The sequence below is a fragment of the Sphingomonas sp. 4RDLI-65 genome (assembly GCF_049472435.1).
Lineage (GTDB): Bacteria > Pseudomonadota > Alphaproteobacteria > Sphingomonadales > Sphingomonadaceae > Sphingomonas.
The window spans coordinates 461374-518119 of record NZ_JBCEBT010000001.1; the positions used below are offsets into that span (position 1 = coordinate 461374).

Below are 56746 nucleotides of genomic sequence, written 5' to 3' on the forward strand. Positions count from 1 at the left end.
TGCGGGCCCTGCTGGACCCTGCAACCTATGTTACCTAACTAAAGGCGGTCGTTACGGTTCCGTATCAGCGGCGGAAACAGCGACGAACCGGGCCATAATAGCCGCGCTCGATCCGGCACACGACGCGCGACCGGCCATAGCCGCGCGGGCCACGATAGCCGTAGCCGCCGCCGCGATAGCCACCGCGATACCCACGGTAACCGCGGTCTCCGCGATAGCCATGGCGCGGGCCGTTCCAGCCACGATTGCCGTGCCAGCCGCCATTGCCGCGATGGCCATCCCAACCATGGCGCTGGGCATCGGCCGGCACCGCGGCAAACAGCGTTCCCGCGGCCAGGGCACCAGCGGCGAACATTGCGACGATCTTCATGTTCGGTACTCCTCTCAAGACCCCGTACATTGGGGCGATGAGGGGATAATCCGCTTCGAGCGGTGGACGTTCCCTGAACCGGCCGTTGTCTTCCTGTAAGCTTTGCTGACGTTTAATTCGGGATGCGGACGGTCAGTCCGTCGAGAGCCTCGGTAAGGCGTATTTGACAGGCAAGACGACTGGTGCGCGTCGCATTGTGTGCAAGGTCGAGCATGTCCTCCTCGTCCTCGGCCGCCGGCAGCAGGCGGGCGAAGTCGGCGGGATCGACGATGACGTGGCAGGTCGCACAGGAGAGCTGGCCTTCGCAGGTGCCTTCGAGCGGTTGGTCATGCGCCTGCGCTGCGTCGAGCAGGCGGTCGCCGGGCGTCGCGGCGGCCAGCGTGGCGGTGCCGTCGCGGGCGATGAAGCGGACGATCATGGCCATTGTGCCTCGGCTGCGGCGACGATCGTATCGATGGCGTCGGCGAGTTCGGTTTCGGTGGTGTAGCGGCCGAAGCCGAGGCGGATGCTGGCGCGTGCCTGCGCTTCGGTGAAGCCGATCGAGCGGAGGACGTGACTGGAGCGACCGGAGCCGCTCGCGCAGGCCGAGCCGGCGGAGAACGCGATGTCGCGCAGGTCGGACAGCAGCCGGTTAACGTCGAGACCGTCGCGGCGGATGTTGAGGTTGCCGTGATAACGCTGTTCGGTCGAACCATTGATCGTCCAGCCGGGGCCGAGGCGATCGAGCGCCAGCGACCATAGGCGATCGATATGCGCGGCGTCCCGATCCTTGCGATCGGCCATGAGTTGCGCGGCGACGCCGAAGCCTGCGCAGAGGGCGGGCGATAGCGTGCCGGAGCGGCCGGGGGCTTCCTGGCCGCCGCCGTGCATCAGCGGCGCAAGGTCGACGCCGTCGCGGATCCAGAGTGCGCCAATGCCTTTGGGTCCGTGGATCTTGTGCGCGGAGATCGCGACGAGATCGACGGTGTCAGGGATTGGCACCCGGCCATAGCCTTGCACCATATCGCAGAGGATCAGCGCGCCGGCTTCGTGCGCGATCTCAGTAAGGGCGGCGATCGGCTGGATGACACCGATCTCGTTGTTCACGAGCATCGCCGCGACGAGCCCGGTGCCGGGGCGGATCGCAGCGCGGGCTGCGTCGAGGTCGACCAGACCGTCGGGGCCGACCGGGAGGATCGATACTTGGCGCCCCCCTGCCGCTTCTGCAGCTACCGTATCGAGGACGGCGGCGTGTTCGGTGGCGAGCGTGACGATCGGACCGCTCGTGCCCTTGATTGCCCAGTTGAGCGCCTCGGTCGCGCCGCTGGTGAAGGCGACCCGGCCGCCGGGGGGAAGCAAAGCGGCGACCTGGTCGCGCGCGACTTCGACGGCGGCCTTGGCACGGCGGCCTTCGCGGTGCGAGGAATGCGGATTGGCGTGCTGCGATTCGAGCCAGGGGAGCATCGCGGCGAGCGCTTCGGGCGCGAGCGGGGTGGTCGCCTGATAATCTAAGTACGTCATGCCGCTCGCCTTATGTCGGTGGCAATGCGCGTCCAGGCTTCCGCGAACTTCGCGACGTCTTCGGCCGTCGTGGTCCAGCCGAAGCTAACGCGGACGACTTCGGCAGCGACTTCGGGGGAAAAGCCCATTGCCGCAAGGACGTGGCTAGGCCGCATGCTGCCCGACGAACACGCGCTGCCCGCCGAGACTGCAAACCCGGCCATGTCGAGGCGGATCAACTGGGCCGCGGAACTGACGCCCGGCATGCGGTAGGAAGCGATCGTCGGGATGCGCGGAGAATGGTGCCCAACGATCTCGCCACCGGCCGCGAGTATTGCTTCGTCGAGTTTGGCACGATGATCGGCCATATCCGCGAACCAATCGTTGGGAGCCTCCAGCGCCGCGGCGAACCCGAGCGCGCCGGGGAGGTTCTCGGTACCGCCGCGATAGCCGCGCTCCTGCCCACCGGTCGGGTCGAGCAGGCCGAGATCGCGGACTAGGAGCGCGCCAATACCGGGAGGGCCGCCGAGCTTGTGCGCGGAAACGATGATCAGGTCCGCATCGGGGAGCGGAAGCTTGCCGGCGGTCTGCGAGCAGTCGGCGATCCAAAGACCGGTGGGGCGATCCTGGAGTACGCCGGTTTCGCTGTTCGCGGACTGCAGCGCGATCGTCTGAGAGCCCTCCCCGTTCGCTACGATACCCCGTCCGTCGACCTCCAGCATTACCGGCTGTTTCGCCGCTCTGAGAACCGCATCGTGTTCGATCGCTGCCACGCCGATACCTAGCCTACCGCGCAACGCCAGCGCTGCGGACTCGCTCGCGCCGCTCGTCAGGATTACGTGATGCGGCCAGTCCAGCGCCTTGGCGATCCGCTTCCGCGCATCCTCCAGCGCCGCCCGCGCCGCTCGTCCCTCAGCATGCGGCGAGGACGGGTTTGCCCAGCGCGCCATGCCCTCGATCACCGCCGCGGTTGCCTCGGGGCGCATCGGCGTGGTGGCGGCGTGATCGAGGTAGATGCGGGGTCCGTGAGCAGGCAGGGTCGGTTCCAATTGCGGAAAGGGGCGTTCAGCCTATATAATGCAGATCACCCCGCACTCCACCCGAGTGCGTATCCCAGCTCGCGAGTGCCTATGCCAGAAGTCATTTTCCCCGGTCCCGAAGGCCGTCTCGAAGGTCGTTTTGCGCCGGGCCCGCGTCCGCGCGCACCCGTCGCGATGATCCTGCACCCGCATCCGTCGGCCGGCGGCACGATGAACAATGCGATCGTGCAGCAGCTCTACAAGACCTTCCAGCGGCGTGGCTTTGCGACGTTGCGGTTCAACTTCCGCGGCGTCGGCAAGAGCCAGGGCGTGTTCGACAACGGCGTCGGCGAGCTGTCGGATGCGGCGAGCGCGCTCGACTGGGTGCAGAGCTTCCACCCCGAGGCGCAGACCACCTGGATCGCCGGCGTCAGCTTCGGCGCGTGGATCGGCATGCAGTTGCTGATGCGCCGGCCGGAGATCCGCGGGTTCATCTCGGTGGCGCCGCCGGCCAATCTGTACGACTTCACGTTCCTCGCGCCGTGCCCGTCGAGCGGGATCATCATCCAGGGCGAGGGCGACGAGGTCGCGACGCCGGGGGCGACGCAGAAGCTGGTGGATAAGCTGCGCACGCAGAAGCACATCACGATCCATCACGACACGATCCCGAAGGCGAACCACTTCTTCGAGCACGAGATGCCAGAGTTGATGGGGTCGGTGGACAAGTATCTCGACATGCGGTTGGACCCGAACTCGCCGATTAGGTGAGGAACCTCCCTTTTCCCCTCGGGGAGAAGGTGGCGCGCCAGCGTCGGATGAGGGGGAGTTGGGAGGGGCTAGCGCGCCCCAACGCCCCTCTCCCTTCCCACCGCAAGTGCGGCGGGCCCCTTCCCTCTCCCCGCAGGGGCGAGGGAGTTTACAGCGTCCAGATCGCTACGTTGGCCAACAGGACTGCGGCCATGACCAGCATCAGCACGCCCTTCTTCGTGTCGCGTTTCTTCGCGATCAGCACGACCCCACCGATCAGGCAGGCGAACATGCCGAGCATGGCGATGGCGGGGGCTGCGGCGGCGATGCTGGTGAGGGCGGCGTTCATGCTGCTCGATACGCCAGCACGGCCCCGGATTGAAGCGCGTTGACTTCGCGCCACTCGCGGCAATAGCTTACCCACCTCGATCGAATATTCGGAGGTTTGATGCTGGCCTTTCTCGCGCTGATCGCCGCGCAGTCACCTCCCCCATCCGATTGCCGATACGACAAGCCCGCGATGATGGCGCTCGACGAACGTGCGTTCGACCAGACCATGACGGGCGGTTGGCGCACGCTCGCCAATGCCGGCTGCGATGCGCAGGCCGCCGACCTGATCGCCGAATGGCGCGCGGGTCATCCCGCCAACCCACGCACCGCTGGGCTGTTGCAGTGGCACGAAGGCCAGTTGCGCGCGAACGCCGGCCAGACGGCACGCGCGGTCGCGCTGTTCGAGGCAGCCCGGAAGCCGGCCGAGGAGGATACCGGGTTCGGCTGGAATCTCTATGTCGACGGCAGCATCGCGTTTCTACGTCGCGATCTCGCCGGACTGGACACCGCCCGCGCCAAGCTCGCCGCGCTGCCCCGCCCGGCCGGCTATGCCCCGATCGGCGCCGACGGCAAGCCGCGCGCCTATGCCTGGCCGATGAACCTCAACATCCTCGACGGCTTCGTCGCCTGCTGGAACCAGAGCTACAAGCAGGCCTATGCCTGCGCGAAACCAGCAGTGAAGACCCTGCCGCCCGCCTAGTCAGCCGGCAATCGCCTTCGCATAAGCGGCCAGGTCGACATTGCCGCCGGACAGGATGACGAGCAGTCCGGATTCGAGCTTTACCTTGCCAGCCAGCACCGCCGCCAACCCGACCGCGCCGCCCGGCTCGATCACGAGCCGCAACTTCTCCGCTGCCCACCGCTGCGCCGCAGCGATCTGCGCTTCGCTAACCGCTACGCCCGTAGCGTCGCGGCGAGATAAAACATCGAAGGTCAGCGCCGACACGCGCAAGGTCTGGAGCGAGTCGCACGCGGTCTGTGGAGGGTTGGGGCCGACCGATTCAATCCACGACGCCTCCAGCGAGCGCCGCATATCGTCCCAGCCCTCGGGCTCGACGACGGTGATCGCGCTGTCCTTCAACGCCAGCGCGATGCCAGCAGACAATCCACCACCGCCGCACGGGATCACGACCCGACTCGGCACGCCCATGCCGAGCGCCGCCATCTGCGCCGCCGCCTCGATCCCCGCACTCCCCTGCCCCTCGATGATCCACGGATCGTCGAAGCTCGGCACCAGCGTCGCGCCCCGTGCCTCCGCCAGTTGCGCGGCGATCGCCTCGCGGCTTTCGGTCGCGCGGTCGTAGGTCACCACCTCCGCGCCCAACGCCAAGGTCGATTCGCGCTTCAGCCGCGGCGCGTCGGACGGCATCACGATCGTCGCCGCGATCCCGAGCCGCTTCGCCGCCCAGGCCACCCCCTGCGCGTGATTGCCCGACGAGAACGCGACGACGCCCTTTTTCCGCGCGGCTTCGTCCAATGCGGTGAGCCGATGCCACGCACCGCGAATCTTGAACGCGCCGATTGGCTGCAACGATTCGGCCTTGAACGCGACCGGTACACCCTTGATTTCACTGATAAACAGCGGCGTCGACGGCAAGATCCGCGCGATCTTTTCCGCGGCATCCCGCACCCCCGCCCGCGTCGGCTGTCGCAAAATCGTCACACACTGGCTCCTATGCGGCCAACCCTATTTACATGGGGGGCAAGCGACCGTAGATCGCCCTTCCGCTGCCCCATGGGACTTCCAACCGCAAGGCAGTGTTTTCGTAATTTGTCTCAGGACATTGGAGGTCCCTTGAATTGGTCAAGCATCATATCGCGCTGGGGTTAGCGAAAGCCCATTCGACCGCCGACACATCCCGCATCGGGAGCGGCATCGACATCGCTAAAGGGCGCCCGGTCAACCCGGTCACGCTCGTTCGTCCGCACGCTGCTGCGCGCGCCGCTCGGTTCTTCGTCGAGAAGTTTCCGGGCCGCTCGATGTATGCGGTGAAGGCGAACCCGTCTCCCGAACTCCTGCAGATCTTGTGGGACAATGGCATCACGCATTACGACGTGGCGTCGATCGCCGAAGTGCGCCTGGTCGCACGGACGCTCCCCGAGGCTACACTGTGCTTCATGCACCCGGTCAAGGCCGAGGAAGCGATCGCCGAGGCGTATTTCACGCACGGCGTCCGCACCTTCAGCCTCGATAGCCTCGAAGAGCTCGACAAGGTCGTCCGCGCCACCCGCGAAGCCACCGATCTAACGCTCTGCGTGCGCCTGCGCGTGTCGTCGGAGCATTCGAAGCTTAGCCTCGCGTCGAAGTTCGGTGCAGCGCCGCACGAAGCCAAGGAGCTGCTGTTCGCGGCCCGCCAGGCAGCGGACGCACTCGGCATCTGCTTCCATGTCGGCTCGCAGGCGATGACCCCGGAGGCCTATTCGAACGCGATGGAGCGCGTCCGTGCGGCGATCGTCGAGGCGGCGGTCACGGTCGACGTCATCGACGTCGGCGGCGGCTTCCCGTCGTCCTATCCCGGCATGGAGCCCCCGCCGCTCGAGCATTTCTTCGAGACGATCCACCGTGCGTTCGAATCGCTGCCCGTCAGCTATTCGTCCGAGCTGTGGTGCGAGCCTGGCCGGGCGCTGTGCGCGGAATATTCGTCGATCATCGTGCGCGTCGAAAAGCGTCGCGGGACCGAGCTGTATATCAACGACGGCGCGTATGGCGCGCTGTTCGATGCGGCGCATATCGGCTGGCGCTTTCCGACCGAACTGCTCCGCGAACCAGACAGCCGCGCGAAGGACATGGAGTTCAGCTTCTATGGTCCGACGTGCGACGACATGGACTATATGGTCGGTCCGTTCATGCTGCCCGCGGACACGCAGGCCGGCGATTATATCGAGATCGGCATGCTCGGCGCGTACGGCTCGGCGATGCGGACCGCGTTCAACGGGTTCGGATCGGACGAGACGGTGATCGTCACCGACGAGCCGATGGTCTCGCTGTACGACGAACGCTTCCAGGACCTCGCGTCGAACGTCGTCAAGCTGTAACCAACACTCAGTAATCGTTCGCTCTTCGTCTTCCCCTCCCGCTCGCGGGAGGGGACCGAGGGGTGGGCGCGCGTTTTCCACATCCGGAGCGTTCGCCGTGAGCGGGCGCCCACCCCCTAGCCCCCTCCCGCAGGCGGGAGGGGGGATCAGGAGAAATTAGACATGACCGAAGACACCCGCATCGACGCGCAGCGCAAGGCGGAACTCCTCTCGACCACCGTCGAGCACATAGACATCAAGAGCTTCGACGCGCGGCCGATCGTCGATGCGATGAAGAAGATGTCGTTCACCAGCCGCGATCTCGGCCGTGCGACCGACATCTACAACCAGATGCTGGCCGACAAGGACTGCACGATCTTCCTCGTGATCGCGGGCTCGACGAGCGCCGGCGGGTGCATGGACCTGTATGCCGAGCTGCTGCGCAACAACATGATCGACGGCATCGTCGCGACCGGCGCGACGATCGTCGACATGGATTTCTTCGAGGGCCTCGGCCACAAGCATTATCAGGCGCTCGAAGTGCCGCACGACGACGTGCTGCGCTCGCTGATGATCGACCGGATCTACGACACCTATATCGACGAGGAAGAGCTCCAGCACGTCGACCACACGATCTTCGAGATCGCCGAGACGCTCGAGCCGCGCGCCTATTCGAGCCGCGAATTCATCCGCGAGATGGGCAAGTATCTCGTCGAGCATGGCAAGAAGGAGAACAGCCTCGTCAAGCTCGCCTACGAGCATGACGTGCCGATCTTCTGCCCGGCGTTCGTCGATTCGTCGGCAGGCTTCGGTCTGGTCAAGCACCAGGTCGACGCGGTGAAGGCGGGCAAGCCGTACATGGTCCTCGACGCGATCGCCGACTTCCGCGAGCTCACCGAGATCAAGATCAAGGCGGGCACCACGGGGCTGCTGATGATCGGCGGCGGCGTGCCGAAGAACTTCATCCAGGATACCGTCGTTTGTGCCGAGATCCTCGGTCACGACGACGTCCAGGTCCACAAGTATGCGGTGCAGATCACGGTTGCGGACGTCCGCGACGGTGCGTGCTCATCGTCGACGCTGCAGGAAGCGGCATCGTGGGGCAAGGTGAACACCGGCATCGAGCAGATGGTGTTCGCCGAAGCCGGTTCGGTCATGCCGCTGCTGGCATCGGATGCGTATCATCGTGGCCTCTGGAAGGACCGCCCGGTCCGCAAATGGGGCGCCAGCTTCGACAAGGCCTGAACTCTGCGATCCTCCCCCGCAAGGGGGAGGTGGCAGGCGCTTGCCTGACGGAGGGGGAGGGCACGGAGCCGACGTTATCGCCGCCTCCCCCTCCGCCGCTTCGCGCCACCTCCCCCTGGCGGGGGAGGATCAGATACCGTTGCCCCTCCCGGGCAATTGATGCAGCCTCTCCCGGATAACCGGGGGAGGCTTTTTCATGCACAGCGACATCCTGCGACCGATGGTCGTCCTCATCGCGTGGACGCTGGTGATGCTGGCGTGGATGCTCGCCACCCGGCTGCCGGCGATGAAGGCGGCTGGCGTCGACATGGGCACGCTCGTCGGCACCAAGGCCTCCGACGCCGACCGATCGCTACCGCCACAGGCGCAGTGGAAGGCGCACAACTACAACCATCTGATGGAGCAGCCGACGCTGTTCTACGCGGTCTGCGTCGTGCTGGCGCTCAGCGGCACGGGCAACGGGGTGAACGCCTGGATCGCCTGGGCCTATGTCGCGCTCCGGATCGCGCACAGCCTCGTGCAGGCAACCAGCAACCGCGTCCGCGCGCGCTTCCTCCTGTTCATGCTGTCCAGCCTGATGCTCGTCGCACTCACGCTCCACGCCGCCCTGGCGGTATTCTAGGAGGCCTGGCGCGCGCCGGAGCGAATAATCGCCGGTCGCGTCGCGCCCCCCTCCCCGAACGCGGCCCGATCGTCTAGCATTGCGCCATGACCTTCGACCGCCGCACGCTGCTCTCCCTTCCGCTCGCCGCCGGCCTCGCCCCGGCCGCTTTCGCCAGAACCGGCGCCCGAACCGGCGCCCGAACCGGCACGCAGGCCAGCGCCGCGCAGCCCCGCGCATCGGCCATGCCGGCCTGGCCCCCCGCCGAGCGGTTCGCGCTGTGGCCGGGCATTCCGCCGGGCGCGCCGACCCCACTCCCCGTGCCGCGCCCGACGACGCCGGTCTATCCCGACGGCTACCAGGATTATCAGATGCGCGGCGTCGTCCGCCCCGAAGTCGGCGTGTTCCGCCCCGCCCGTCCCGACGGCCGCGCCGTGCTGATCGTCCCCGGCGGTGGCTATTCGATCACGTCGCTCCGCAACGAAGGCATCGACATCGCCCGCGCGCTGAACGCGTTCGGGATCACCGGGTTCGTGCTCAGCTACCGCCTGCCCGGCGAAGGCTGGGCCGATCGCGCCGACGTGCCGCTCGCCGACGCGCAACGCGCGATGCGGCTGATCCGCGCCAACGCGCGCACCTACGGCATCCGGGCGGAGAAGCTCGGCGTGCTCGGCTTCTCGGCAGGCGGGCATCTCGCCGGATCGCTGGCGGTGCTCTCCGACTACAAGGCCTATCGCACGCTCGACGCGGCGGACCGCCATTCGGCACGCCCCGCCTGGGCCGGGCTTATGTACGCGGTCTCGAACATGGATCCGGGTCGCAGCCACGGGGGATCGCGCACCAACCTGCTCGGCCCCGATCCGCTGCCCGCCGTCCAGGCACGCTATGCGATCGACCGCCAGTTGAGGCCCGGCGCGCCGCCGCTGTTCCTCGTCCATGCCGAGGACGACAATACCGTGCCCGTCGCCAACAGCGTCGACACGCTCGCCGCCGCCCGCCGCGCCGGTGTCCCGGCCGAGGCGCATTTCCTCCAGCATGGCGGGCACGGCTTCGGCACGCGCCTGTCGCCACGCGCGCCGGGGTCGCTATGGCCGCAATTGTTCGATCGCTGGATGGGCGAACTGGTCACGCGCTGACACGATACGCCAGCATCACGGACCTATACGGCCAAACCGACGTTTATCCTCAAAGATCAGGAGAGCGCGATGACCCGTCCGCATGCCCAACCCCGCAACGTCTTCCATGAAAATGGCGAGGTGATCATCGATGGCCCGGACGGCGCGGTGATAGCCATGACGCCGGAGGCGGCGTTGCGGACCGCCGGGCGGCTCGACGAAGCCGCACTCGACGAACTGATCGCGCGGGCACAATCCGACGCTGGCCGCACGCTGCTCTAGCCGAATATCCGCTTCATCGAGCGTTCGAGCATCACGAACTGCCATAGCGTTCGGCCATGCTCGGCCCGCCCCATCCGGTGCTCGTCGGCGATCCGCGCGATCGTCGCCATGTCGAACCACCCTGTCTCGCCAAGCGTGCGTGATTTGGCGAGCGCCGTCGCCTCTCCCGCGAGCGCGTCACGGAACCAGGCGCTGATCGGCGTCACGAAGCCCATTTTCTGGCGATAGAGTATCTCGCGCGGCAGATACGGCTCCATCGCCTTCTTCATCAGCCATTTGCCCTCGCCGTGTCGCAGCCGGATGTTGGCGGGCAAGGTCGCGCAGAATTCGATCAGCCGGTGGTCGAGCAGCGGCTCGCGTGCCTCCAGCCCGACCGCCATGCTGGTGCGATCGACCTTGGTGAGGATATCGCCGGGCAGCCAATGCTTGATGTCGGCATATTGCGCGCGGTCGATCGCGTCGCGCGCCGGCGCGTTCGCCATCGTCGTGACGTAGCGATCTTCGGCACGATACCCCTGAAGCGTGGCACGTGCATTCGCGTTGAACAGCTGTCCTCGCAGTTCGGGCGTGGTGACGCCGACCGCGCGCGCATACGCCTCGCCACCACCCTGCGCGAGCGCCAGCAAGGTCGATTTCGCGCGCAACGGCCGCGGTGCCCAATCGGCCTTCGGATACCAGCGCCCAAGCGCACCGAACACGTCCTGCCGCAAATGCTCGGGCAGCAGCCCGCGGACGCGCTCCTCGACCGCCTGGAACTTGTAGCGACGATAGCCGGCAAGCGCCTCGTCCGCCCCGTCACCCGACAACGCGACCGTCACGCTCTCCCGCGCCAGCGCACAGACCTGATACGTCGCCAGCGCGGAAGCATCGGCAAAAGGCTCGTCGAAGCTGGCAACCAGCGTGTCGATCAGCCCGAAATCGCCCGACTGCACCACGCGTTCGCGGTGATCGGTGGCAAAGCGGCGCGCGACGGTGTCGGCGTATCCTCGCTCGTCATGGCCCGCTTCATCGAAGCCGATCGTGCAGGTACGGACCGCCTTGGGGCTCGCCTCGGCCATCAGCGCGACGACCGCCGAGCTGTCGACGCCGCCCGACAGGAACGCGCCGAGCGGCACGTCGGCCACCATCCGTGACCGCACGCCCGCGCGCATGCGATCGACCAGTTCCTCGCCCAGCGCCTTGGCCGATCCGGTCGCGCGGTTGGAGAAATCCAGGTCCCACCATTTGCGCGGGCTTGGGACGGGTTGCCCGCGCGTGACGAGCAGGAAATGACCCGCGGCAAGCTTCTTCACCCCCGCGACCAGGCAAGCATCGTCGGGGACGTAACCGAACGCGAGATAATCTTCGACCGCGCGAAGATCGGGCACGCGGCGAAGCTGCGGATGCGCCAGCAGGCCCTTCAGCTCGGACGCGAACGCGAGCGAGCCGTCAGCGAGTTCGACGTAATGAAGCGGCTTCACGCCCATCCGATCGCGCGCGAGGAACAGCGTGTGCGCTGCCGAATCGTGGATCGCAAACGCGAACATGCCGTTGAGCCGGTCGAGCATCGACGGCCCCCACGCGCGCCATCCGTGGAGCAGCACCTCGGTATCGCCCGCGGTGCGAAAAATCGCCCCCTTCGCGGTCAGCTCATCGCGCAGTTCGGCGAAATTATAGACTTCGCCATTGTACGTAATCGTCAGCGAGCCGTTCGACATCGGCTGCGGCGAGCCCTCAAGGTCGATGATCGACAGCCGGCGATGACCCAGCCCGACCCCCGGCGCAGTCCAGATGCCATCGCCGTCGGGGCCGCGATGCGCCTGTGCGGCGATCATCGCCAGGATGCGGTTGGGCTCGACCGGCTTGGGCGTGCCCGGATGGAAGATCCCGGCGATCCCGCACATCTAGCGTGTCCTCGGGGTTTGGCCTGCGGCGTGATCGGCGACCCGGTCGAGCGGTCCAAGCGCGCCGAGAAACCGCACGATCGGCCGCGGGTCCGCCCCCTCGACCGACAGATGGATCGCCACCGCGCGCTGCGGACCGCCGAGCAGCCGCGCCTTCATCGTCTCGATCTTCACACGCGTCTCGTCATGGGTCGTTGCATCGCCCACCCGGTACCACGTCGCGACGATCCGCTCCACGGGCCCCGGTGCGGTGATCCGCACCGCCGAGCCGCCGGTCCCATCGCTGTCGAAAACGTCGGGCAGATTGGCGACGCGTACCCAGCGATCTTCCTCGCGCAGCACGCCGGTGCCGAACGCGATAAGTTCCTTGCCCTCGTGCTGGCTGCCGAACACCGCGATGCTCATGTCGACGGTCGCGCCCGAAGCGTCTGCGTAGCGGCCGAACAGATAATGGTCCGCGCCGGGGTAATAGGGCATCCATGGCGCGCGCGTGCTGACGGGAACGCGGCGCCAGCCCGGGAGGTCGGGGAGATCGATATGCGCCGGCAAGCTTTGCGCGCGGCCCGCGACGGCGCCACTCCAGACCGGGAATACCGCGGCCGTGGCCAGCACCAGCGCGGTGGCGACGGCGAGGTCGGTGCGGTGCCGCGGTATCGCCTGCAGCAGTGCCGGATCGAACGCGGGATCGTCGGGCGCGCGGTCGAACCAGCGCCAGCCGATCGCCAGCACGCCCGCCATCACCAGCCCGAAGAACACCCAGCCGTAGACGATATGATCGAACCCGGTCGCCGCCTCCACCGAGGTGAGGTCCGCCGCCCAGATAGTCCCGAACGCGCGAAACCCGTTGGCGATCACGGGCACGACGACCGAAACCGCGAGGAAGACCGCGCGGCGTTGCCACGACACGAAGCAGAGGTTGGCGACCAGCACGCCGAACGCGACCATCGCGATGACGAACTTGGCGCCCGAGCACGCCTCGGCCACTTCGAAATAATAGCGGCCGGCATGGATCAGCACGCCGTCGACTACCGCGGGGATGCCGACCAAGTGGAGCAACGGCATGACGATCGCGACCGTGATGCCCTGCAAAGGCGGTTCGAGCCCTTCGCCGAACGGCACGAGGAAGACCGCATAGGCAAGCGGAAACAGCAGCCCGCGCGCGACGTTGGGGCCGAGGATCGTGACGACCGCGCCCTGCAGCATCATCACCAGCCCGAGCTGGCGCGCGAAGCCGACCGACGCGGCGTCGCCCATCAGCCAGCCGAACCCGCCGATCGCGACCAGCACCAGTCCGGGCCACCAGCCGGTCGGCGTGAGCTGCACGAGCTCGCCACGGCGTTGCCAGACCAGCCACGCGATCACCGGCCCGATGAACAGGCAATGCCCGAAGGTTGTGCTGGTCCACCAGATCCGCGCGAGATCGCCGACGTCGCTGCGAAAAACCAGCAGGATCAGCGCCGTCGCCAGCGCGAGCGCGAAAGCGTGACGGCGCCAGGGGGTCACGCAGTCAGGCCAAACAGCGCATCGAGCGGCGCCAGCCGCGCCGCCCAGCCATAACGGCGGATGACCTGCGCGCGAGCGGCCTGGCCGAGCTCGCCGGCCGTTTCGGGGGCCTCGAGCAATGCGACGACCTGGTCGGCAAACGCATGCGCGGTCGCGGCGACGCGGATCGTGCCGGCATGGTCGATACCCTCCGCGGCTGCGGCGGAGGCGACGACCGGCCGCGCCATCGCCATCGCCTCCAGCACCTTGTTCTGGATGCCGCGCGCGAGTTTGAGCGGGGCCACGCAGACCGCGGCGGCGGCAAGCCAGCCGCGAACGTCATCGACCGCGCCCGTGACCGTAACCTGCTCCCCGGCGAGCGCCTTCACCGCTGCGGTCGGTGCACGACCGACGATCGCAACATGCGCGGGGCAGCGTTCGTGGATCAACGGCAGGATGTCGCGCACGAACCAGGTCACCGCCTCGATGTTGGGGCGATAATCCATCTGACCGGTGAAGACGATCAGCTGAGCCTCTTTCTCCCCCCCGGCGGAGGCCGGGGCCCAATCGGGGGACGTCGATAACGAGGGACTGTCCGCAGTTACTGCGACCTCTCCAATTGGGCCCCGGCCTTCGCCGGGGTGGTGGCCGAAGTTTGCGAACCCCGCCGCCGGGTCGAACTTCACGGAATCGATTCCGTTCTCGACCGCGAGCACCCGCCCCTCTGCACCACCCTTTCGAAACAGCGCCGCCTCAGCCTCGCTGACGAACAGGCTGGCAGAGACCCGCGCCGCAATCTCCCGCTCGAACGCGCCCAGCAGTCGCGCTTCACGACGCATTATCCACTGCATCGGGCCTTTCGCATCATCAGCGAACCCCGAGAACTTCGCGGAATCCACATCGACGAAATCCATCACGACCGGCGAACCGTCGACGGGCAGATACTGCGCCATCTGCCCCGAAAAACAATACACGCCCGTCACGTCCGGCAGCACGCGGTCGACCGCCGCCTGCATCGCCCCGCTGGCGAACGCGGTCAGCGACACCGGCTTGCCGCTGGCCAGCGCTTCCACTGCGGCACGCGCCTGCGACTTGCCGCGCGGCAGGATCGTGCAGCTGGCCAGCATGTCCGTGAACATCGCCGGCGGATCGAAGTCCGCCACGTCGTCGGCGAACGCCACCAGATGCACGCGCGTCCGCCTCGCGAGATGCTGCAGGATATGGAAGCTGCGGATCTTGTCGCCGCGGTCGGGCGGAAACGGTACGCGGTGCGCGAGGAAGAGCAGGCTCACCCCAGGCCTCGGGAAATCCACGGTCCTGCGGCGGTCGCCGCCCAAAGCGGGAGCCGTTTCCACGTCCGCACCATCAGCGCGTATTTGGGATTGAGCGGGTTCACCTCGCGCGCCGGGCCGTTGCTGCGCTTGGCATAAAGCCGCGGTTCGGGCGCAAAACCCCAGTTCTTCTTGAACGCCGCCGCCCCCGTGCCGGTCTTCGAACGCCCGAAATCGAACCGCGTGCAGCCCCGCGCCCGGGCATGCGCCATCAACGCGAAATACATCCGGTCGTTCGCGCGCAGCCCCCGCGCGGCGTCTGTTCCGCCCCCCCAATAGGGATAGACACTACCCCTGAAATACACGCTGAGGACGCTGGCAACGGCCCTGCCCTCATGCCGGACGGTGAGAACATCCGCGTCCATCATGATCGCAACGCTACGGAAGAGTTTGGCCGGGAACACCGGCGTACCGAGGTTCCGCACGGATTCGGCATAGACCCGGTAATGCTCGGCCAGCAGTTTCCGGTCGCGGCCGGTGACGATCTCCAGATCGAACCCGAGCGAACGACGGACTTCGGCGCGCTGTTTCCGCGGGATCGCGAGCAGTTCGGCGTCGTCGTCCGCCGCCAGATCGCGCGCGAAACCGAGATAGCTCGTATCGTCGCTCGCCCAGCCTTCCGGTGCCGGCCCGCCGCGAAGCTCGACCGACGGGCACCCGGTCCGCAACGCCAAGTTCCACGCTCCCGACGCCAAATCTTCCACAGCCCCGCCGAGCACCCCGCCATCGACGCCGAACCCGGTCGACACCAGCGCCCGCCCGAACAGCGGCGAACGCATTTCGGTCAGCGGCAGCACGCCGACGATCACGCCGCCGGCATTTTCCGAAAGCAGATAGCGCGCCCGCTGGCCGCAGCCATCCTGCACCGCACGGCTCCAGGCTGGCAGATGAAACGGCGTAGCGCCGTCGGTCGCCTCGACGAAAGCCTCGATCCGCGCACACTCGGCCGGATCGCGAAGGTCCGCCTCGCGTACGCCGACGGGCATCGGCGCGGTCACGCCAGCCGGGCCGCTTCGCGCGCGACGACCGCATCGACGCGGCCCCATTCGTGGCGGCCGAGCAACCCGCGCAATTTTCCGGCCATTGCGCCCAATCGCGAGTAATGGCGGATCTTCGAGCGCATCGGTGCGGCCGCGACGCGTGGCTGCGACGGATCGATCTCCCACGGGTGGAAGTAGAACATCGCCGGGCGATCCTCGCGGTTGACCTGCCGCACCGCGAAATCGGTGATCGCGGCGGGGAGCAGCCGGAAGAAGCCCCCGCCGGTCGCCAGCTTGCGCGTGCCGAACGCCGCGACCGTCACCGGCACCTCGATCAACGCGCTGTCGGCCAGCGGCTTGAACCCATAGCGCGGGGCGTCGAGCCAGCCGTAATGATCGTGCTTCACCGGCGCGACGCTGGAGGAATAGGCATAGCCCGCCGCCGCCAGTTCCACATGCGCCCAGGGCGTACGCTGGTCGATCGAGAAGCTCGGCGCGCGGTAGCCGGTGACCTTCGTCCCGGCAGCATCCTCGATCGCCGTCCGCGCGCGTATCAGGTCGGCGCGAAACACCTCCGGCGTCATCGTAAAGACGCGCTGGTGATCCCAGCCGTGGCTGGCGATTTCATGCCCCGCATCGACGATCCGGCGGATCAGCGCGGGATAGCGATGCGCGACCCAGCCGAGCGTGAAGAACGTCGCCTTGGTGTCATGCTCGGCGAACAGAGCGAGGACCGCGTCGGTGTTCGCCTCGACGCGCGGCATCAGCGTGTCCCAGTCCGCCTTGTCGATGACCTTCTCGAACGCGCCGACCTGGAACCAGTCCTCGACGTCGACGGACATGCCGTTCAGCATCAAGCCGCGTCGTGCCAGGCGGCGAAACCGCGGATCGGCGCGTATTCCGGCTTGTCGGTGTCGCTTTCGACCCAGTCGACCAGCAGCGTCAGGACGCGACGCAGCGCCTTGTCCTGCAGTTCCAGGCGCGCTTCGAGGTCCGCGATGCGGTCCTCGATCGCGGGATCGGTGCGCGGCACCTCTGCCCGTGGAGCCTCTGCCCGCGGTGCAACGACCGGATCGGGCGTCGCAGTCGTAGCGGGCGCCCCCTTGCCCGTATCGCTCGCCAGCATCGGCAGGTCACCTTCCAGGTCACGCTGCACCGACCGCACGACCGCAGCATCGATCACCGTCAGATCCTCGATCGCGGCATACAGCATCACCCGCCCCGCGAGCAGGTTCAACCGGCGCGGCACACCCGCCGAGCCGGCGTAGAACGCCGCGAACGCATCGTCGGCAAAGTCCGGATTGCCCGTCCAGCCGACCACCGTCAGGCGGTGCGCCAGATAGTCCGACACTTCGTCCTCACCCATCGGATCGAGATGATGGATCGCGATCACCCGCTGGCGAAGCTGTTCGAGCCGCTCGGATCCGTGCAGCCGGTCGCGGAACTCGGGCTGGCCGAGCAGCACGATCTGCAACAGCGCATGCCCGCCCGCCTGGAAGTTCGACAGCATGCGCAGTTCTTCGAGCGCGGATACCGGCAGCGCCTGCGCCTCGTCGACGATCAGCAGCGTACGCTTGCCAGTGCGCGCGACGGCATGGAGCCCGCGCTCGATCGCGGTCAGCAGCTCAGCCTTGGTCAGCCCCGCCGGATCGACCGCTAGTTCGGTCGCGACGATCCGCAACAGGTCGTCCGCCTCGATCGCGGTCGACACCAGTTTGATCGCGTTCAGCCGCTGGTGATCGATCGTGTCCATCAGATGACCGACCAGCGTGGTCTTGCCCGCGCCGATATCGCCGGTGATGACGATGAAGCCCTCGCCCTGCGCGAGGCCATAGCCGAGATACGCCATCGCCTTGCGGTGCGTGGCGGTCTCGAACCAGAATTTCGGGTCCGGGGTCAGCTGGAACGGTCGACCCGTCAGTCCGTAATGTTCGTCGTACATCTGCTCTCGCCTTCAGAACTGGTACCGCGCACCGATCAGCGCCTGCGCCGACCAGACGCTGTCGAGGTCGCCGACCTTGAAGCTGTAAAGCCCGACCGACGCGGTCGTGCCGAGTCGTCCGAAATTGTGGAAATAGGTGCCGGTCCCGCCGTAGGACCAAACGCCGGCATCGTCCGTGGGATCCGCGACCTCGGTGTCATAGTAGTTCACGAACAGGTTCGTGTTGATGCCCGACACCCGGGTCAGCGTCCGTGTGTAGAAGAGCTGGCCATAATAGCTCTGGTCGTCGAGCCCGTCGATGGCGATGCCCGGCGTGTCCTGCGGCGCGAACAGCTTGCGGTTGACGTATCCGGCGCCCGCGCCCCAGGTCGAGCGACCGCGGGTGGCGACGATCACCGCGTCGATGCCGCGCGCACGGTAGGTCGCGGTCGAGATCGACTGGAACACGTCGTTGAGGCAGGCGCCCGGTTGCGCCCCGGTGGTGCCGAAGACGCAGCCGTTGAACTGCTGGTCGAAGCCCTGTTGCTGGCCCGACACGAAGCTGGTCGGCAGGTTGGCGAGGCCGGTGCGCAGCTGGCGGCCGAAGGTCTGGATGCCGTCATAGACGACGACCGACATGCCGACCGATTGCGATGCCTGATAGGTCGCGGCGCCGGTCACGCTGAGCGAGCCGTAGCGTTTGCCGACATGCCCCTCCACCGACGTGCGGCGGTTGGGACGCCAGATCACGCCTGCGTCGTAATAGAGTCCATCGGTGCGATAGGCGATCCGCCGCGGCGACGCGTCGTTGGTGACGTACCGGCCGTTACGGTCGAGCACCGCCGTGCCGGTGGCATCGACCAGCGCATCCTTCTGGCTGCTCTCGATCGTCTCGTAGCCGACCCCCGCGGTCAGCGCGACATAGGGGGAGACCGGCTGCAACACATCGCCGCGCACGTAATAGCCCTCATACCGCTGCTTCAGCTGGCTGGCGGTCTCGCGGTCGTACGCGCCGCTCAGCGTCATGCCGAACGGCGCGACGCTGCCGGGAGCGACCGATGCGCTGGCGACGGCGGTATGGCCGATCGAATCATCGTAATAATCGAGCCGCTGCCCGCCGACGCCGGTACCGGCAAAGCTCGGCGTCTCGACCTTGGTATAGCCGATCCGGTAATTGGCGAGGAACGCGACCGGGCCTGCGGTGGTGCTGAGGCTCGGGCCGGCATAGATCGCATACAACTGTGCGACGTTGTCGACGTTACCGGCCAGCACGCCGGGTGCGGCGCCGCGGATGTCGGAGCGTGTACGCGTGGCGATGCCGCCCGCTTCGACGGTCAGCGCGTTGCTCAGCCTGGCGTCGACGCGCGCCAGGCCCGAATGGATGTCGCTGTCGCCGACGTCGTCGTCCCACGCGAAGCGGCGTTCGTAGCGATAGCTGATCTGGCCGTTGACGCGCGGGGTCGCGATCGCCGCGTCCACCCCGGCGGCGAGACTGGTATAGGTCAGCACGTCGCCACCATTCAGATCGGCGGTCAGGATCTGGCTCGCCTCGACATAGGGGTTGATGGTGACGCGGCGGGTCGCCTGCGCGGTAACGGGCGTCGCGACCAGCGCAGCGAGCGTCGCCGCACCGCCCGCCAGTGCGAGGCTGCGGATTGCACGACGGGTCACTGGGAGCCCTCCTGGCCGTAATAGCTGCCGAAGCGTGCGCCGCCCTGGACGTACGAGACGGCGTTGAGCACGAGCTGGATATGCTCGCACCCGTCGAGAATGTTGACTGCGGCGCGCAGTTCGCTTTCGGGCGTGCGATCGGCGCGGACGACGAGCATCACCTGTCCGACCCGCATCGCCAGCACCGACGCGGCCGAGGCGGCAAGGGCGGGCGGCGAATCGATGATGATGACGCGCCGCGGGTTCGCTGCGAGCAGCCGAGCGATCACCGCTTTGGTGCGCGCGCTGGCGAGCAGTTCGGTGTCCATCGCGGTCTTGGTGCCCGCGGGCAGGATCGAGAGATGCGGCACGTCGGTGTGGATCACCAGATCCTCGACGTCGATCCGCGAATCGCTCAGCGCATCGAGCAGGCCGGGCGCATCGGTCAGGCCGAGCTGCCGGACGATATCAGGCTTGGCGACGTCGGCGTCGACCAGCAGCACCTCGGTATCGCGCTCGGCGGCGATCGAGAGTGCGAGATTGATCGCGCAGAACGTCTTGCCGTCCTCAGGCCGCGCCGAGCAGACCAGGATCATGCGGGCCTTGTCGGGGCTGTCGCTCTCGGCGATCCGGGTGCTGGCGATCAGCAACTGGCGCTTGATCAGGCGGAACTCCTCCGCAAGCGGGCCGACCGGCGCGCCGGGCACGATCATGCCGTTCGCCGCCAGCATGCCGCGGTCGATCCGTGCGGTGTCGTCCGACTCCTCGGGGTAATAGACCTCGTCGGTGAACTCGTCGCCGACCGGCGCGCGCAGCTCCTCGGGGATCGCCAGGAAGGTAGCGTCGGTGAGATCATGCGCGGGCGCCGCTACGGGCTCCAGCGCGGTCTCGACGGGTTGCGCCGCTGCGACCGGCGCATCGCCGTTTCGCGCCCGCGCGTGGGCGGTGAAATCATACACCTTGGCCGCCCGTTCGAGCAGCGAGGGTTCGCGATCAGGTTTCGTCACGGTCATACCCCCTATGCCGCCAGCCCGCGCTGGAGGATCTCGACCCCCAGCAGCAGGACATAGGCGGCGCCCAGCGCGGCGGTGCCGCCCAGGAACAGCTTGAACTGGCGACGACGCTGGTTCGACTGCACGCGGGTCACGACTTCGCCGATCGACCCGATCACCGGCATCCCTGCCGCCTTTTCGAGTCGCGAACTGGTCGAGAACGTCGTCCGCAACTGCCCCATCGCGAACGCCGCACCGATTCCGCCCGCGAGTCCCGCGACCAGCACGCCCGACAATAGCAGCATTCGGTTCGGCGCGCTCGGCGTGCTCGGCATCGTCGGCGGATCGATCACGCTGAACTTGACGTGATCGCTTTGCGACTGCGCCTGACCGACCAGCGCGGTCTGCTCGCGCTGCCGCAGCAACGTGTCGTACTGGTCCTTGAGCACCTGATAGTCGCGATCGATCGCGCCCTGCTCGGCGGCGACTTCGGGATCGCCCGTCAGCTTCGAATTCAGCAGGTCGAGATCGCCCTGCAACTGGCTGCGCCGCATCCGCAGCGACGCCACCGTGGCCTGCCGATCCGCCGCCATCGACTGGAGCGATGCATAGAGCGGGTTCTGCGCATTGCCGCCGGCACTGCCGCCCGCCAGCGGCTCGCTGCGTGCCGCCGCGGTCGCCGCCGCCAGCTGGTTCTTCAGCGCGACGACGTCGGGATGGTTCTCGGTATAGCCGCGCGCCCGCGCATCGGCGAGCTGGCCCTGGATCGCCTGCAACCGCGCACGTGCCGGCCCGGCCGCACCGGCGACGCCGCCTGCCCCCGGCACGGTCGCCGGCGTTCCCGCCATCTGGCCCTGCACCGCGGACAGGCTCGACTGCGCCGCAGCGAGATCGCCGTCGACCTGCGCCATCTGCGATCGCGTCGCGCCGATCCGGTCGCCGACCGAGCCGGTCCCGGGCAGCGAACCGAGATAACGGTTCTGGAAGTCGGCGCGCTTGGCCTCGGCGTCGGCGAGCTGCTTCTGGCGCGACGCCAGCTGCTGATCAAGGAACGTCAGGCTCTGCGTGGTCTTCGAGCGATCGCCGGCCAGATTCTGCTCGACAAACAGGTCGATCAGCTTCTGCGTGACCTGCCGGGCGATCTTCGGGTTGGCGGCGCTCGTCGTGATCTGGAAGACGTTGTCCTGTTGCGACACGATCTTGATGTTCGGTGCAAGCGTGGCGACCCGGTCGGCGACGTCGCGGTCGCTCGACACGGTGTTCGCCAGATCGGTGCCCCGCACCACCTTCTCCAGGTTCACCGCAGAGATCAGCGTCGTGCGGATCGTGTCGAGGCTCATCGGCACGCTCTGCGGAACGCCGTCCATGCCGGCGGGCAGGATCGTCTGCATCTGGACGAACACGCGCGCGGTCGAATCGTACCGGCTCGGGATCTGCGACACGACCAGCCAGCCCAGCACGCACACGCCCCAGGCCACCGCCAGCGCCAGCCAGCGCCGCGTCCAGATCGCGTGGAGCGCGATGCGCACCTCGTCCAGGATACCGTTCATCCAGGCAGCCTCAGAACATCGATTCGGGGATGATGATCACGTCGCCCGGCTCGAGCCGGACGTTGGCCGACGAGTCGCCCTTCTTGAGCAGGTTGCCGATCTGCAACGCGAATTCGCTCTGCTTGCCGGTCTCGCGGTCGTAGCGCACCAGCCGCGCCTTGTTGCCCGCCGCATATTGGCTGAGCCCGCCGACCGCGATCATCGCGTCGAGCAAGGTCATGTTGGCGCGGTACGGGATAGACGCGGGCTTCTCGGTCGCGCCGACGATGCGGACCTGCTGGCTGTAGGTGCCGCTGAAATTCTCGACGATCACCGAAACGATCGGGTCCTTGATATACGCGCCCAGCGCCTTCTTCATGTCGTCGGCCAGCATCGCCGGGGTCTTGCCAACCGCGGGCATGTCGTTGATCAGCGGCGTCGTGATGCGGCCGTCGGGGCGGACCTGCACCTTCGCCGACAACTCGGGATTGCGCCATACGAAGATGTTGAGCTGATCGAGCGGGCCGATGACATACTCCTCACCCGGCAGCTCCTTGTTCGCGACATAGGCCGCGGGTGGCAGCGCGGGGCGACCGCCAGTGCTCGAACAGGCGGACAATGCCGTTCCGACCAAGCCTAGGGTCAGCACGGATTTCGATACGGGTCCGGAACGCATGGGCACTTTTCTCCTGGCGCCACACTGGCGGGATGCTGGCCGTCGATTGCGCGACGGTCGGCTAAACTCACCCTCGGCTATGCGAGGAACAGGTGAAGATAGCGTTAGGAGCGCCCCGTAACCATGCTCCTAGCCGGCAATAGCCCCAGATTGGGACACCCCAATCCGAAACGACGCCGATGGGCTATCAAGCAGTAACGATCTCAATCGCCGCTGGATGCCCCAGAAACGCGCTGGGGCTGGCGCTCGCGCCGTATGCGCCGGCCATGAAGATCGCGACGAGTTCGCCGACCTGCACCGACGGCAGCGCGACCTTGTCGCCGAGCCGGTCGAGCGGGGTGCAGAGCGGACCGACGACGGACACGGTATCGGTCGGACCAGCGCCCATCCGCGCAGCGACCGCGATCGGATAGTTGCGGCGGACGACGGTCCCGAAATTCCCGCTCGCGGCGAGCTGATGGTTGAGGCCGCCGTCGACGATGACGAAACCCTCCCCCTGGCTCTGCTTCACGTCGACGACGCGGGTGAGGTAGACGCCGGCCTCGGCGACCAGCCATCGCCCGAGTTCGATCGCGAACCGCGTCTCGGCAAGGATCGGCGGTCGGCCGTCGAGCGACTTGCCCAGCGCGTCGCCGACATGTTCGACGTCAAGCACCACGTCGCCCGCGAAATACGGCACGCCGAAGCCGCCGCCGAGATTGACGAGTGGCGGCGCTACGCCGGCCTCCTCGCCGAGCCGTGCGGCGAGCGCGATCGTCGCGGCCTGCGTCTCGACGATCGCGCCCGCATCCAGCGCCTGGCTGCCGGCATAAATGTGGAACCCGCGCCAGTCCGCCCCCGCCGCGACGATCGCCTTCACGAGTGCGGCTGCCCGCACCGCGTCGACTCCAAACGGCGACGCCCGTCCGCCCATGCGCATGCCCGACCCGCGCAGTTCGATATCCGGGTTCACGCGCACCGCCATCCGCGGCACGAGCCCGAGCCGCTCGCCGATCGCGAACGCACGCGCCGCCTCGCCTTCCGATTCGACGTTCAGCGTCGCGCCGGCCGTAATCGCCGCCGCCAATTCGTCGTCCCGCTTGCCAGGCCCGGCAAAACTGACAGAGGCTGCCGGTTTTACCGTCATCGCCTTCGCCAATTCGCCCGACGAGGCGACGTCGAGCCCATCGACCAGCGGCGCGATCGCGGCCAGCAGGTCGGCATGTGGATTGGCCTTGATCGCGTAGTGCAGGTCGATCGCCGGCATCGCCCCGCGGAACCGCGCGATACGGGCTGCGACGATCGCCATGTCGTAGACGAACAGCGGTGTGTCACCGGCGTGCGAAACCCATTCATCGGCAGACCGACCGGCGATGTTTAGCGGGCCATCTTGCTGCGCGAACTCAGGCGGAAGAGCACCCATCGGTTTCATGACGCGCTCCCCTCCTTGTTTCCCCGCGAAGGCGGGAACCCAGTCTGGGCACCCGCCTTCGCGGGTGAACAATTTCGCACCTCTAACGCAATGGCAGCCCTGTCGAGCTTCCCATTGGCATTACGCGGTAATTCCTCTCGCCACAGATACGCCCCCGGCTGCATGAAACTCGGCAACGCAGTCCGCAGCCGCCCTCGCAAAGCTCCCTCCCCGGCAGCATCCCCGGCCAGCATCACCGCGATCGCCTGACCCAGTCGCTCGTCCGGCACGCCAACCGCGACCGCCTCGCGAGCCTCCTCGCCTGCAAGCACGGCCTCCTCGATCTCCAACGGGCTGATCCGATTTCCCGCGCTCTTGATCATCTCGTCATCGCGCCCGACGAAGCGCAACAACCCGTCCTCACCCTCGACCACGGTATCACCCGACCACACCGCCATGCCGTTGCCGTCAGGCGCCGGCCGAAACCGCTGCGCCGTCCGCTCGGCATCCTGCCAATAACCCTGCGCGACAAGCGGCCCGGCATGCACGAGTTCGCCCGGCTCACCTGGCGCGGCCCGCGTGCCATCCGGCTTCACCACCGAAACCTCGGCAAACGGGATTGCCCTTCCCATCGCATCGGGATGCGCATCGATCAGCGCGGGATCGAGGTAGGTCGATCGAAACGCCTCGGTCAGCCCATACATCGCGTACACGTTCGCCGCCGGAAACCGCGCGCGAAGTCCGCGTACCAGCCGCGGCGTCAGCGCGCCGCCCGAGTTGGTCAGCCGCTTCAACCGCGCCGCCGTCTCCGCCGGCCACTCCACCTCCAGCAATTGCACCCAGAGCGGCGGCACGCCCGCGAGCGTCGTCGCGCCGACCCGCTCGACCGCCTTCACCACATCGCGCGCGACCAGATAATCCAGCGGCGCCACCGACGCCCCTGCGATCCAGGTCGAGAACAGCTGGTTCTGCCCGTAGTCGAACGACAGCGGCAACACGCCAAGCACACGATCCGCAGGCTCTAGCTCGAGGAAATGCGCGACCGAAACCGCGCCCAGCCACAGGTTCGCGTGGCTCAGCATCACGCCCTTGGGCCGACCGGTGGAGCCAGACGTGTATAGGATCGCGGCTAGGCTATCCGGATCGGCATCGGACGGCCCCATCCCGCCGCCCTCACCGTTCCCCCGCAAAAGCGGGGGGCCAGGAATCCCGGGCGTCGCACTCTGTAATCCTGGCCCCCCGCGTTCGCGAGGGAACAGGAGAACAAGGTCCGCCTCGTCCACGATTGCGCACCCCTCCGGCACATCGCCGTCGTCCAGCGACCCAGCCCGCACCGCCTGCGTCACCAGCAACCGTGCGCCGCTATCGCCAAGAATATGCGCCACCTGCGCGCGCCGCAGCAGCGGATTGACCGGCACATGTACCAGCCCCGCACGCGCCACCGCGAGCGGCATCAGGCAGGCCGTGCGTGTCTTCGGCAGCCACGTCGCGACCCGGTCCCCCGCCGACAACCCCCTGTCCGCAAGCCACCCCGCCAGCGCCGCCACCCCTGCCTCGACCTCGGCGAAGGTCATCGTCCCCGTCTTGTCGACCAGCGCGACGGCCTCCGCAGTGCCGCGGAGCGCGACATGGTCGATAGGGTACGGACGGGGGTCGAGCGTGATCATGTGCCCCCATAGCGCGAAGCCGTTGCCGAATTCACCCCCGCACGCTAGCGGGGCCCGGTTCGTAACGGTTCAGGCGATGCTCGTGATCTTCGAAGGTACTTTCCAAGTCGAAACGACGGTACGCGCCGTCCTTGGCGACATCCTCGGCCTCAGCGCCGACCGAGTCGCTACGTTCACCGCCGACACGCCGCTGTTCGGGGCGCTACCAGAACTCGATTCGATGGCGGTGGCGAGCGTGCTGACCGAGCTCGAGGACCGGCTTGGCATCCTGATCGAGGACGACGAGATCGACGGCGAGATGCTCGAGACGTTCGGCGCGCTCGTCCAGTTCGCCGCGAGCAAGGCGCTGGTCTAACCTCGGCGCCGGGTCTAGCCTGCGCCGGAATGACCGGCCTCCGCTTCGACACCTATGACTGGACGGGAGGCCGCGAAGCGATGCTGCGGTTCGGCCCTGATACCGGCCCGATTGTCATCGCCGCCCTCCCCCTGTTCGAGGAAGCGAACCGGACCCGGCAATTCGCCTGCACGATCCTGCGCACGCTCGCCGATCGAGGGATCGGCAGCCTCCTCCCCGACTTCCCCGGCACCGGCGAAAGCGTCGTCGCGACCATCGATGCCAGGCTGTCCGACCAGCGCCGAGCCTATCGCGCACTGGCACAGCAGCTTGGCGCGCACAGCTACGCGCTTTCGATACGGAGCGGCGCGCTGATCGATACCGACGCCGACCTCGCCGGCCGCTGGCACCTCGCTCCACATACCGGTGCCGACCTCGTCCGCGACCTCGACCGCACGCGCGCCGCGGCGAGCAGATCCGGCCTTGCCCCGGAGGGCGAGTACGCAGGCAACCGCCTGTCCCCCGAGATGCTCTCCGAGCTGAAAGACGCCGTACCGCGCGAGGACGGACGGTACCAAGTCGTACGTCTGGACACCGACCCCCGAGCGGCCAATGCAACCTACACCGGCGCCCCCCTCTGGCGCCGATCGGAGCCGGGAAACGATGTCGTTCTCGCACAGCAGCTTGCAGCCGATATCTCACTCTGGATCGCATCGTGAGACGACTGATCGGTTTCGCGTGCGAGGACGGAATGCTTGCCGCCACGCTGGACGAGGCGGCCGGCACCACCGGGCTGCTCATCGTCTCCGGCGGCAACGAGATCCGCAGCGGCGCGCACCGTGGCATGGCAATGCTGGCGCAGCGCTTGGCCGCCACCGGCACGCCGGTGTTCCGTTACGACCGCCGCGGCGTCGGCGATTCGACGGGCGACAATGGCGGCTATCTGACCGCCGAGCCCGACCTGATCGCGGCCGTCGCCGCGTTCCGATCCGCCTCCCCGCACATCAGCCGCCTAGTCGGCTTCGGTAACTGCGATGCGGCCAGCACGCTCGCGCTGTTCGGACGATCGGCGGGGTTCGACAAGGTCATCCTGGCCAACCCCTGGGTCATCGAACCGATCGACGACCTCCCCCCCGCCGCCGCGATCCGCGCCCACTACCGCGGCGCGTTACGAGACCGCGCTACTTGGCGTCGAGCACTATCGGGCAATCTGCGCATTGCCAACATAATCAGAGGGTTAATTAGGGCTGTTCGTATAGATCGGGAAAGCCGGAACCCGCTTGCCGGCCGAGTCCTGGCCGCGATCGCCTCCTGGCAAACGGATGCCGCTATCATCCTGGCCCGCGGCGACGCGACCGCCATCGCCTTCGCCGCAGCCGCTGGTGCCGCCGTCCAGACCGAGACGATCGACACCGATTCCCATAGCTTCACCGGCTCGGCAGGCGCCGCGCTGGAGATCGCGATTAGGCGTAACCTGGCCTAATCTTCTTTCCCGATCCCGCCGTCTATTCAGCGGCTTCGGCAAGCTCCGCAAACTCGGCCGCCGCCAGGAAGCGTTCGGCATCCAGCGCCGCCATACAGCCCGTTCCCGCCGCGGTCACCGCCTGGCGATAGACCTTGTCCGCCACGTCGCCGCACGCGAACACGCCCTCGACGCTGGTGCGGGTCGAGCCCGTCTCGACCGCGATATAACCGTCCGAATCGAGATCGATATGGCCGCGGAACAGCTCCGTCGCCGGGTGATGGCCAATCGCCACGAACCCGCCATCGACGTCGAGCCGCGAGCGCTCGCCCGTGACAGTGTCCTCCAACTCAAGCGCGACCAGCCCGGCATTGCCACCGCCATCGACGAACTCGCGAACCTCCTTGTTCCACAGCACCGTCACGCCCTTGTGCGCGAACAGGCGCTCCTGAAGGATTTTCTCCGAGCGCAACGAATCGCGGCGATGGATCAGCGTCACGTCGGGCGAATGGTTGGTGAGGTATAGCGCCTCCTCGACCGCGGTGTTGCCGCCGCCGATCACCGCCACCTTCTTGCCGCGGTAGAAGAAGCCGTCGCATGTCGCGCAGGCGCTGACGCCCTTGCCCTTCATCGGCTCCTCGCTGTCGATCCCGAGCCACTTCGCCTGCGCGCCGGTCGCGATCACCAGCGTGTCGCCCTCGTACACGTCGCCGCTGTCGCCGATCAGGCGGAACGGGCGGCTGGTCAGGTCGACCTGAACGATCGTGTCCCACATCATCCGCGTGCCGACATGCTCGGCCTGCGCCTGCATCTGCTCCATCAGCCACGGCCCCTGGATCACGTCCTTGAAGCCCGGATAGTTCTCGACGTCGGTCGTCGTGGTCAGCTGGCCGCCGGGCTGGATGCCCTGCACGACGATCGGCGCCATCCCGGCACGCGCGCCATAGATCGCGGCGGAGAGCCCGGCAGGCCCCGAACCGAGGATGAGCATGCGTGTGGTATGGGTGGTCATCGTCGTTCCTTGGAGATTCGAGACTGCATCTAGGGGATGCGCGCCCGGATTTGAACCGTCGGTAAATCTGTTCGGGGTGCATCGAAAGCTATGCAGCTTCGTTCTCGTTGCGACGCAAGGAGTTACCATGACCGACAGCCCCGCCGCCGACCGCACCGAAGACCGCACCGTCGAGATCGAGAATTACACCGCCCCCGCGGGCGGCTGGGGCTCCATGAAGTCGCTCGTCGAGATTTCCGCGCGCGAGAAGGTCGGCCCCGAGGTGATCCGCGAACTGGCCCGCCAGAACAAGCCGGACGGGTTTGCGTGCGTGAGCTGCGCCTGGGGCAAGCCCGCGCATCCGCACGTCGCCGAGTTCTGCGAGAACGGTGCCAAGGCCACCGCCTGGGAACTCACCTCCTACCGCGTCACGCCCGCCTTTTTCGAGAAACACACGGTCAGCGAACTGCTTGGCTGGAAGGACTATGATCTGGAACAGGCCGGTCGCCTGACGCATCCGCTGAGATACGATGCCACGACCGACAAATACGTCGCGTGCAGCTGGGACGAGGCGTTCGCGGGGATCGGGGCCAAGCTAAAGACCTATGATCCGACCAAGGTCATCTTCTACGCCTCGGGTCGTGCCAGCCTCGAGACGTCGTACATGTACGCGCTCATGGCACGGATGTACGGCAGCCAGAACCTGCCAGACAGCTCGAACATGTGCCACGAGACGACATCTGTCGGCCTGAAGTCCGCGATCGGTTCGGCCGTCGGCACGATCCACCTCTCGGACTATGAGAAGTGCGACGCGATCTTCTATTTCGGCCAGAATCCGGGCGTGAACAGTCCGCGCTTCCTCCACCCGTTGCGCGATTGTGCGAAGCGCGGTGTCGAGATCGTCGTGTTCAATCCGCTCAAGGAACGCGGGCTGGAGAAATTCCAGGATCCGCAGAACCCGATCGAGATGGTAACCGGCAAGTCGACGCCGATCGCCTCGCAATACCATCAGGTGAAGACCGGTGGCGATGTCGCGGCGATCATGGGCATGTGCAAATACCTGATCGAAGCCGATGACAACGCGCAGCGGATTAACGGGCTACGCGTGCTCGATCACAAGTTTCTGGATGAACACACGACCGGCTTCGAGGCCTTCGCCGAGGTCGCGCGCAATACCGAATGGGCGGCGATCGAGCATGAGAGCGGTCTGCCCCGCACCGAGATCGAAGCGGCGGCGCGGGTCTATGCCAAGTCGAAGGCGGTGATCGCGGTCTACGGCATGGGCCTGACGCAGCATGTCGGCGGCATCGACAATGTGCACATGGTCGTCAACCTGATGCTGCTCCGTGGCAATATCGGCAAGCCCGGCGCAGGCATGGGCCCGGTTCGGGGCCATTCGAACGTCCAGGGCCAGCGTACCGTCGGCATCACCGAAAAGCCCGAACTCGCGCCGCTCGACAAGCTGGCCGAACAATATGGCTTCGAGCCGCCGCGCGACCTCGGCTGGGATACGGTGGCCTCGTGCGAAGCGGTGCTCGACGGCAGCGCGCAGGCGTTCGTCGGCCTCGGCGGCAATTTCGTCCGTGCGATCCCCGATCATGCGACGATGGAGGCGAAGTGGCGCGGTCTCGACCTGACCGTGCATATCGCGACCAAGCTCAACCGCTCGCACCTGCTGCCCGGCGACACCTGCTATCTGCTCCCCTGCCTCGGCCGGATCGAGACCGACATGCAGGCGACCGGACCGCAGAGCGTGTCGATCGAGGATTCGTTCAGCCAGATCTACGGCTCGAAGGGCAAGGCGACCCCGGCGGCGGAGACGCTGTTGTCCGAACCTGCGATCCTTGCCGGCATCGCCAAGGCGACGCTCGCGCCCAATCCGAAGGTCGACTGGGATGCCTGGGTCGGCGATTATGCCAGGATGCGCGATGCGATCGAGGAAACGTACCCCGATATGTTCAAGGACTTCAACGCACGCATGTTCACGCCCGGCGGCTTCTGGAAGGGCGTACCGGCTGCGCACCGCGAGTGGAAGACGAAGAGCGGCAAGGCCGAGATCAACCTGCCGCAGGCGCTGAACGCGACCGGGTTCGACGAGGCGGACGGCCGTTTCCGGCTGATGACGCTGCGGTCGAACGACCAGTTCAACACCACCGTGTATGGCTATCACGACCGCTTCCGCGGGGTGAAGGGCACGCGCGACATCGTCTTCATGAACCGCAGCGACATGATCCGGATGGGCGTGGCGGACGGCGACGACGTCGACCTGGTCGGCGATGCCGGCGAGAACGCGAACCGCCGCGTGAACAAGCTCCGCGTGGTCGAATATTCGATCCCCGAGGGCTGTATCGGTGCCTATTATCCCGAGTGCAACATCCTGATGCCCGTCTCCCATCATGCCCGCGAAAGCCACGTTCCGGCCGGAAAGTCGGTGCCGGTGCGGATCGAGAGGACGCGCTGACCGATCCCCATATCCTTGGCGTCGTGCTGGCCGGCGGGCGATCCTCACGGTTCGGGTCGGACAAGGCACGCGCGATGTTCGACGGCCGTGCGCTGGCCGAGCACGCGCGGGAACTTGTGTTGCACCATGTCGCGCAGGCGGTGATCGTCGGCCACGACGGCGCAATACCCGACCTGCCCGGCCCCGGTCTCGGGCCGTTGGGAGGTATCGCCGGTGCGCTGCACTATGCTGCGGGTCTCGGGTTCACGTCCGTCCTGACGATCGCCTGCGACATGCCGCGATTGCCACGCGGGCTGCTCGCGGCGCTAATACGTCGGGCGCCGGCCTATTGCCCCGATGCGCCGGTGCTGGGCCATTGGGAAACCGTGTCGATCGACGGCCTTCTGGCGCATATCGCGGCATCGCCGCGACGCTCGGTGCGCGGCTGGGCCGAAGCGATCGGCGCGCTGCCGATTCCGGCCGGCGCGCCGATCCCGAACGTCAACACCCCGGAAGATCTCGCTCTCCTATGATTTCGCGCACATTGCCGATTAAAATCCTCCGCCCCGATTCGATCACCGCGGGAGAACGCGCGATCGCGATCGAGGTGCCTGTCGCGATTGAGATCGACGGGCTCGGCTACGCGGTGATGATGATGACGCCCGCCGATCTCGCCGAATTCACGACGGGATTCCTACTGACCGAGCGGCTCGCAGACAGCGCCGACGACGTGCGCGAGATCGATATCTTCGAGGCAGAGGCGGGCTGGATCGTCCGCGTCGGGCTGTCCGATCGCTGCAAGGGCCGCATCCACGACCGCGTCCGCCACCGGACCAGCGACACGAGCTGTGGGCTCTGCGGGATCTCGGGGCTGGAGCAACTCCGCAAACCGGTCCCCAGCACGCCGCCAAAGCCCGACACGCCCGTGACAGCGCTGTTTGCCGCACTGGGCGGGTTGCGCGCGCACCAGCCTCTCAACGCGGCTACCGGCGCCATTCACGCGGCCGCGGCGTGCGATCGTGAAGGTCGAATCATCGCTGCGTACGAAGACGTCGGGCGCCACAACGCACTCGACAAGCTCGTCGGCGGGCTGGCAATCGAGCGCCATGCGATCGAGGGCTTCATTCTCGTCACCTCGAGGATCAGCTTCGAAATGGTCGACAAGGCACTTATCGCCGGCACGCCGATGCTGGTCGGCATCTCCGCGCCGACTAGCCTGGCGATCGACCACGCACGCGCTCACGGCCTAACGCTGCTCGCACTCGCCCGCAGCGATGCGATCCTGGTGGTGAACGATCCCTGGAAGGTCTTCGACTAGCCGTGCACGATGCGGCTAGTCGAAGCGGGCGTCACTTGGTGGCCGTCACGACATCGGTCTTGGCCGCGACGAGATAGCCTCCGACGACGAAAACCAGCCCGCCGATGATGTTACCGACGCTGACGATCGCAAGATTGCGGATCATGCCGGCGATATCGATCGACGCGTTCGGAACGAGCAGCCCCAGCGTCAATGCCGTCATGTTGGCGACCGAATGCTCGAACCCGGCAGCGACGAAGGCGAGCAGGATCCAGGCCATGCCGATGCACTTGGCGGCATCGCCAGTCATCCTCGCGGCGGTCCAGATTGCCAGGCAGACGAGCCAGTTGCACAGGATCGCGCGTGCCAGCAGCGCAGTCGCATCCACGGACACCTTGTGCTGGACATAGCCATGGAACATCGCGTCGGCGTTGGCGAAGATCGCGCCGCCGCCGCCTGCCGCAAACACGAGCGACAGCACGACACCGCCGACGAGGTTACCGATCCAGACGACGATGGTCAGCTTGACGGCGTCGGCGACGGTGATCGTCCGCTTGGCCAGACCGAAGCCGATATACATCACGTAGCCGGTGAAAAGCTCCGCACCCGCGAACACGGTCAGGATTAGCCCCAACCCGAAGGTAGCGCCCATCACCAGCGGGCGAACGCCCGGTTCGAGCCCCGACCCGGTGCTGAGCGCGAGGATCATCGCGATGCCGATATACGTGCCCGCCAGGATCGCGCCGGCGAAGAAGCCTGCCGGAGAACGCCGCAGTGCCTCCGCCTTGGTCGCGGCGAGGGTAGCGTAGGTGTCGATCGTCGACGTGTAACCGGTGCTCATGCGTCAATTTTGCTTTTCTGACCGACGACCCCGGCACGCACCACGCCGCGATCCGAACCCATGTCGGCCGCCGCGGGACGAACGGTCACCGGGATGGATTTATACGAAGGGGTGAAGCTCTGCGGATCGTGGTCCTCGAGCGCGATCAACGGCTGCGTCTCGGGATAATAAGACGCGACGCACCCGTCGGGCAGCGCATAGCGAACCAGCATCAGCTTCTGCACGACGCGGTCGGGCCGCGCGAACTTGAGCGCGGTGGCGATATCGACGACGTCGCCTTCCTTGTGCCCCAGCCGCGCCATGTCACGCTCGTTCATGAACAGGATGTCGCGGCGCCCGAACACACCGCGATAGCGGTCGTCGAGGCTGTAGACGGTGGTGTTGTACTGGTCGTGCGCGCGCAGCGTCGTCAGGCTCATGACGGTCGGATCGCCCGCCGCCTCGTCCTCGCGGATGCCCTCGACGACGAGGAAGTTCGCCTTGCCGTTCTCCGTCTTCCACTCGCGCAGCGCGGCGGAATTGACGAGGTGGAAGCCGCCCGGCTTGCGGATGCGCGCGTTGTAGTCGGCAAACGCCGGGAACACCGCCTCGATCTTGTCGCGGATCAGGCTGTAGTCGCCGACATAAGTATCCCAGTCGATGTCGACCGGCGATCCCTTGGCCGCCAGCGTCGCCTTGGCGATCTCGCCGACGATCCAGATCTCGGACTTCACGTTCTCGCCAGGCGGCATCAGGAAGCCGCGCGAAGCGTGGACCATCGACATCGAATCCTCGACCGTTACCGATTGCTGGCCGGTCGCCTGCATGTCGAGTTCGGTCCGGCCGAGACACGGCAGGACATAGGTCGACTTCGCCATCAGCAACTGCGTGCGGTTGAGCTTAGTGGTGATGTGCACCGCGAGGTCGAGGTTGCGGAAGCCCTCCGCGCACGCCTGCGGATCCGACGAGGCGATTGCGAGGTTGCCGCCGAGGCAGACGATCGCGTTGGCCTTGCCGTCGCGCATCGCGGCGATGCTCTCGACCACCGAATGGCCGTGCTCGCGCGGTGGCTCGAACCCGAACACGTCGCGCATCGCGTCGAGCAGCACCGGCATCGGCCGTTCGGTGATGCCGACGGTGCGATCACCCTGGACGTTGCTGTGGCCGCGCAAGGGACAGATGCCCGCGCCCGGCCTGCCCATGTTGCCGCGGAGCAGGAGCAGATTGGCGATCTGCTGGACGTTGGTGGTGCCGGTGCGGTGCTGCGTGACGCCCATGCCGTAGCAGCAGATCGCGGCCTTCGACTTCGAATAGGCGAGCGCGACCTCTTCGAGATCACCGCGCGAGAGCCCGCTGGAGCGTTCGATATCGGCCCATTCGGTGGTCGCGAGATCGGCGATATAGTCGTCGAGGCCGGCGGTGTGCTCGGCGATGAACGCATGATCGAGCGCGGACTCGCCGCCCGAGACCTTCGCGGCCTCGTCGAGCGCTACTAGCGCCTTGGCGATGCCCTTGAGCGCGGCCGCGTCGCCGCCGACCTTCACCTGGTAATAGCTGCTGGCGATCGGAGTCGCCGACATGGTCGCCATCTCGACCACCGACTGCGGTGATTCGAAGCGTTCGAGCGAGCGCTCCTTGAGCGGGTTGAAGACGATGATCTTGCCGCCGCGCTTCGACACTTCGCGCAGCGTCGCCATCATCCGCGGATGGTTGGTGCCGGGATTGTGGCCGATCGACAGGATCAGGTCGGCATGATCGAAATCCTCGAGGCTGACGGTGCCCTTGCCGATCCCGATCGACTTCGGCAGCCCGACCGAGGTCGCCTCGTGGCACATGTTCGAGCAGTCGGGGAAGTTGTTGGTGCCGTACAGCCGCACGAACAACTGGAACAGGAACGCCGCCTCGTTCGAGCAGCGACCCGAGGTGTAGAACTCCGCCTGGTTGGGATCGGGCACGGCCGCAAGGCCCGCACCGATCTCGCGCATCGCGTCCGCCCAGCTCACGACCTCATAGTGATCGGTGGCGGCGTTGTAGCGAAGCGGCTCGGTGACGCGGCCCTGATCCTCGATCCAGTGATCGCTCTGCTTCCAGATATCCGACACGCTATGCTTGGCGAAGAACTCCGCGCCGATCGTCTTCGCGGTGGATTCCCAGGCGACGGCCTTTGCACCGTTCTCGCAGAATTCGAACGACGACGTATGTTTCGGGTCGGGCCATGCGCAGCTCGGGCAATCGAAGCCGTCGGGCTGGTTCGACTTGAGCAGCGTCTGGCCGCCGCGGACGACGATCTGCTGCGCCTTCAGCGAGGCGGCGACCGCCTTGAGCGCTCCCCAGCCGCCGGCCGGACCGGTGTAGTTGGCGATCCCATCAGGGCGTTTGTCACGCATACTCGTATCTCCCGGAAGGCCAGACCCCCGCGTGCACCGAATACGCGGCGCGAGGGCTAACCATTAACCCAAGGCAATAGAACGGCATTTTGCGATTGCGAAGACGAGTTTCCCGCACTTGGTGATCGCTTGCGTATGTCGAGGGGGAAGGACCGGGGACGTCACACGTCGGGTCCGAAATGGTAGCGAAGGAGGGACTTGAACCCCCGACCCCAGGATTATGATTCCCGTGCTCTAACCAACTGAGCTACTTCGCCGTACCGTCCGTCAGGGAAGCATTCTTCCCTGCGAGGCGCGGCCTATAGGAAGCGGTTTCGAGGCGGTCAAGCGAACATGTGCCGGGAAATCGCTTCCCACGGCCCGCCGCGATACCACCACGCGCCCAGACCGGCGATTTCGACGTCCTTAGGGACGAAATCGCGCTGGAGATTGCCGAGCAGGAGCTTGGCGACCTGCGGGCTGACCTTGTTCTGGATAGTGACGTGAGGACGCCAGCCGCCGGCGTCCTGCGGGGTTAGCATGCCGGTAAACGCGTCGGCGAGGCGCTCGCGGATACCGACGAGCTCGGGGGACTCGATCCGGTAGGCGACACCGCGACCAAGCGACATCAGGCCGCCCACACGGGCCTGCGGGGCACGGATGCCGCGCGTTTCCTGGTTGAGCCGGTGCTTGAGCTCGTCGAGCCCCGACGGCGGCAGATGGTGGAACAGCGTCAGATGCGCATCGAGCTGGTTGCGCTCTGGCGGGAAATGCTCGCGGCGCATCGCGTCGAAGAACGCGGTGTCCTGGCGACCGAACAGGGCGGTGACGATGATCGGGGCGACTTCCGTCACCTGCGTAGTATTTCCCATTATATCCAATCCCTCCCCGGCGGAGGCCGGGGTCCAGTTGGGAAACGTTGCTGACGTACGCTCCTCTCCGTTACCCCGACCTTGCCAACTGGGCCCCGGCCTCCGCCGGGGAGGTTGACGTGTTCGGCAGCGGGCGGTGCGTTCCCGCGAAGGTCAAATCTCCACCTGACTACCCAACTCTACCACGCGATTGGTCGGCAGGCGAAAGAACTCCATCGCGCTTTCCGCATTACGCAGCATCCACGCGAACAGCTTTTCGCGCCAGATCATCATGCCCGGCTTGTCCGACGCCAGCAGCGTCTGGCGCGACAGGAAGAAGCTGGTGTCCATCATCTTGAAGTCCGCCCCGCAATTATGGACCTGGCGCAGCGCCGCAGGCACGTCGGCGTCCTCCATGAAGCCATAGCGCAGCACGAGGCGGTGGAAGCCGTCGCCGAGTTCCTCGCGCACCGCACGGTCGTGGGCGGGCCAATAAGGCTGACCCACGATCTTCACGGTCAGCAGGATCACGCGCTCGTGCAGCACCTTGTTATGCTTGAGGTTGTGGAGCAGCGCGTGCGGCACGCCGTCCGCGGTCGAGGTCATGAACACCGCCGTGCCAGGCACCCGCGACGCGGAGCTGGCGGCCGAGCCGATGAATACCTTTATCGGCATCGCGGCCTCGTGCATCCGGTCGATCATCAGCTGCCGCCCCTTCGACCAAGTCGTCAGGAAAGTGAAGATGATGAACCCGACCAGTAGCGGGAACCAGCCGCCGGCGGGCACCTTGGTAAGGTTGGCCGCGAAATAGGCGCCATCGACCGTGAAGAAGATCGCCAGCAGCGGGATCGCCGCGATCTTCGGCCAGTTCCACAGGCGGAACAGCACGACGCCGAGGAGGCAGGTGTCGATGAACATCGCGCCCGTCACCGCGATCCCGTACGCGCTCGTCAGGTTCGACGAGGTCCGGAAGAACAGCACCAGCAGGATCACCATCACCATCAGCGCGCCGTTGACGAGCGGGATGTAGATCTGACCGGCTGTCGAGGCGCTGGTATGCTCGATCCGCAGGCGCGGGATGAAGCCCAACTGGATCGCCTGCTGCGTTACCGAGAACGCACCCGAGATCACCGCCTGCGACGCAATCACCGCGGCCATCGTCGCGAGGATGACGAGCGGTAGCTGAAGGCTCTCGGGCGCGAGGTTGTAGAACGGGCTAACCAGCGCCTCGCGACCATCGCGGAACAGCAGTGCGCCCTGCCCCATGTAATTCAGGATCAGCGCGGGGAGCACGAAGAATAGCCAGGACAGGCCGATCGGCTTGCGCCCGAAATGCCCCATATCCGCGTACAGCGCCTCGGCGCCGGTAACCGCGAGCACGACCGAGCCGAGCGCGAGGAACGCGCGCTCGGGGTCTATGATGAAGAACTCGACCGCGTAATGCGGCGACAGCGCCCACAGCACGCCGGGGGTCTGGACGATGCTGAGGATGCCCAGCACCGCGATGACGCTGAAATACACTAGCATGATCGGCCCGAACACGAGTCCGATGCGCGCGGTGCCGCTCTTCTGGACCCAGAACAGCGCGATCAGGATGACAATCACGATCGGCAGCACGAGGCCTGCGAACGCGGGTGCGGCGACGGCGAGGCCTTCGACCGCGGACAACACCGACACGGCGGGCGTGATCATGCTGTCGCCATAGAACAAAGCAGTCGCGAACACGCCGAGCAGGATGATGCCCTTGCTCCAGCGCTTCGTCTTGGTCTTGCCCGACACGAGCGCGAGCAGGGCTAGGCTGCCGCCCTCGCCCTTGTTGTCGGCGCGCATGATGATGATGACGTATTTGACCGTCACGACGATCATCATCGACCAGAACATCAGGCTGATGACGCCCATGATGTGCGCCGCGTCGAGCGCGAGCTTGTGGTGGCCGGCGAAGGTCTCGCGAAAGGCGTAGAGCGGGCTCGTGCCGATATCGCCGAAAACGATGCCGATCGCACCGAAGGCGAGCTTCAGCATGCCGTCGGAGTTGTGATGCCCCGTCTCGAGATCGAGATTGGCGGGTGGCACGGTCGAGGCCGCGGCGGTCTGGTCGACGCTCACTGGACGGTGAATCGACCCGGAAGTGCAGCAATCTTCATCGAATTTCCGATTTCACCCTGTGCCCCAAGCGCCCGCATTTAGCATGAGGGGTAGAGGGCGGCAACGGCGAGGCGGTTAGCGTGGATTAACCGGGGCTGATCGGACCGCCTCCGCTCTCCTGCGAACGCAGGAGCCCAGGGTAACGAGCACTGACGTTCGTGATCCTGGATTCCTGCGTTCGCAAGAAAACGCTAACGGGTGACCACTTCGCGGATCACGAAGTGCGACGCCAGCCGCGTTACCCCCGGCAGTTGCGACAACGTCTCGCGGTGAATGCGTTCGAACGTCTCGCCGTCGCGGATCTCGACATGGAGCATGTAGTCCGCCTCGCCGCTCATCAGGAAGCATTGCACGACCTGCGGGCAGTCGACGATCTCCGCCTCGAACGCCGCCATCGTCTCCTTGCGCTGATCCCGCAGCGTTACGTTGACGAGAACGATGCTGGGATCGCCGCGCGCGGCCCTCGACAGAACGGCGCGATAGCCGACGATCGCGCCGCTCTCCCGCAGTTGCGCGACACGTCGGTGCGCGGCGCTTGCAGACAGTCCAACCGCATCGCCAAGCTCGGCGCTGGTCAGGTCGGAATTGGCGGCGAGCAGGTCCAGAATCCTGCGTTCGATCGTAGCGCTCAAGATTTTCTCGTTTTGACGGCGATGGATGCACGGATCTTGCAAACGCGCTATCGTATCGAAACGAGTTTGCGAACCCTTCCCGTCCAAGGCGCGCTACTATCGCGCAAACGATAATGGAGTGGAATCAATGCGCGTCGGTGTCCCCAAGGAAATCAAGAACCACGAATATCGCGTCGGCCTGACCCCGCCGTCGGTCGCCGAACTGGTCGCCGCCGGTCACGAGGTGATCGTCGAGACGCAGGCCGGATCGGGCATCGATTTCGAGGACCAGGATTACATCGACGCAGGCGCGACGATCCTGCCGACCGCCGCCGCGGTGTTCGCCGGCGCCGACATGATCGTGAAGGTCAAGGAGCCGCAGCCGAGCGAGATCGCGATGCTCGAACCGCGCCACCTGCTGTTCACCTACCTACACCTCGCCGCCGACAAGCCGCAGGCCGAGGGGCTGATGAAGTCCGGCGCGACCTGCATCGCCTACGAGACCGTCACCGACAATCGCCGCGGGCTGCCGTTGCTCAAGCCGATGTCGGAGGTCGCGGGCCGCATGTCGGTGCAGGTCGGCGCGCATTATCTCGAGAAGGAACAGGGCGGACGCGGTGTCCTGCTCGGCGGCGTCCCCGGTGTCGCACCGGCCAAGGTCGCGATCCTCGGCGGCGGCGTCTCGGGCGTCAACGCCGCGCAGATGGCGGTCGGTATGCGCGCCGACGTGACCATCTACGACATCTCGAACGATCGTTTGGCCGAGCTCGACATGTTCTTCTCGAGCCAGATCAAGACCGCCTACGCCTCGAAGGCAGCGATCGCAGCGGCGGTGAAGAACGCGCATCTGGTGATCGGCGCGGTGCTGGTGCCGGGGGCTGCTGCGCCCAAGCTCGTCACGCGCGAGATGCTGAAGACGATGAAGCGCGGCTCGGTGCTGGTCGACATCGCGATCGACCAGGGCGGGTGCTTCGAGACGAGCCACGCCACCACGCACGAGGACCCGGTGTTCGAGGTCGACGGCGTGATCCACTATTGCGTCGCCAACATGCCCGGCGCGGTCGCGCGGACTTCGGCGTTTGCACTGAACAATGCGACGCTGCCGTTCGCACTGAAGCTGGCGAATCTGGGCGCCGAGGCGGCGATGAAGGCCGACCCGCACCTCGCCAACGGGCTGAATGTCTACAAGGGCAAGATCGCGTACAAGGCGGTCGCCGATGATCTAGGTTTACCTTACGAAGCTTGGGCCGGCTGACTCGGGAACGGATACGGAACATAGGTGTTGGACAGGGGAAAGGAATTCCCAATGTCCGACACCCCGAACCCCAAGTCCGAACCGTTCTCGAACGCCGAGAAGGACCCGGACGAATGGACCACCGGCGACGAGAAGATGACCGGAGCGCAGGCGAGCTACCTCAAGACGCTGTCCGAGGAAGCGCATGAGGAATTCGACGAGACGCTGACCAAGGCGGATGCGTCGAAGAAGATCGACGAACTGCAGTCGAAGACCGGGCGGGGGCAGTAAAAGAGGGGCCTGCGGGCGCCATACCTTCACGACCTCCCCCAAGACCGTCATCCCCGCGAAGGCGGGGATCCATAAAGGCTATCGCTGGTAGGCAATTACCGTAGTGCGCCAGTATGGATCCCCGCCTACGCGGGAATGACAATGTTAGGGCGTACTTGGAGCGTCCTGCGCGGCCAGCAATTGATCGAGCAATGCCAAGCGCGCCGCAATCTCACCGCGGTATGTGATGTTGGCCGGCGTCAGCGCCAACGCCTTCGCCCAATACGGCCGGGCCGTCGCAAGCTCCCCTGCCCTTACATAGGCCAGCCCGAGAAGGAACGGCGGTGCAGGATGCTTGGGCGCCAGTCGCATCGCCTGCTGGTACGCGAACAACGCAGGCGGAGAGACTTGATTGCCATCATGCGCGGCAAGCGCGTTGGCGAGTCCCGTCCACAGCACTAGACTCCTCGGCGCGATCCGAATGCCACCCAGCAGTACCTGCACCGCCGCGCGGCGATCCCCGATCCGCGTCATCGCGTCCGCCGCCACCAGATACGCCGCCGCCCCCGTATACCGCTCCAGCATCTGATCGCGCAGTTCGAGCATCGCGCTGTCGTCGGGCGCCGGCGCGAGCCCGGTCGTGACCGGATGCCCAGCGAGCCCCGGCTGCCCCTGCAACGCATAACCCGCCGCACCCAGCATCAACGCCGACGCGACCATCGTCCACAACAGCCGATCGATCTTCAACACCGCCAGCAACGCGAACACGCCCGCACCAATCGCCGCAAGACACACCCAGCCCATCAGCGTGTCCTCCGCCGGAAACTCGACCGCGCGATCCAGCCGCCGACGCCAAGCAGCAGGATCGGTGCAAGCCACAGCGGCCAGGTCAGCCCCGACAACGGCGGATCATAGGTCACGTAATTGCCGTAGCGCGCAATCAGCCAGTCGCGGATCGACACCGGCTTCTCCCCGCGCTCGATCCGTTCGCGGACGAGAGCGCGCATATCGGCCGCCATGTCGGCGTCGCTGTCGGCGATCGACTGGCCCTGGCAGACGAGGCAGCGCAGCGTCTCCATGAGCGCGCGCGCGGAGGCTTCCTTGGCGGGGTCAGCGAGCTGGACGTTGGCGTAATGCGCTGGCGGCGTAACCGGCTGGGCGGAGGCAGGTGCAATGCAGAGCAGCAGTGCCGCCAGAACCTCCCCTCCCGCTCGCGGGAGGGGGCGGGGGAGGGCATGACGCGAACGCGCAGCTGGCAAGGGAGGAGAAGCCCCTCCCCTAACCCCTCCCGCAAGCGGAAGGGGAACTAGGTTGCGCCCTTTCACCGCGCGTCCTTCACGGCTTGCATAATCTCGGCGATCTGCTCAGGCCGAATATCGCCGATGATCTGCTTCACGACGATCCCGCGGCCGTCGATCACGAAGGTCTCGGGAACGCCGGACGAGCCCAGTGCGAGCTGTACCTGACTAGCCCGATCGCTGCCGATCCGCTCGTACGGATCGCCATTACGCCGCAGGAACCCCGCAATCGCCGGCGCGGTGTCGCGGATCGCGATCGCATCGATCGGCACGCCCATCGCCTTAAGCCGCATCAACTGCGGGGCCTCGGCAATGCACGGAATGCACCAGCTCGCGAACACGTTGAGCAACCGCGGCTTGCCCTGCCGGAACGAGGCGCTGGTCAGGCCCGGCTTGCCCGGGACCATCGCCGGCAGCGCGAAATCGGGAAGCGGCTTGCCGACCATCGCCGATCGCACCACCTTCTCGGCAGGCCGGAACAGCCCGCTCGCCACCACCGCGAACAGCAGTGCGAAAATTGCCAGCGGCGCCCAGAGTGCGAATCGCTTCATGCCCACTGCGCCCGTATCGCAGTGCGCCGCTCGCGCCGCACACGGCCGAGCAGCGACAATGCGCCGCCCAGCGCGATCAGCACGCCGCCGAACCAGATCAGTGTCACGAAGGGCTTCCACCACAGCCGAAGCTGCCACCGCCCCTGCCCGTCCGGCTGGCCGAGCACCGTATAGAGCTGCCCGTCGAGCACCGTCAGGATCGCGGACTCGTTGGTGCTGGTAGGCGGATTGGCAAAGAAGCGGAGTTGCGGGCGCAGAATGCTCGCGCTGCTCCCTCGGGTCACGGTCAGACGCGCTTCAAGCGCCGACCAGTTCTCGCCGATCACCGGCGAAATCCCGTCGAGCGTCACGGTGTACGGTCCCACCCGCGCCGGTTCGCCCGCACGCACCGCGACCAGCGTTTCCTTGGTGAAGGCGCTGTCTGACGCCATCCCGGCAAGGCTGACCGCGATGCCGAGATGCGCGATGACCATGCCGTAGGTAAATAGCGGCGTCCGCTTCAGGTTGCGCTTCCAAAGCGGCGCGACGCTGGCGACAGCGAGACCCGCGGCGAGCGACAATCCGGCCCAGGGCAGCACGCCCGGCCAGACGAATAGCAGTGCGACTGCCACCACCAGCGTCGCACCGATCGGCAGCATCACACGGCCCAGCACCGCCTTCGCATCGTCACGCCGCCAGCGCAGCAACGGCCCTACCGCCATCACCGCGACCAGCAACAACGCGATCGGCCCCGCCGCCTTGTTGAAGAACGGCGGCCCCACCGACAGCTGCACGCCGAAGCTCGCCGCGACGATCGGATAGAGCGTGCCGATCAGAACGATGCCGAGGATCACCGACAGCAGCAGATTGTTCGCGACCAGCCCGCCCTCGCGGCTGACCGGATCGAAGGTCGTACCCGCGCGGACAGTACCGATCCGCGCCGCGAACAACGCAAGCGCGCCGCCGATGTAGATCGCGAGCAACGCCAGAATGAACGCGCCGCGCTCCGGATCGACCGCGAAGGCATGGACGCTCGTCAGGATGCCAGAGCGCACCAGAAACGTGCCGATCATCGACATCGAGAATGCAACGACGGCCAGCATGATCGTCCACGCGCGCAGGCCATCGCGTGTCGCGAGAACCGTCACCGAATGGAGCAAGGCCGTCGCCGCGAGCCACGGCATCAGCGACGCATTCTCGACCGGATCCCAGAACCACCAGCCGCCCCAGCCGAGCTCGTAATACGCCCAGTACGACCCGGCGGTGATTCCAAGCGTCAGGAATATCCATGCGATCAGCACCCAGGGGCGCATCGCCTTCGCGAACGCCGGGCCGACGTCGCGCGTGACGAGCGCACCGACCGCGAACGAGAACGCGACCGAGAGGCCGACATAGCCGGTATAAAGCGTCGGCGGATGGAATGCCAAGCCGGGGTCCTGCAACAGCGGGTTGAGCCCAAGGCCATCGGGTGCCGCAGGGTTCAACCGCGCGAACGGGTTCGAGGAGAAGAGCAGGAACGCGTAGAAGCCTAGCGCGATCGTCGCCTGTGCGCCAAGCGTCGCGGTGAGCGTACGTTCGGGCAGCGAGCGCTCGAAGATCGCTACCGCACCGCCGGCCAGCCCGAGGATCGTTACCCAGAGCAGCATCGAGCCCTCGTGGTTTCCCCACGCGCCGGCGAACTTATAGAGCCAGGGCTTGGCGGAATGGCTGTTCTCGACGACCAGTCTTACCGACATGTCGGAGTCGAGAAAGAGTTCGATCAGCAGCGCCATCGCGAGGACGGCCAACAGCCCCTGAACGATCGCCACCGGGCGCACCGCTGCCGCAACGTCTTCACGACCACGCGCGATGCCGATCGCTGCCATTACGAGCTGCAACGCCGCCAGCGCGCCAGCGAACCAGAGCGCGGCGAGGCCTGCTTCGGCGATCATGGCTTGGTGTCCGGTTCGAGTGTCTTGGTCTCGTGCATCTTGCCGGCCATTTCCGGCGGCATGTATTTCTCGTCGTGCTTGGCGAGCAGGTTAGACGCGACGAAGCTGCCATTGGACTGGAACTGCCCTTCGGCGACGACGCCCGATTTCTCGCGGAACAGGTCGGGGACGATGCCGGCGAAAACGACGGGGGTCGTTGCCTGCCCGTCGGTGACGACGAAGTGCACGGTGACGCCGTCGGCGGCGCGCTTGACCGAACCGCCCTCGACCATCCCGCCGAGCCGTACCGCGCGTCCTAGCGGCAGACCGTCGCGTCGGACATCGGACGGCGCGTAGAAGAATGCGGCCTGATCCTTGAGCGCCGACAACGCGAGCAAACCCGCGACGACCACCGCGCCAAGTGCCAGCAGGGCAAGCGTCAGGCGTTGATGCTTGGCCTTCATTTCTCGGCCCTACGCATCGCCAGATAGCTCAGTAACGCGATAATCGCGCCGCCTCCGAGTGTCACGACATACGCGGCAGTCACGAACGGCCAGGGATTCATGCGCGGGCCATCCTGCGCATACGCGCTTCGGTCTTTGTGATGGCGAGCATCGTCCGCATCCGCATCAGCACGATCCCCGCGAACACGAATGTGAAGCCGGCCAGCATGATCGGCAGCGGCCACAGGATCGAGCCTGCAATCGTTGATTGCGTGAGGCCGATGCTCGGTCCCTGGTGCAGCGTGTTCCACCACACCACGGAATAGCGGATGATCGGCAGCAGCATCGACCCGGCAATTCCGTAGAGCGCCGGCACGCGCCCGTCACCGCCGCGATCCGCGTCCGCCTTCGCAAGCGCCATGTAGCCGAGATAGACGAAGAACAGCAGCAGCATCGAGGTCAACCGGCCATCCCATTGCCACCACGTCCCCCAGGTCGGCCGTCCCCAGATCGAGCCGGTCATCAGGCAGAGTGCGGCGAACACTGCGCCCGGTAATGCGATCGCGCGTGCGGCGACGTTGGCGAGCGGGTGGCGCCAGACGAGGAACATGATGCTGGAGATCGCGATCCCGCTCCACCCGCCCATCCCGAGCCAGGCGGCGGGGACGTGGATGTAGAGGATGCGGACGGTCTCGCCCTGGAGGTAATCGGGCGGAGTCTGCGTCAGGCCCGCCCAGCAACCCAGCACGATCAGCGCGACGCCGGCCCAGAAAAGCGCGGGCGTCAACGGCTTGGCGATCTTCAGGAAGCGCGCGGGGTTTGCGAAGGCGTGTAGGGTGGCCACTGGGGACAGCCATTATGGCAAGTCTACGAGGCTGTCACCTTCGACTTAAGACCCTCTCCCCGCCGGGGAGAGGGAGGGGCCCGCCGCACTTGCGGTGGGAGGGTGAGGGGCTTGAGGCTCGGATCGTTCGCCCCAAACGCCCCTCATCCGGCACTGCGTGCCACCTTCTCCCCGGCGGGGAGAAGGACCGTTACCTTCCGATCAGGCGCTTCGCGATCGAATCTGCGACGTCCGACGATGGCTCGCCCGAGCGGTCGCTTTCGTCCCAGACCTGGATCAGGCGCTCCGGGATACGCGCGATCCGCGCCTTAACCTCGGCCTCGTCGCCCTGCCCGAGATACTCGAGCCCGACGTTGATGATCCCACCCGCGTTGATCACGTAATCCGGCGCATACAGGATACCGCGTGCGTGAAGCCGCGCGCCGTCCTCGCGGACGCTCAGCTGGTTGTTCGCGCCACCCGCGACGACCTTCGCCTTCAGCGCGGCGATCGACATCTCGGTAAGGATCGCACCGAGTGCGTTGGGGCTGAAGATATCCGTCTCGGTCGTCAGGATCGCCTCGGCTGCCACAGCAGTCGCGCCGAGTTCGCCGGCCAGCTTCTGCGCCCGGCCCTCGTCAACGTCGGCCAGCGTCAGCACCGCGCCATCCTTCGCCAGCAACCGGGCGAGCCCGCCGCCGACCGAACCGACGCCCTGGATCGCGACGCGCACGCCCTTCATGTCGGTCGCGCCAAGGCCGCGAGCCGCCGCCGCCTTGACGCCGAGATAGATGCCGAGCGCGGTGTACGGCCCGGGATCGCCGCCCGCTGCACCGCTCGCAACCGGCAGGCCGGAGACGTAGCGCGTCTGCGTGGCGATCACCTTCATCCGCTCTTCGGACATGCCGACGTCTTCCGCCGTTACGTAGCGCCCGCCGAGCGAATCGACCGCACGGCCGAACGCCTCGAGCTGTGCGGTCGTGATGACGTCGCCGGGCTTGGCCGCGAGGACCACGCCCTTGCCGCCGCCGAGCTCGAGCCCCGCCATCGCGTTCTTGAAGCTCATGCCGCGCGACAGACGCAGCGCGTCGGTCACCGCGCGCCTGTTATCGGCATAATGCCAGAACCGCGTGCCGCCAGCCGCCGGCCCGAGCTTGGTCGAGTGCAGCGCGATCACCGCGCGCAGGCCCGATTCGGGATCGGTGAAGGCATGTACGCCCTCGTGGTCGTCGAAATCGGGAAGGTCCCAAACCGCTGTCATCGCCGGCTCCTGAAGAGGAATAAAATTACCGGGACGCGAAATATTATTTTCCGACCGGTTTTACCAGCCCAAAGCGCCCGCATTGCGGGGGCTTACGAAAATAAGGGGAAATGGGGCGACCGACGGGACTTGAACCCGCAACATCCGGCATCACAAGCCGACGCTCTAACCAATTGAACTACGACCGCCGCGTAGGCATCGCCCCCTAGCGGGGGTCGCCGGGCGGCGTCAACCGTCGACTTGCCAAAAAGACGTCAAAAACGTCCCTCGATGGCGAGCTTGTATCCATTCGGGCCGCTCACGAAGCCCGCCTGTTCGAGCTTTTGCACCGCCAGCGGATCGGACGGACGCAGCGACAATTCCGCGCGATAGGTCCCCGCTCCTTCGATCCTAAGCGCAATGCTCTCGGTCCCGGCCTGGCTCGCCAATGGCAACAGCAGCGCGGTGCCGTCGCAGCGCGCGGTGCCACTTACCGACTGCGGCAGCGTGATCCCGCCGACGTCGCCGGCCAGCGTCGCACGGACGCGCCCCTCGGCGGCCTCGCACTGGCCGTCGCGGAAGCGGACCGACACGTCGTCAAGATCGAGCGCGGCAACGGGCACCGGCGCGAACAAGCGGCCAGTCGCGACGGTGGCAGTCATGTGGTCGACCCCGAAGCCGTGACGGCTGACGCTCGCCGATCCGCGCAACGGTTTGGCGGACACCGATTCGGGGCCGGCGAAGACGATCGTGGCGCGGCCGACCAGCAGCGGCAGCGGCGACAGCCGCGCGTGCAGATCGCCGAGCGCGAGATCGCCGAACCGCGCCTCGGTCAGCGTGGCGCCCCAGATCGTCCCCGACACGCGCCGCGCCACCAGCCCTTCGTCGCCGACGCCGACCCAGCCGAGTACCGCGCGCATCGGCATGAACACGATCAGCGTGATCAGCAGCATCCCGCCGAACAACGCGGCGGGGCCGGTGCGCAAACGGATCCGCCTCATGCCGCGCGCGCCTTCAACGTGAGCGCGACGCCGACGGTCTTGTCGCCCTTGTCGGTCATCGCCACCGAATCGACGAGGATGCCAAGCCTTTCGAGGCGCGCGAGCCAAGCGGTCAGCGCCGCCGGTCGCGCCGACTGGATACCCACACGCACCCGATTCGCGCCGTCCTGATCGAGCGACGCGAGCGCGAAGCCAGCCTGGTCAGCCTCAGCGCGGACCGTGTCCGCCAGCGTGCCCGTCAGCGGTCTGGCGCGATCACGCTGGATATCGCGCAACGTCGCCACCTGCGCGCGCGTTTCGCCGAGCCGCGTCACGGCGCTGGCATGGCGTTCGCGCGCGCTCGACAACCCGTCACCGATCGGTCGGATGATCAGCGCCCAGAGCAAGGTCAGCACCGCGAGCGCGGCCATGACGAGCAACAGCCGGCGTTCCCGGAGCGAGCGTCCTTCAAACCACGTCTTCAAGCCGATCATCGTCCGCTCCCCGGGCTGATCGTGAGTTCACCCGTCACACGACCGGCGGCGGCCTGGAATACGCCCGCGCGGACGGTGAAGCCTGCCGCTTCGAGCGCACGCTTGAGGTCGGTCGCGAGCGCCTCGCGCTCGACCGCGACCGAGAGCCGCAGGTCGCCGTTCGCCTGGAAATCTAGCCCCGTCACTTCGGTCCCCGGCGTCGCACGGATCGCGGCGAACGCGGCAGCGGTCGTGTTGGTGAAGCCGAGCCCCGGCCCGCGCACGCGCGACAGGCGCTCGTCGAGCTGGCGGCTGGCATCGACCACGGTCTCGCCGCGTGGCAGGCCGGTCACGGCGACCGTGTCGGCCTCAGCCTCCAACGCATCCGCGCCAAAGCTATACTTGGCGATGCGGACGAGCGAGATCGCGAGCGTCATCGCCAGGATCGTCAGCGACAACAGCGCAAGCCGTCGGATCAGCCCCCAGTCGATCGCAAACCTGCGCCGCCGTGCGAACGGACCCTGCCGCAGGTCGAGAGTAGGCGACGCGGCGGCGGCAACGATCGCCGCCTCCAGCGTATCGCGATCGATCGTCGCAGGCGCAGTGCCGCCGGTTACGAGCTCGGTCAGCCGCGCTTCGTCGGCGAACCCGCTCGACGTGCCACGCACCACGCCGCTGCCGGCCAGCTCCGCCCTCGCATAGCCCTCGTCGGGGCGCGGAAGGAGCATCGGTGCGGGGATCAGCGCGACCGGATCGACACCCGCCTCGGCAAGCATCCGCAGCCAGTCGCGCATCGTCGCGGCCCCGACGACACCGATCGGGCGGTCACTCGCGCCTTCGTCACCGACCGCGACATGCAGTTCGACAAGCGGCGACGCGCTCGCCTCGCTGGCGAGAATACGCGCGGCCGCCGTCGCCTGCGCTGCCGAACGCGACGGCAGCTCCGCCCAGTGCAGCGTCACCGCATCGGCCGGGGCCACCGCAATCGTCTCGTCGTCGATCGCGTCGGGGATCCCCTCCCCCTCCCCGATCACGCGCGCATCGGCGACGCGCATCCAGCGATATCCGGTCTCGCCGGTGGGAAGGAACAGCAAAGTCGTCATGATGGCTCGCCCCATTGCCGCGATACGAGCTGCGCGGGAAGTCGGTTCGCGTCGATCAGCGCGCGTTCCTGCATTTGCGTGCGGCCGAGCGTCACATCGATATCGAGCGTGAACCATTTCGACAGCACCGTCGCCTCGGCACCGGGCGCGAGGGTAGCCGCACCCTGCAACGCCGCCGCCTTGGTGATCTCGCCGACATCGGCATAACCCTGCGGCGGGCGGCGCAGCAGCATTTGCTGCGCGCTGCCGACCGACAGCGTATCGGGATACAGCATCGCGAACAGCGGCGCCTGCTCGGGCGCCAGCGTGTTGACGTTGATCGGCGACGGCTTGGCGATCGGCAGTGTGCAGATCCAGGGCTTGAGCGTGGCGTAGATCTCGGGCGTCATGCCGGCAACCGCGCGGAGTTCGCTCGGGTCGGACATCAGCGTGCCGGCGGTGCGGTACGGCGTTTCGCGGCCGAGATACGCGCCGTCCTCCGCGCCCATCGCCTGCTGGTCCTGGTCGGTGTCGATCCAGTCCGCGGTGCCCGATGCGATCTGTTCGGCGACTTGCGTCGGGACGCTCAACAACCGCATCAGCCGGACGAAGTGCGGGCGGATCTCGGGGTTGGTGACGTATACGCCGGGCGTCGTCGCTTGCGTGACGAGCGCGTTGAGATTGAAGCAATTGCCGCCGTCGCGCACGCGAGCGGTCGCGAAGCCACCGGGGACCGGCAGGCCGAACGGCGTGTTGCTCCAGTTTCCGGCGAGCGTAACCCGCTTGGGGCTCTGGCCGAGCAGATTGGAGACACGGGTCAGCGCCATCGTCTCGGCGGCGAACGCGTAGGCGCGCGCCTGTTCACCGGTCGCGGCGTTGCCCGCGAGCCGGGTCGACAGGCGCAGTTTCTCCAGCGCCGCGCCTGCCATGACGGCGATGATCGCGACGAGCATCAGCACGGTGAGCAGCGCCGCCCCCCGCTCCGGCCCGCGGTCCGAACCGCGATCAGGTCCGCGCACCGGGCGTCTCCTTCGACGGCGTGCCGGAGGGCGGCGTGGTCGACGGGCCCGTTCCTTCAGGCGGTGCCGGGACGTACCCCGTACCGACCAGGAACATCTGGCGGAACAGCGTGCCGTCGTCGCGCTGGACGGTGAGTTCCATCGCATCGGGCAACGGCTTGCCGCTGGCGCCATCCCAGCGATCGCTCCACGCGCCGGCGATCCGGTAGCGCAACGCGGCTTGGCGGACGTGGGTGAGCAGTGCGGCGGGGGGCAGTCCCTGCGCACCGTCGATCATCGGGTAGGCGATCCGCTGGAGCGTCCCGGCATCGACGCGGTAGGCGACTTTCTGCGTGCTCGGCCGTGCTGCACCGTCGATGTTGCTCCAGCCGGCGCGGACGAGCCGGAGCATCGGGGTAATTCCAGACCCGCTCTCGCCGACGAACGCGGGAACGGTGGTGCCCGCTTCGTCGCGCGTCGACCGGTTCAACGCCTGGGCGAGGTCGGCGGACAGGATCGACATCGTTCGGGTGAGCGCGCTGATATCGTCGAGCTTGGCGCCGGTCGAACTCTGCGCCCTCACGCTGAACGACAGGATCGCAACGCCGGCGGCCGCGATCATCCCGAAGATCATGAGCGACACCATGACCTCGATCAGCGTGAAGCCGGCTTCGCTGTCCCGCTTCGTCATCCCGGACTTGTTCCGGGATCCACGGTTCCGCATCGTCAACTCTGCATTGCTCTCGCGGAACGGTGGATCCCGGAACAAGCCCGGGATGACGGAGGAAGTTTGGCGAGGGCGGCTCACGACGGCGTCACCATCGGCGTCGCCACCCGTGGCGCGGGACGGACCATCGTCAGGCGGCCGAGTTGCGTGCCGGTCCGGTCGGCAACCGCGACGTCGATCCGTAATACGCTGGAGCCGCCGAGCGCACTGACCTGGCGCGTCCATGTCCAGGCTTGTCCGCCGTTCGTCTCGACGCCGGTGACGCGGCCCGCGGTCGGAGGTTGCGCATCGGTCACCGCCTCGATCGCGACGTTGCGCGCGACCATCTGCGCGACCAGCGTTTCGTCGAGGATCGAGGCGCCGCGGATCGTCGCGCTTTCCAGGCGCACGAGCGCCATCGCCGCGAGGCTGAACACCGCCAGCGCGACCATGATCTCGATAAGGGTAAAGCCGCGCTCAGCCGGCATCGGCGCGCACGCTGCCGTCGGCGTCGATGTGCACGGTTGCCGCCACGCCGCCGCGGTCGAGGCGGATCTCCGCGGGGCGATCGACGAGGCCGGTCGGGTCGAACGTCACGCGCATGCGACCGCTGGTATCGCGGATGCTTGCCTTGGTCCCATCGTTCCAGCGTTCGACGCGCATTGGCTTTTCGGCGATCGGCGTCCAGCCACCGGCCATGCGACGGTCGAAGCCATAGCCGCCGCCGGTAACCCAGACGCTGACCGGGCGTGCCTCGACGATCGCAGAATCATGTGCGGCGCGGGTGCGCAGGGCAAAGCGCGTCGCCTCGTCGACCACGCGGCCGCGCGGGTCCGGCATGACGAGCACGGCCACGGCGGATGCCAAGCCGATGATCGTGACGACGACCATCAGCTCGACCAGCGTAAAGCCGCGTTCCCCCGGCGTCGCGTTACTGCCAGCTGCCGATATCGGCATCGATCCCCTCGCCGCCTTCCTTGCCGTCAGCGCCGAAGGTCCAGACGTCGGCCTCGCCGTGCGCACCGGGCGAGGCGTAGAGATACGGGCGACCCCAGGGATCGTTCGGCAGCTTCTTCAGATACCCGCCACGCTGGTACCGCGATGGATCGGTCAGGCCGGCGGGCGCGGTGACGAGCGCGTTCAAGCCCTGCGTAGTGTTGGGGAAGGTCATGTTCTGGAGCTTGTAGAGCTCCAGCCCGCCCTCGATCTGGGCGATGTCGGCCTTCGCCTTCTGGATCCGCGCGGTGTCGCCCGAGGGCAGCACGTTGAGCGCGACGATCGTCGCAAGCAGGCCGATGATGACGATCACGACCATCAGCTCGACGAGCGTGAAGCCGTGTTCGGCGGAACGCCTCAGGGGAATAAAGCCGGCCTCGCGGCGCTTCTTTTTGACTTGGGGACGCATACGAAACCTCACAGGGCGAACCCTCATTGTCCGGCCAGCGTGTTGAGCTGGAGGATCGGGAGCAGGATGGATAGCACGATCGTCGCGACGATGCCGCCCATCACGACGATGATCAGCGGTTCGAGCAGCGACAATGCGGTGGCGGTGAAACGGTCGAACTCGCGCTCGAGATAGTCGGCGGCGCGTTCGAGCATCTCGTCGAGCCGACCGGCGGCTTCGCCCGAGGCGGCGAGATACGTCAGCAGCGGGGGAAAGACGCCGGCGCGGCGCATCGCAGCGGAGAGTGAGCCGCCGCCGCGGATCGCGTCGACGATCTGGTCCGAGGCCTGGCGGAGACGGCGATTATGGATCGTGCTGGCGGTGAGGTTGAGTCCGTCGAGCAAAGGCAAGCGGCTGGCGACCATCGTGCCGAGCGTCCGCGCCATCCTTGCCGCGTGAAGGTCTCGGATCAGGCGGCCGAGTAGGGGGATGCGGAGCAGCCAGCCGTCGAATGCGAGCCGGATCGTCGGGTCTTTGAGCGCCTGCCATCCCGCTAGGCCACCGCCCACGACGATCAGCAGCATCACCCACCAGTAGCCGACGAGGAACGCCGAGAACGCCATCACCATCCGCGTCAGCAAGGGCAATTGCTGGCCGACCGTGTCGAATTGCTCGACGACCTGCGGCACAACGAACATCATCAACGCGGTTACGACGCCGAACGCGACGAGTGCGAGGATCGACGGGTAGGCGAGCGCAGTGATCAGCTTGCCGCGGATTTCGGCCTGGCGTTCGAGCAGAGCTGCGAGACGGTCGAGGATCGTCGGGAGCGAGCCAGAGCTTTCACCGGCCGAGACCATTGCGCGGTAGAGTGGCGGGAAGCTTTTCGGTTCGCGCGCCATCGCATCGGCGAGACGGCGGCCTTCGACGACGCCGGCATGGACGTGCTGGACGATCGTGCGGACACTGTCCTGCTCGGTTTGCCGCGTGATCGTGCGGAGCGATTCCTCCAGCGGCGAGACGCGATTGAGCGTGGCGAGCTGGCGGGTGAAGAGGGTGAGGTTCTTGCCGGACATCTTCGGCGTGCCGAGCTGGAGACCGAAGAGCGGGCGGCCTTTCGAGGCCTGTGGAGGGGCGCCGGGGGTGATCTTGACGACGTAGAACTTGCGTGCGTCGAGGGTGGCGCGCGCGACGTCGATATCGGCCGCCGCGACGTGTCCGCGACGTTCGGCGCCTTTCGTGTCGATCGCGATATAGTCGAAGTCCGCCATCATCCTCCCCTGCAAGGGGAGGGGGACCGCCGCGTAGCGGTGGTGGAGGGGGCGTACCGCGAACGTTCCAGTTGTGGGGATCGTGCGCGCGGTGCCGTGGCGGATGATGTCAGGCGGTGCGCGCGCGGTGAACCCCCTCCACCAGCTGCGCTGGTCCCCCTCCCCGTTCCGGGGAGGAATTTCAGGACGTTACGCATTTTCCACGATCTCGGTCGTATCGCGGCGGGATACGCGGACGGCTTCTTCGGCCGTTGTCTGGCCGGACAGGACGAGGTCGCGGGCTGATTGCGCGAGGTTCGGTGACTTCGCGAAGGCGTGCGCGGTGATCTCGGATTCGTGGCCGTCGGTGTTGATCAGACGGCGGATGGTGTCGTCGATGCGGACCGCCTCGAACACGCCGATGCGGCCCTTGTAGCCGGTCTGGTTACAGTCTTCGCAGCCTTGTGCGACGTAGACGGTCGCTTCGGGGGCGATGCCGAGCAACGGGGCTACCGTGTCCGAGGCAGGTACGGCTTTTCGACACGTCGGGCACAGGCGGCGGACGAGCCGCTGCGCGATCACCGCGCGCAGCGTCGAGGCGAGCAGGAAGCTCTCGACCTTCATGTCGCGCATGCGGGTGATCGCGCCGATCGCGTCGTTGGTGTGGACCGTCGACAGCACGAGATGCCCCGTCAGCGACGCCTGGACCGCAATTTCGGCGGTCTCGCGGTCGCGGATTTCGCCGACCATCACGACGTCGGGATCCTGGCGGAGGATCGCGCGCAGGCCCGCCGCGAAGGTCAGGCCGACCTTGGGGTTCACCTGCGTCTGACCGACGCCGTCGACCGCGTACTCGACCGGGTCCTCGACCGTCAGGATATTGCGGCTGCCGTCGTTGAGCAGGCGCAGCGCCGCATATAGCGAGGTGGTCTTGCCCGAACCGGTCGGGCCGGTGACGAGAATGATGCCGTTCGGCTCGCTCAGTGCTTCGTTCAGCAGCGCGAACAGTGCGGCCGGGAGGCCGAGCGCTTCGAGGTCGATGCCGGCGTTTTCCTTGTCAAGGATACGCAGCACCACGCGCTCCCCTGCCCGTGAAGGCAGCGTCGAGACGCGGACGTCGAGCAGTTTGCCGCCCAACGTCAGCCCCATGCGGCCGTCCTGCGGGACGCGGCGCTCGGCGATGTCGAGCCGCGCCATCACCTTGATGCGGCTGACCACGACCGGCGCGACGTTGGGCGGCATGCGCAGCGTCTCGCGCAGCACGCCGTCGATCCGCATCCGAACGACGAGGCCGGTCTCGTAGGGCTCGATGTGAATGTCCGACACGCCGTTGCGCGCGGCGTCGGCGATGATGCCGTTGATCAGGCGGATCGCGGGCGCGTCGTCGGCGGTGTCGAGCAGGTCCTCCGCGGTCGGCATGTCGCCGGCGAGCAGGTCGAGTTCGTCGCCCATCCCGACCGCGGCGAGCGCGTTGGCCTGGCCGTCCATCGCGTAGACGTTCGACAGGAGGCGGTCGAAGGCGATCTGCTCGACGAAGGTCACGTCGAACGGGCGGGCGAGGTAGCGGCGGAGTTCGAGCAGGACCTTGGGGTCAGCGCCAGCACGCATCGCGATCGTGAGGTGGGAATCGGTGTCGGTGTGGTCGACGACGACGCCGAACTTTCGCGCGAAGGCGTAGGGGATGGTGATCTGGGGAAGGTCTAGCGACGATAACGCTTCACTGCTCCCCTCCCGCTCGCGGGAGGGGTTGGGGGAGGGAATGACATAGCCCCCGGACGCTTCGTCTGCGATCAAGCCAGGCCCTCCCCCGACCCCTCCCGCAGGCGGGAGGGGAGCAGAGGCGTCGATCTCATGGCCTTCGCGGATGATCATTTCTTCGGGCGCGCGATGATTGTCGAGGTGCGGACCGGAACGGCGATGCGGGGGTCCTCGATGTTGCCGGGTATTGGTGCGCTCGGGATCGGCGGGGCGGCGCCCATATAGTCGCGGACGAGCTGGTCGATCGATGGCTCGGCGCCCGGCTCCTGCAGGCCCTGTTGCAGGCGGACATAGCCGTAGCGCTGTTCGGTCAGGCGGCGGCTGTCCTCCGCAGTACGCAAAATGGTCGGGCGGATGAAGATCATCAAATTGGTCTTCGAGCGCTGTTTCGCCTTCGACGTGAACAGATGGCCGAGCACAGGCAGGTCGCCGAGCAGTGGAATCTTCTCGATCGTGCGGCGTTCATTGTCATCGAGAAGCCCGCTGATCACCGCGATCTGGCCGTCGTCGACGGTGCGGACGGTCTCGACCTCGCGTTTGTTGAGGATCAGGTCGCTGTTGTCGCTCGACACCGGACCGGCGATCGAGCTGACCTCGAGGCGTAGGTTGAGCTTCACCGTGCCCGACGAATTCACCTGTGGTCGCACGGTCAGCTCGATGCCGACATTCTGGCGCTGCGTGGTGCGGAAGGCGTTGTCGAAATTGGTGCTGAGCGCCTGCCCCGTGGTGATCGGGATCTCCTGGCCGACGAGGCTGTGCGCCTCCTGGTTGTCGAGCGTGACGAGGTGCGGGACCTGCAGCAGGTTCGAGGTCGTGTCGCTCTTCACCGCGTTGATGATCGCGCCGAAGAAGGTGCTGCCGATCTTGCCGCCGAACCCGCCGAACCCGCCCGCCGCGCCGAGGATCGAGGCGATCGCCGACTGCTGGAGCGTATCCGCGGCGGCACTTGTGGTCTTGGTGACGGTCGTGCTGCCGTCGGTGTTGGTGGTCGTGGTGCTCGAGGTGTTGAGCTGCGTCGCGCCGATCGCGCCGGCGATCTGCAGGATGTTCGGCGCGGAATTGGAGAAGGTCGATGCGCCGAATGCGCCGCCGCTCGGATCGCCGACGATGAACTGCGCGCCGAGCGTCCTGGCGGTCGAATCGGAGACTTCGGCGACGATCGCCTCGACCAGTACCTGTTCGCGGCGGGTGTCGAGCTGGCGGACGACCTCGTTCAGCTGGCGCTGGATCTCGGCGGGGGCGGCGATGACGATCGCGTTGGCGCCGGCGAAGCGCGTGACGACCGCGGCAGTCTTGCCGCCGGCCGCGGTGATCGCGGGCTGACCGGAACCGGACGAACCGCCCGA

At 66.8% G+C, this 56746-nt stretch carries 57 protein-coding genes and 2 tRNA genes (1 of these 59 cut by a window edge); 15 read left to right on the top strand and 44 right to left on the bottom strand.

The features are described 5' to 3' along the window. Positions 1-64 precede the first annotated feature (64 nt). From VH567_RS01910 to VH567_RS01925, 4 genes are all read right to left on the bottom strand, one after another. Positions 65-370 carry a hypothetical protein gene (locus VH567_RS01910; protein ID WP_423322690.1) on the bottom strand — a complete coding sequence of 102 codons (306 nt, stop codon included), beginning with the start codon at positions 368-370 and terminating at the stop codon, positions 65-67. A gap of 112 nt (positions 371-482) precedes the next feature. Continuing rightward, positions 483-788 (bottom strand): 2Fe-2S iron-sulfur cluster-binding protein, encoded by a 306-nt coding sequence (locus VH567_RS01915; protein ID WP_423322692.1) that lies wholly within the window; start codon positions 786-788, stop codon positions 483-485. Continuing rightward, the gene (locus VH567_RS01920; protein ID WP_423322694.1) at positions 785-1870 is read right to left on the bottom strand and encodes a cysteine desulfurase family protein; all 1086 of its coding nucleotides are present in this window, start codon (positions 1868-1870) and stop codon (positions 785-787) included. Before VH567_RS01920 ends, VH567_RS01915 begins: the two co-directional genes overlap by 4 nt. Next, on the bottom strand, positions 1867-2898 hold the full coding sequence (locus tag VH567_RS01925; RefSeq protein ID WP_423322696.1) for a cysteine desulfurase family protein: 1032 nt from the start codon (positions 2896-2898) through the stop codon (positions 1867-1869). The genes VH567_RS01920 and VH567_RS01925 overlap by 4 nt, the downstream gene beginning before the upstream one ends. An 81-nt stretch (positions 2899-2979) precedes the next feature. Between VH567_RS01925 and VH567_RS01930 the strand changes: the two genes are divergently transcribed. After that, entirely contained in the window at positions 2980-3636 is a 657-nt protein-coding gene (locus VH567_RS01930; RefSeq protein ID WP_128453102.1) for an alpha/beta hydrolase, read from the top strand. Between the two features lie 148 nt (positions 3637-3784). On the opposite strand, the gene VH567_RS01935 is transcribed toward VH567_RS01930, so the two are convergent. Next, on the bottom strand, positions 3785-3964 hold the full coding sequence (locus VH567_RS01935; RefSeq protein ID WP_423322698.1) for a hypothetical protein: 180 nt from the start codon (positions 3962-3964) through the stop codon (positions 3785-3787). 99 nt (positions 3965-4063) lie between these two features. On the opposite strand from VH567_RS01935, the gene VH567_RS01940 reads away from it, so the two are divergent. After that, complete coding sequence (locus VH567_RS01940) at positions 4064-4645, top strand: hypothetical protein (RefSeq protein WP_423322700.1); 582 nt, start codon at positions 4064-4066, stop codon at positions 4643-4645. Here the strand turns inward: VH567_RS01940 and VH567_RS01945 are convergent, their stop codons facing one another. Then, on the bottom strand, positions 4646-5608 hold the full coding sequence (locus VH567_RS01945) for a threonine ammonia-lyase (RefSeq protein ID WP_423322702.1): 963 nt from the start codon (positions 5606-5608) through the stop codon (positions 4646-4648). A 137-nt stretch (positions 5609-5745) separates the two neighbouring features. Between VH567_RS01945 and VH567_RS01950 the strand changes: the two genes are divergently transcribed. From VH567_RS01950 to VH567_RS01970, 5 genes are all read left to right on the top strand, one after another. Beyond that, the gene (locus VH567_RS01950; RefSeq protein WP_187502317.1) at positions 5746-6981 is read left to right on the top strand and encodes a type III PLP-dependent enzyme; all 1236 of its coding nucleotides are present in this window, start codon (positions 5746-5748) and stop codon (positions 6979-6981) included. Positions 6982-7143: 162 nt separating this feature from the next. Then, a complete protein-coding gene (locus VH567_RS01955; protein ID WP_307084423.1) occupies positions 7144-8205 on the top strand; it encodes a 1,9-bis(guanidino)-5-aza-nonane synthase in 1062 nt (353 codons plus the stop codon). A 196-nt stretch (positions 8206-8401) separates the two neighbouring features. After that, a complete protein-coding gene (locus tag VH567_RS01960) occupies positions 8402-8827 on the top strand; it encodes an MAPEG family protein (RefSeq protein WP_423322705.1) in 426 nt (141 codons plus the stop codon). Positions 8828-8913: 86 nt separating this feature from the next. Next, positions 8914-9942, top strand: a complete 1029-nt coding sequence (locus tag VH567_RS01965; protein WP_423322707.1) for an alpha/beta hydrolase — start codon at positions 8914-8916, stop codon at positions 9940-9942. Positions 9943-10011: 69 nt separating this feature from the next. Continuing rightward, a complete protein-coding gene (locus VH567_RS01970) occupies positions 10012-10203 on the top strand; it encodes a hypothetical protein (RefSeq protein WP_423322709.1) in 192 nt (63 codons plus the stop codon). On the opposite strand, the gene VH567_RS01975 is transcribed toward VH567_RS01970, so the two are convergent. The 12 genes from VH567_RS01975 to VH567_RS02030 form a co-directional block, all read right to left on the bottom strand. Then, a complete protein-coding gene (locus tag VH567_RS01975) occupies positions 10200-12086 on the bottom strand; it encodes an XrtA/PEP-CTERM system amidotransferase (RefSeq protein ID WP_423322711.1) in 1887 nt (628 codons plus the stop codon). The genes VH567_RS01970 and VH567_RS01975 overlap by 4 nt on opposite strands. Continuing rightward, positions 12087-13589 carry an exosortase A gene (gene xrtA / locus VH567_RS01980; RefSeq protein ID WP_423322713.1) on the bottom strand — a complete coding sequence of 501 codons (1503 nt, stop codon included), beginning with the start codon at positions 13587-13589 and terminating at the stop codon, positions 12087-12089. Beyond that, positions 13586-14860, bottom strand: a complete 1275-nt coding sequence (locus VH567_RS01985) for a glycosyltransferase (protein ID WP_423322715.1) — start codon at positions 14858-14860, stop codon at positions 13586-13588. The genes xrtA and VH567_RS01985 overlap by 4 nt, the downstream gene beginning before the upstream one ends. Then, entirely contained in the window at positions 14857-15885 is a 1029-nt protein-coding gene (locus tag VH567_RS01990) for a FemAB family XrtA/PEP-CTERM system-associated protein (RefSeq protein WP_423323680.1), read from the bottom strand. The genes VH567_RS01985 and VH567_RS01990 overlap by 4 nt, the downstream gene beginning before the upstream one ends. Positions 15886-15893: 8 nt before the next feature. Further along, a complete protein-coding gene (locus tag VH567_RS01995) occupies positions 15894-16733 on the bottom strand; it encodes an XrtA system polysaccharide deacetylase (protein ID WP_423322717.1) in 840 nt (279 codons plus the stop codon). Continuing rightward, positions 16733-17821 carry an ExeA family protein gene (locus VH567_RS02000; protein WP_423322719.1) on the bottom strand — a complete coding sequence of 363 codons (1089 nt, stop codon included), beginning with the start codon at positions 17819-17821 and terminating at the stop codon, positions 16733-16735. Before VH567_RS02000 ends, VH567_RS01995 begins: the two co-directional genes overlap by 1 nt. 12 nt (positions 17822-17833) lie before the next feature. Further along, positions 17834-19471, bottom strand: a complete 1638-nt coding sequence (locus tag VH567_RS02005; protein WP_423322721.1) for a hypothetical protein — start codon at positions 19469-19471, stop codon at positions 17834-17836. Continuing rightward, a complete protein-coding gene (locus VH567_RS02010; RefSeq protein ID WP_423322723.1) occupies positions 19468-20463 on the bottom strand; it encodes an AAA family ATPase in 996 nt (331 codons plus the stop codon). Before VH567_RS02010 ends, VH567_RS02005 begins: the two co-directional genes overlap by 4 nt. Before the next feature lie 5 nt (positions 20464-20468). Further along, positions 20469-21992, bottom strand: a complete 1524-nt coding sequence (locus VH567_RS02015) for an XrtA system polysaccharide chain length determinant (RefSeq protein WP_423322725.1) — start codon at positions 21990-21992, stop codon at positions 20469-20471. 10 nt (positions 21993-22002) lie between these two features. After that, positions 22003-22647: an XrtA/PEP-CTERM system exopolysaccharide export protein gene (locus VH567_RS02020; RefSeq protein WP_423322727.1), complete on the bottom strand. Its 645-nt coding sequence runs from the start codon at positions 22645-22647 to the stop codon at positions 22003-22005. A gap of 187 nt (positions 22648-22834) precedes the next feature. Next, entirely contained in the window at positions 22835-24058 is a 1224-nt protein-coding gene (locus VH567_RS02025; RefSeq protein ID WP_423322728.1) for a pyridoxal-dependent decarboxylase, exosortase A system-associated, read from the bottom strand. After that, positions 24055-25704 carry an acyl-CoA ligase (AMP-forming), exosortase A system-associated gene (locus VH567_RS02030; protein WP_423322729.1) on the bottom strand — a complete coding sequence of 550 codons (1650 nt, stop codon included), beginning with the start codon at positions 25702-25704 and terminating at the stop codon, positions 24055-24057. The genes VH567_RS02025 and VH567_RS02030 overlap by 4 nt, the downstream gene beginning before the upstream one ends. Before the next feature lie 76 nt (positions 25705-25780). On the opposite strand from VH567_RS02030, the gene VH567_RS02035 reads away from it, so the two are divergent. From VH567_RS02035 to VH567_RS02045, 3 genes are read left to right on the top strand one after another with little or no spacing between them, the layout of a single operon-like run. Then, positions 25781-26059 carry an acyl carrier protein gene (locus VH567_RS02035; protein ID WP_423322731.1) on the top strand — a complete coding sequence of 93 codons (279 nt, stop codon included), beginning with the start codon at positions 25781-25783 and terminating at the stop codon, positions 26057-26059. 29 nt (positions 26060-26088) lie between these two features. Next, positions 26089-26757 carry a hypothetical protein gene (locus VH567_RS02040; protein WP_423322733.1) on the top strand — a complete coding sequence of 223 codons (669 nt, stop codon included), beginning with the start codon at positions 26089-26091 and terminating at the stop codon, positions 26755-26757. After that, entirely contained in the window at positions 26754-27521 is a 768-nt protein-coding gene (locus VH567_RS02045) for a hydrolase 1, exosortase A system-associated (RefSeq protein WP_423322735.1), read from the top strand. The genes VH567_RS02040 and VH567_RS02045 overlap by 4 nt, the downstream gene beginning before the upstream one ends. 22 nt (positions 27522-27543) lie before the next feature. Here VH567_RS02045 and trxB read toward each other — a convergent pair whose 3' ends face one another. Continuing rightward, complete coding sequence (trxB, locus tag VH567_RS02050) at positions 27544-28512, bottom strand: thioredoxin-disulfide reductase (RefSeq protein WP_423322737.1); 969 nt, start codon at positions 28510-28512, stop codon at positions 27544-27546. 127 nt (positions 28513-28639) lie between these two features. Between trxB and VH567_RS02055 the strand changes: the two genes are divergently transcribed. Genes VH567_RS02055 through fdhD form a run of 3 tightly spaced genes read left to right on the top strand, consistent with a single transcriptional unit; the run spans position 28640 to position 32249 of the window. After that, positions 28640-30952: an FdhF/YdeP family oxidoreductase gene (locus tag VH567_RS02055; protein ID WP_423322739.1), complete on the top strand. Its 2313-nt coding sequence runs from the start codon at positions 28640-28642 to the stop codon at positions 30950-30952. Between the two features lie 23 nt (positions 30953-30975). After that, entirely contained in the window at positions 30976-31464 is a 489-nt protein-coding gene (mobA, locus tag VH567_RS02060; protein WP_423322742.1) for a molybdenum cofactor guanylyltransferase, read from the top strand. After that, the gene (fdhD, locus tag VH567_RS02065; protein ID WP_423322744.1) at positions 31461-32249 is read left to right on the top strand and encodes a formate dehydrogenase accessory sulfurtransferase FdhD; all 789 of its coding nucleotides are present in this window, start codon (positions 31461-31463) and stop codon (positions 32247-32249) included. Before mobA ends, fdhD begins: the two co-directional genes overlap by 4 nt. Before the next feature lie 31 nt (positions 32250-32280). Here the strand turns inward: fdhD and VH567_RS02070 are convergent, their stop codons facing one another. The 6 genes from VH567_RS02070 to VH567_RS02095 form a co-directional block, all read right to left on the bottom strand. After that, a complete protein-coding gene (locus tag VH567_RS02070; RefSeq protein ID WP_423322746.1) occupies positions 32281-33069 on the bottom strand; it encodes a formate/nitrite transporter family protein in 789 nt (262 codons plus the stop codon). Beyond that, the gene (locus VH567_RS02075; protein WP_423322748.1) at positions 33066-35435 is read right to left on the bottom strand and encodes an FdhF/YdeP family oxidoreductase; all 2370 of its coding nucleotides are present in this window, start codon (positions 35433-35435) and stop codon (positions 33066-33068) included. Before VH567_RS02075 ends, VH567_RS02070 begins: the two co-directional genes overlap by 4 nt. 180 nt (positions 35436-35615) lie before the next feature. Then, positions 35616-35692: transfer RNA gene (locus VH567_RS02080), tRNA-Met, on the bottom strand. Positions 35693-35758: 66 nt separating this feature from the next. Next, the gene (locus VH567_RS02085; RefSeq protein WP_423322750.1) at positions 35759-36286 is read right to left on the bottom strand and encodes a 2'-5' RNA ligase family protein; all 528 of its coding nucleotides are present in this window, start codon (positions 36284-36286) and stop codon (positions 35759-35761) included. A gap of 153 nt (positions 36287-36439) precedes the next feature. After that, positions 36440-38338: a potassium transporter Kup gene (locus VH567_RS02090; RefSeq protein WP_056050343.1), complete on the bottom strand. Its 1899-nt coding sequence runs from the start codon at positions 38336-38338 to the stop codon at positions 36440-36442. A gap of 263 nt (positions 38339-38601) precedes the next feature. After that, positions 38602-39042, bottom strand: a complete 441-nt coding sequence (locus VH567_RS02095; protein WP_187504229.1) for an Lrp/AsnC family transcriptional regulator — start codon at positions 39040-39042, stop codon at positions 38602-38604. 127 nt (positions 39043-39169) lie between these two features. On the opposite strand from VH567_RS02095, the gene ald reads away from it, so the two are divergent. Next, on the top strand, positions 39170-40276 hold the full coding sequence (gene ald / locus VH567_RS02100; protein ID WP_423322752.1) for an alanine dehydrogenase: 1107 nt from the start codon (positions 39170-39172) through the stop codon (positions 40274-40276). 51 nt (positions 40277-40327) lie between these two features. Then, entirely contained in the window at positions 40328-40546 is a 219-nt protein-coding gene (locus tag VH567_RS02105; protein WP_423322754.1) for a DUF3072 domain-containing protein, read from the top strand. 144 nt (positions 40547-40690) lie between these two features. Here the strand turns inward: VH567_RS02105 and VH567_RS02110 are convergent, their stop codons facing one another. The 19 genes from VH567_RS02110 to gspD form a co-directional block, all read right to left on the bottom strand. Next, complete coding sequence (locus VH567_RS02110) at positions 40691-41404, bottom strand: tetratricopeptide repeat protein (protein WP_423322756.1); 714 nt, start codon at positions 41402-41404, stop codon at positions 40691-40693. Beyond that, positions 41329-41712 (bottom strand): cytochrome c-type biogenesis protein, encoded by a 384-nt coding sequence (locus VH567_RS02115; RefSeq protein WP_423323683.1) that lies wholly within the window; start codon positions 41710-41712, stop codon positions 41329-41331. Before VH567_RS02115 ends, VH567_RS02110 begins: the two co-directional genes overlap by 76 nt. 134 nt (positions 41713-41846) lie before the next feature. Continuing rightward, a complete protein-coding gene (locus VH567_RS02120) occupies positions 41847-42374 on the bottom strand; it encodes a DsbE family thiol:disulfide interchange protein (RefSeq protein WP_423322758.1) in 528 nt (175 codons plus the stop codon). Then, positions 42371-44284 carry a heme lyase CcmF/NrfE family subunit gene (locus VH567_RS02125; protein ID WP_423322760.1) on the bottom strand — a complete coding sequence of 638 codons (1914 nt, stop codon included), beginning with the start codon at positions 44282-44284 and terminating at the stop codon, positions 42371-42373. The genes VH567_RS02120 and VH567_RS02125 overlap by 4 nt, the downstream gene beginning before the upstream one ends. Continuing rightward, complete coding sequence (gene ccmE, locus VH567_RS02130; RefSeq protein ID WP_423322762.1) at positions 44281-44727, bottom strand: cytochrome c maturation protein CcmE; 447 nt, start codon at positions 44725-44727, stop codon at positions 44281-44283. Before ccmE ends, VH567_RS02125 begins: the two co-directional genes overlap by 4 nt. 97 nt (positions 44728-44824) lie before the next feature. Next, the gene (gene ccmC, locus VH567_RS02135) at positions 44825-45550 is read right to left on the bottom strand and encodes a heme ABC transporter permease CcmC (RefSeq protein WP_423322764.1); all 726 of its coding nucleotides are present in this window, start codon (positions 45548-45550) and stop codon (positions 44825-44827) included. A gap of 190 nt (positions 45551-45740) precedes the next feature. Beyond that, on the bottom strand, positions 45741-46790 hold the full coding sequence (locus VH567_RS02140) for a Leu/Phe/Val dehydrogenase (protein WP_423322766.1): 1050 nt from the start codon (positions 46788-46790) through the stop codon (positions 45741-45743). Positions 46791-46901: 111 nt separating this feature from the next. Then, a tRNA-His gene (locus VH567_RS02145) sits at positions 46902-46978 on the bottom strand. A 66-nt stretch (positions 46979-47044) separates the two neighbouring features. Further along, positions 47045-47770, bottom strand: a complete 726-nt coding sequence (gspN, locus tag VH567_RS02150; protein ID WP_423322768.1) for a type II secretion system protein N — start codon at positions 47768-47770, stop codon at positions 47045-47047. Continuing rightward, positions 47767-48243: a type II secretion system protein GspM gene (gene gspM / locus VH567_RS02155; RefSeq protein WP_423322770.1), complete on the bottom strand. Its 477-nt coding sequence runs from the start codon at positions 48241-48243 to the stop codon at positions 47767-47769. The genes gspN and gspM overlap by 4 nt, the downstream gene beginning before the upstream one ends. Beyond that, positions 48240-49325, bottom strand: coding sequence for a type II secretion system protein GspL (gene gspL, locus VH567_RS02160; protein WP_423322772.1), 1086 nt, complete (start codon positions 49323-49325; stop codon positions 48240-48242). Before gspL ends, gspM begins: the two co-directional genes overlap by 4 nt. Further along, positions 49322-50323, bottom strand: coding sequence for a type II secretion system minor pseudopilin GspK (gspK, locus tag VH567_RS02165; RefSeq protein WP_423322774.1), 1002 nt, complete (start codon positions 50321-50323; stop codon positions 49322-49324). Before gspK ends, gspL begins: the two co-directional genes overlap by 4 nt. After that, on the bottom strand, positions 50310-50993 hold the full coding sequence (gene gspJ / locus VH567_RS02170) for a type II secretion system minor pseudopilin GspJ (RefSeq protein WP_423322776.1): 684 nt from the start codon (positions 50991-50993) through the stop codon (positions 50310-50312). The genes gspK and gspJ overlap by 14 nt, the downstream gene beginning before the upstream one ends. A gap of 113 nt (positions 50994-51106) precedes the next feature. Beyond that, entirely contained in the window at positions 51107-51496 is a 390-nt protein-coding gene (gene gspI / locus VH567_RS02175; RefSeq protein ID WP_423322778.1) for a type II secretion system minor pseudopilin GspI, read from the bottom strand. After that, positions 51486-51965 (bottom strand): GspH/FimT family pseudopilin, encoded by a 480-nt coding sequence (locus tag VH567_RS02180; protein ID WP_423322780.1) that lies wholly within the window; start codon positions 51963-51965, stop codon positions 51486-51488. The genes gspI and VH567_RS02180 overlap by 11 nt, the downstream gene beginning before the upstream one ends. Further along, positions 51940-52413 carry a type II secretion system major pseudopilin GspG gene (gene gspG, locus VH567_RS02185; protein ID WP_423322782.1) on the bottom strand — a complete coding sequence of 158 codons (474 nt, stop codon included), beginning with the start codon at positions 52411-52413 and terminating at the stop codon, positions 51940-51942. The genes VH567_RS02180 and gspG overlap by 26 nt, the downstream gene beginning before the upstream one ends. A gap of 23 nt (positions 52414-52436) precedes the next feature. Then, positions 52437-53663 (bottom strand): type II secretion system inner membrane protein GspF, encoded by a 1227-nt coding sequence (gene gspF, locus VH567_RS02190; protein ID WP_423322784.1) that lies wholly within the window; start codon positions 53661-53663, stop codon positions 52437-52439. Between the two features lie 189 nt (positions 53664-53852). After that, a complete protein-coding gene (locus tag VH567_RS02195) occupies positions 53853-55514 on the bottom strand; it encodes a GspE/PulE family protein (protein WP_423322786.1) in 1662 nt (553 codons plus the stop codon). Further along, positions 55511-56746 carry the 3' portion of a type II secretion system secretin GspD gene (gene gspD, locus VH567_RS02200; RefSeq protein WP_423322788.1) on the bottom strand. The gene runs 972 nt beyond the window's last position, so only the last 1236 of its 2208 coding nucleotides appear in the window; the start codon falls outside the window, past its right edge — the gene reads right to left on this strand; it ends in the stop codon at positions 55511-55513. Before gspD ends, VH567_RS02195 begins: the two co-directional genes overlap by 4 nt.

Excerpts from the sequence above, each read along its gene's own strand:
- gspN (WP_423322768.1), bottom strand. The coding sequence starts at position 47,770 with ATGAGGCGGATCCGTTTGCGCACCGGCCCCGCCGCGTTGTTCGGCGGG.
- fdhD (WP_423322744.1), top strand. The coding sequence starts at position 31,461 with ATGATTTCGCGCACATTGCCGATTAAAATCCTCCGCCCCGATTCGATC.
- VH567_RS02015 (WP_423322725.1), bottom strand. The coding sequence starts at position 21,992 with ATGAACGGTATCCTGGACGAGGTGCGCATCGCGCTCCACGCGATCTGG.
- VH567_RS01955 (WP_307084423.1), top strand. The coding sequence starts at position 7,144 with ATGACCGAAGACACCCGCATCGACGCGCAGCGCAAGGCGGAACTCCTC.
- VH567_RS01975 (WP_423322711.1), bottom strand. The coding sequence starts at position 12,086 with ATGTGCGGGATCGCCGGGATCTTCCATCCGGGCACGCCCAAGCCGGTC.
- gspF (WP_423322784.1), bottom strand. The coding sequence starts at position 53,663 with ATGGCGGACTTCGACTATATCGCGATCGACACGAAAGGCGCCGAACGT.
- gspL (WP_423322772.1), bottom strand. The coding sequence starts at position 49,325 with ATGACGACTTTGCTGTTCCTTCCCACCGGCGAGACCGGATATCGCTGG.
- VH567_RS02035 (WP_423322731.1), top strand. The coding sequence starts at position 25,781 with ATGCTCGTGATCTTCGAAGGTACTTTCCAAGTCGAAACGACGGTACGC.
- VH567_RS01935 (WP_423322698.1), bottom strand. The coding sequence starts at position 3,964 with ATGAACGCCGCCCTCACCAGCATCGCCGCCGCAGCCCCCGCCATCGCC.
- VH567_RS01915 (WP_423322692.1), bottom strand. The coding sequence starts at position 788 with ATGATCGTCCGCTTCATCGCCCGCGACGGCACCGCCACGCTGGCCGCC.
- VH567_RS01960 (WP_423322705.1), top strand. The coding sequence starts at position 8,402 with ATGCACAGCGACATCCTGCGACCGATGGTCGTCCTCATCGCGTGGACG.
- VH567_RS02085 (WP_423322750.1), bottom strand. The coding sequence starts at position 36,286 with ATGGGAAATACTACGCAGGTGACGGAAGTCGCCCCGATCATCGTCACC.
- VH567_RS02075 (WP_423322748.1), bottom strand. The coding sequence starts at position 35,435 with ATGCGTGACAAACGCCCTGATGGGATCGCCAACTACACCGGTCCGGCC.
- VH567_RS02140 (WP_423322766.1), bottom strand. The coding sequence starts at position 46,790 with ATGACAGCGGTTTGGGACCTTCCCGATTTCGACGACCACGAGGGCGTA.
- VH567_RS02105 (WP_423322754.1), top strand. The coding sequence starts at position 40,328 with ATGTCCGACACCCCGAACCCCAAGTCCGAACCGTTCTCGAACGCCGAG.
- gspI (WP_423322778.1), bottom strand. The coding sequence starts at position 51,496 with ATGCCGGCTGAGCGCGGCTTTACCCTTATCGAGATCATGGTCGCGCTG.
- VH567_RS02020 (WP_423322727.1), bottom strand. The coding sequence starts at position 22,647 with ATGCGTTCCGGACCCGTATCGAAATCCGTGCTGACCCTAGGCTTGGTC.
- gspJ (WP_423322776.1), bottom strand. The coding sequence starts at position 50,993 with ATGACGAAGCGGGACAGCGAAGCCGGCTTCACGCTGATCGAGGTCATG.
- VH567_RS02010 (WP_423322723.1), bottom strand. The coding sequence starts at position 20,463 with ATGACCGTGACGAAACCTGATCGCGAACCCTCGCTGCTCGAACGGGCG.
- VH567_RS02180 (WP_423322780.1), bottom strand. The coding sequence starts at position 51,965 with ATGCCGATATCGGCAGCTGGCAGTAACGCGACGCCGGGGGAACGCGGC.
- VH567_RS02040 (WP_423322733.1), top strand. The coding sequence starts at position 26,089 with ATGACCGGCCTCCGCTTCGACACCTATGACTGGACGGGAGGCCGCGAA.
- VH567_RS02000 (WP_423322719.1), bottom strand. The coding sequence starts at position 17,821 with ATGTACGACGAACATTACGGACTGACGGGTCGACCGTTCCAGCTGACC.
- VH567_RS01990 (WP_423323680.1), bottom strand. The coding sequence starts at position 15,885 with ATGCCCGTCGGCGTACGCGAGGCGGACCTTCGCGATCCGGCCGAGTGT.
- VH567_RS02120 (WP_423322758.1), bottom strand. The coding sequence starts at position 42,374 with ATGAAGCGATTCGCACTCTGGGCGCCGCTGGCAATTTTCGCACTGCTG.
- VH567_RS02125 (WP_423322760.1), bottom strand. The coding sequence starts at position 44,284 with ATGATCGCCGAAGCAGGCCTCGCCGCGCTCTGGTTCGCTGGCGCGCTG.
- VH567_RS01940 (WP_423322700.1), top strand. The coding sequence starts at position 4,064 with ATGCTGGCCTTTCTCGCGCTGATCGCCGCGCAGTCACCTCCCCCATCC.
- ald (WP_423322752.1), top strand. The coding sequence starts at position 39,170 with ATGCGCGTCGGTGTCCCCAAGGAAATCAAGAACCACGAATATCGCGTC.
- VH567_RS01910 (WP_423322690.1), bottom strand. The coding sequence starts at position 370 with ATGAAGATCGTCGCAATGTTCGCCGCTGGTGCCCTGGCCGCGGGAACG.
- VH567_RS01970 (WP_423322709.1), top strand. The coding sequence starts at position 10,012 with ATGACCCGTCCGCATGCCCAACCCCGCAACGTCTTCCATGAAAATGGC.
- gspM (WP_423322770.1), bottom strand. The coding sequence starts at position 48,243 with ATGATCGGCTTGAAGACGTGGTTTGAAGGACGCTCGCTCCGGGAACGC.
- VH567_RS01930 (WP_128453102.1), top strand. The coding sequence starts at position 2,980 with ATGCCAGAAGTCATTTTCCCCGGTCCCGAAGGCCGTCTCGAAGGTCGT.
- VH567_RS01965 (WP_423322707.1), top strand. The coding sequence starts at position 8,914 with ATGACCTTCGACCGCCGCACGCTGCTCTCCCTTCCGCTCGCCGCCGGC.
- trxB (WP_423322737.1), bottom strand. The coding sequence starts at position 28,512 with ATGACCACCCATACCACACGCATGCTCATCCTCGGTTCGGGGCCTGCC.
- VH567_RS02055 (WP_423322739.1), top strand. The coding sequence starts at position 28,640 with ATGACCGACAGCCCCGCCGCCGACCGCACCGAAGACCGCACCGTCGAG.
- ccmE (WP_423322762.1), bottom strand. The coding sequence starts at position 44,727 with ATGAAGGCCAAGCATCAACGCCTGACGCTTGCCCTGCTGGCACTTGGC.
- VH567_RS01920 (WP_423322694.1), bottom strand. The coding sequence starts at position 1,870 with ATGACGTACTTAGATTATCAGGCGACCACCCCGCTCGCGCCCGAAGCG.
- VH567_RS02025 (WP_423322728.1), bottom strand. The coding sequence starts at position 24,058 with ATGAAACCGATGGGTGCTCTTCCGCCTGAGTTCGCGCAGCAAGATGGC.
- VH567_RS02030 (WP_423322729.1), bottom strand. The coding sequence starts at position 25,704 with ATGATCACGCTCGACCCCCGTCCGTACCCTATCGACCATGTCGCGCTC.
- VH567_RS01995 (WP_423322717.1), bottom strand. The coding sequence starts at position 16,733 with ATGCTGAACGGCATGTCCGTCGACGTCGAGGACTGGTTCCAGGTCGGC.
- gspG (WP_423322782.1), bottom strand. The coding sequence starts at position 52,413 with ATGCGTCCCCAAGTCAAAAAGAAGCGCCGCGAGGCCGGCTTTATTCCC.
- VH567_RS02195 (WP_423322786.1), bottom strand. The coding sequence starts at position 55,514 with ATGATCATCCGCGAAGGCCATGAGATCGACGCCTCTGCTCCCCTCCCG.
- VH567_RS02070 (WP_423322746.1), bottom strand. The coding sequence starts at position 33,069 with ATGAGCACCGGTTACACGTCGACGATCGACACCTACGCTACCCTCGCC.